Genomic DNA, 56,146 nt, shown 5'->3' with positions numbered 1-56,146 from the left:
GGCTGCGCGAGATCATCGGCGTGCTGCGCGAGGACGCTGCGCCCACCGAACCCGTGCAGGGTGACCTCGGCGAGCTCATCTCGCGCGCCCGCGCGTCCGGCCTGCTCATCGAGGCAGGAGTGGACATCGGCGCGGCCCCGCCGATGGTCGCCCTCGCGGCTTACCGCGTGGTGCAGGAAGGCCTGACCAACGTCGCGAAGCACGCGCCCGGTGCCGCCGTGACCGTGCGCGTCACCAGCACCGGCGCGCGGACCGACGTCAGCGTGGTCAACGAGCCGCCGCCCGCCGGACCCCTGCCGGGCGCCGCGTCCGGGCACCGCGGGCTGATCGGCCTGCGGGAACGCGTCCGGCTGGTCGGCGGGACGCTGCAGGCCGGGCCGCGCGAAGGCGGGTTCGCCGTCACCGCGGCCCTGCCGCACGACGCCGCGCCGGTCGAGGAGAGCGCGGAGCTGCGGGAGGCCGCCGACGACGCCGTCGGGCAGTCGACGTCGGCCCGCGCGCTGGAGCTGGCCCGGCGGGACGTCCGGCGGAGCCTGATCCTCGCAGTCGCCGTGCCGCTGGCGCTGTTCGGGCTGGTCCTCGCGATCGGCGGGATCGTGTTCCTCTACCAGTGGAACTCCTCCGAGCTGCCCGGCCCGGCCTACGACGCGATGCGGCTCGGGCAGGCGCGCGCCGACCTGGTGCCGCGGCTGCCCGAGAACCAGCGCCTCGCCCGGCCGACCCGCGGCGAGCCGGCGCTGCCGCCGGTGGCCGGGGTCGCGTGTGAGTACTACGGCGCCGGACGCACGTGGCTCAACGACGACTACGCCGCGTACCGGCTGTGCTTCGCCGACGGGAAGCTCGTGTCCAAGGACTGGTTCGCCGAGGGGGCAAAGTGATCAGGGTCGTGCTGGCCGACGACGAGGCGATGATGCGCGCGGGGGTGGCGGCGATCCTCGGCGCGGACACCGGGATCGAGGTGGTCGCCGAGGCCGCCGACGGCCGGGAGGCGGTCGAGAAGGTGCTCGGCACGCAGCCGGACGTCGTGCTGCTCGACATCCGGATGCCCGGGCTGGACGGCCTGGGCGCGGCGGCCGAGATCCGGCGGCTGCTGCCCGCGGTCGGCGTCATCATGCTGACGACGTTCGGCGAAGACGAGTACATCGAGCGGGCGCTCGGCCTCGGCGCGGGCGGGTTCCTGCTCAAGTCGGGGGACCCGCGGGAGCTGCTGGCCGGTGTCCACGCCGTCGCCGACGGCGCCGCGTTCCTGTCGCCGAAGGTGGCTCAGCGGGTGATCGCGCGGCTGTCCGGCGGACAGCTTTCGCGCGCCGCCGCGGCGCGCGAGCGGATCGCCGTGCTGACCCCGCGCGAGCGGGAAGTGCTGACGCTGCTGGGGTCCGGACTGTCCAATGCGGACATCGCGGCGAAGATCTTCGTCGTCGAGGGCACGGTGAAGGCGCACGTGAGCACGATCCTGACCCGGCTCGGGGTGAAGAACCGGGTGCAGGCGGCGATCACGGCGTACGAGGCGGGGCTGGTCGGGGGAGACGCGGAGGCCGCCAGCCGCTGATCGAGGCGCCGGAGCGGGCCACCAGCTTCGACGGGACGAGCCGCGCCAGCGTGGTCCGCAGGGCGATCGCGACGGGGTTGGTCAGCTGCGGCCCGACCTTGCCCGCGCGGACGGACGCCCGCGCGACGTGCTGGCTGCGCGGCCGCCGCTCGGCGTCGTAGCGCCGCAGGGCGGCCTCAACGGACTCCACTGTGGACACGGCGTGCGCGAGCACCACGGCGTCTTCGAGGGCCTGGCAGCCACCTTGGCCGAGGAACGGCGGCATGGCGTGCGCGGCGTCGCCGAGCAGGGCGACCCGGCCCCGGACGTACGTCTTCAGCGGCGTGCCGAGGTGGTAGAGGTCGTGGTGGAGCAGGGCTTCCGGCGGCGTGGCGCCGATCAGCTCGGGGATCGGGTCGGGCCAGTCGCCGAAATGCTCCTTCAGGTACGCCTTGAGATCGGCCGGGCGGGCGTCCGGCTCGGTGACGTACGAGACCCACCAGTAGACGTCGTCGCCGGTCAGCGGGAGCACGCCGATCTCGGTGCCGCGGTCGAAGCTGGTGCTCAGCCCGGGTTTCCGCGCCGGGCGTGCGATGCCGCGGAACGCCGTGCTGCCGCAGTGGACCGGCTCCGGGTGGTTCGGGAAGAGTGCGCGGCGGACCGGGCTGCGGATGCCGTCGGCGGCGACGACCAGGTCGGCGCGCAGCTCTCCGCCGGTGAAGCGGACCAGGCCGTCCTCGGTCACCTCGGTGACTTCGGCGCCGGTGCGGAGGCGGTCGGCGGGCAGGGCGTCGGCCAGGCCGGTGATGAGGTCGGCCCGGTGGATCCCGGTCAGCGGCCGCCCGTGGTAGCGCTCGAACGCGGCGGCGTCCCAGCGCGCGAGCCACCGGCCCCGGCGGTCGCGGAGCCCGGCCCGCGTCTGGACGGCGAGGCGGTCACCGAGGTCGACGCCGAGCTCGTCCAGGCAGCGCAGGGCGTTCGGCCAGAGGGAGATCCCGGCGCCGACGTCGCCGAACCCCGGCGCCTGCTCGAGCACGGTGACCGCCCAGCCGGCCCGGTGCAGCCCGATCGCCGCGCCCAGCCCGCCGATGCCCCCGCCGACCACGACCGCGTGCATGACCCCTCCTCTACATCTGTAGAGCACTCTACGCCTGTAGAGTGGCCGGGTGGAACGGGTGGACGTGATCGGCGACGCGGCGATCGAGGTGATCGCGGCGGCGGGCATGCGCGGGTTGACCCACCGGGCGGTCGACCGTGCGGCCGGGCTCCCGGTCGGCTCGACGTCGTACTACGCGCGCACGCGGGCGGCGCTGCTGGAGCTGACGATCACCCGGATCATCACGCTGGACCGCGTCGAAGTGGACCCGCCGCCGGGCGGGCTGGCCGAATACATCGCGCAGTACGCGTTCGAAGCGATCACTTCGGGGCGGACGCGGATGCTGGCGCGGTACGAGTTCGCCCTGGAGGCGACCCGGCGCCCGGAGCTGCGGGCGGCGTACGACGAAGGCGGGTTGCTGCTGCGCCGCCGCGCCGCCGAGGTGCTGGCGCAGTACGGCTCGACGCAGCCGGAGCGCCACGCGACGCTGGTAGTCGACTGGATGGACGGCACCATCTTCAGCGCGCTCGCCGGGGCGGGCACCGCGCCGACGCGGGAGGCGCTGGTCGAGAGCGCCCGGGAAATCCTCGCGGGCATCGGGGTCTGACGGCTACCAGGGCACCACCTCGCCGCGGCGGTCCAGGAACCGCAGGCCCGGCGTGCCGGCCTGCGCCTCGAGGACGTCGACGACGGCCGGGATGCTCTCCTCGGGCGCCAGGGGCGCGTCGGGGCCGCCGAGCGCGGTCCGGTTGTGGCCGGGGTCGACGAGCAGCTTGGTCCGGCCGTCACCGGCCTGGCGGGTGGCGTAGCTGCGCATCAGCTGGTTCAGCGCGGCCTTGCTGGCCTTGTAGAGGTCGTAGCCGGGCTCGGTGTTCCGTGTCAAGCTGCCCTGCTCCGACGACATGACCGCGACGGTCCCGCCGGGGACGACGAGGTCGTGCAGCGCCTCGACGACCCGCATCGGGCTGAGCGCGTTGGTGACCATCACCTCGGTGAAGACGTCGGTCGCCACCTCGCCGATCGGCTCGTTCCCGCGGTTGACCGCGGCGTTGACGAACAGCAGGTCGAGCCGGGTGCCGGTCAGGCGTTCGCGCAGCGCGGCGATCTCATCGGGGTTGGTCATCTCCAGGGGTTCGACCCGCTGTCCCTCCGGGACGCTTTCCGGCGGTTTGCCGTCGCGGGTCGTGACGACGATCTGCCAGCCGCGGCGGTCGAGCTCGGTGGTGAGGGCGAGACCCAGCCCTCGGGACGCTCCGACGACCAGAGCTTGCATTGGTGCTCCTCAGGGTTGTCTAGACGAGACGTTGCGTCTAGACGGTAGCATGGCTCCACGGTCTGATCACGGCCCCGGCGGCGGGTAGGGTGCCCGGCATGGTCGCCGCGAACTCCCAGCCCGCCCGCGCGCGCTCGGGGAACCGGCGCGACGAGGCCGCGCGGCTGGCCGTCCTGCACGCCGCGGACGACCTGCTCGTCGAGCACGGCTTCGGCGGGCTGACCGTCGAAGCGATCGCGCGCCGGGCCGGGGTCGCGAAACAGACGATCTACCGCTGGTGGCCGTCGAAGGTCGAGATCCTGCTCGACACGCTCATCGAGGACAGCGAGAAGCGCCTCCCCGTGCCGGTGGAAAACCCCACGGCGGACGGCATCCGCGCCTACCTGCGCGGGTTCGCGCGGTTCCTCACCCGCGACCCCGCCGGCAAGGTCCTGCTCACGCTGATCGGCCAGGCGCAGCACGATCCCGGCACCGCCGAAAGCTTCCGCACGCGCTACCTCGGCCCGCGCCGCGAGCGGGAACGGGCGATGCTCACGCGCGCGACCGAAGCCGGTGAGATTTCACCCAAGCTCGGCCCGGACGCAATCCTCGACGCCCTCGTCGGCCCGATCGTCTACGGCGCGCTGACCGGGTCGAGCGTCCCCAAGGGACTGGTCGACACGCTGGTCGAAGACCTGCTCAGGCCGGCCTGAGCAGGTCTTCGGAGTCAGGCGTCCCGACGGCGCAACACCGCGGTGCCCGCGAGGAGCGCTGCCGCCGCCCAGGCCACGCAGATCAGCAGCCCGGCCCACGGCGCGTACGGCGCCACCGCCATCGTGACCGGGTTCGGCTGCCCGGCCTCGACCATCGCGTTCACCCCGGCGATCCCCGGGAAGTACGGCACGAGGTCCGGCAACCCCAGCGACGCGACGATCAGCGGCAGCGGCACCAGCAGCACGATCACCGTCACCAGCGTGCCCGCCGCGCTGCGCAGGGCCCACGCGACACCGGTGCACAGCAGCCCCAGCAGTGCGAAGTACCCGCCCATGCCGGTCGCCGTCGTGAAGCCGCCCGCGAAGCTCGTCGGCAGGCCGTGGCCGTCCTTGACCGCGCTCGCCAATGCCATGCCCGCGCAGGAAAGCACCACGCCGTAAGCGAAGAGCACCGGCAGCAGGACCGCCGCTTTCGCGAGCACGACCCGCTCGCGGACCGGCGTCCACAGCAGGCTCGACCGGATGCCGCCGCTCGCGTACTCGCTCGTCACGAACAGCGTCGCCAGCGCGATGACCGCGAACTGCGCCAGGTAGAAGCCGCCGCCGAGAGCGATCGTGTTCGCCGCCTGCGGGTCGTCGTCGAAGCGCTGGGCGATCCCGGACAGCGTGCTGTACCCCAGCAGCAACGCCGCCCCGCCGGCCAGGCACCACCAGGTCGCCCGGACCGACCAGAACTTCGTCCACTCCGCGGCGGCCGCGCCGGACAGCCCGCCGCCGCGCACTTCCGTCGTCGTCATGCCGACACCCCGTATTCCACCGAAGAAGCGGTCAGTTCCATGTAGGCCTGCTCGAGGGACGCCGTCCGCTCGGCGAGACCGTGCACACGCACGCCCAGTTCGTGCACGAGGTCGCCGACGCGGGTGACGTCGAGACCGTCCACGAGCAGTTCGCCCGGCTCGCCGGACTGCGTCAGGCCGCCCTCGGCGCGCAGCCGCGCGTCGAGCTTCGCGCGTTCAGCCTCGGCCGGGACGCGCACCGAGACCGTTGTCCGCGAGTTGCCGGCGATGAACTCCGCGACCGGTGCGTCGGCCAGGAGCTTGCCCTTGCCGATCACCACGAGGTGGTCGGCGGTCAGCTGCATCTCGCTCATCAGGTGGCTGGAGACGAACACCGTGCGCCCCTCGGCGGCGAGCGACCGCATCAGCTGCCGCACCCAGCGGACGCCGTCCGGGTCGAGGCCGTTGACCGGCTCGTCGAACATCAGGACGCCGGGGTCGCCGAGCAGCGCGCCCGCGATGCCGAGGCGCTGTCCCATGCCGAGCGAAAACTGCCCGGCGCGCTTGCCCGCGACGTCCGAAAGCCCGACGGTCGCGAGGACCTCTTCGACGCGGCTCGTCGGGATCCCGTTGCTCTGCGCCATGGCCTTCAGGTGTTTCCCGGCGCTGCGGCCGGGGTGCAGCGCCTTGGCGTCGAGCAGCGCGCCGACCTCGCGCAGCGGGTGCCGCAGCTCGGCGTACCGCTTGCCCCCGACGAGCACCTCGCCCGCCTGCGGGTGGTCGAGCCCGACGGTCATCCGCATGGTGGTCGACTTCCCGGCGCCGTTGGGGCCGAGGAACCCGGTCACCTGGCCCGGCGCGACGTCGCAGGTCAGCGTGTCGACGACGGTCTTTTCGCCGTACCGCTTGGTCAATCCCCTGAGTGTGATCATGCGGTGGAGTCTGCGGTTTCCGGCCCTCCCGGGGCATCGGCCGACGGTCGCGGGCCGCCCCCGACTTTCGTCAGGCCCGGCGGCGGGTGTGCCGCGTCGGCGCGGCGGTGGCCGGGTCCTCCGGCCACGGGTGCTTCGGGTACCGGCCGCGCAGGTCGGCGCGCACGGCCGGGTAGCCGCTGGTCCAGAACGACTTCAAGTCGGCGGTGATCGCCGCCGGGCGGCCGGCGGGGGAGAGCAGGTGCAGCACGACGGGGACGCCGGCGAGGGTGGGCGTCTCGGTCCAGCCGAAGGTCTCCTGCAGCTTGACGGCGAGCACGGGCTGGTCGGCGCGGTAGTCGACGCGGATGTGGGAGCCGGACGGGACTTCGAGGCGGTCCGGGGCCAGCTCGTCCAGCTTGGCCGCTTCCGGCCAGGGGAGGAGCGCCTTCAACGCCGTGCCCGCGTTGATGTTCGCGAGGTCCGATTTCCGCCGGACGCCGGAGAGGTCGAGCCACCGGTCCACATCGGACAGCAGCGCGGTGTCGTCGACCGCGGGCCACGGCTCGCCGACGACGCGGTGGAGGAAGGCCATCCGCTCGCGCAGGTGGGTCGCGTCCTGCGTCCACTTCAGCAGGCCGAGGCCGCTCTCGCGGAGGCCGGTCACGAGGGCGTCGTGGACGTCGGCGTTCTGCAGCGGCTTCGACGACAGCGTGATCGCGCCGAGCTTCCGCACCCGCCGGGCGACCACGTCGCCGTCCCAGGTGACTTCGTCCACTTCGGACACTTCGCCGACGCGGGTGGCGAGCCGTTCGTCGGCGGCCGCGGCCAAGCGGATGGTGCCGTGGACGCGGCCGGGGTCGCGGGTCGCTTCGGCGATGGCCAGCCACTCGGCGTCGAGCCCGCTGCCGGGTGGGAGCTCGGCCGCGGTGCCGCCGGCCATGAGGTAGACGGGTGCGCCGCCGGGCCGTCGCCGGGCGAGCCGCTCGGGGTGCGCGAGCGCGACGACCAGCGCGGAATCGGGCTTTCCTTCGCCGGTCACGAGCTTCGAAAGGCGCTGTGCTTCACGCTTCCACCGGCGCGCGGGCTCGTCGCTCGCCGAGCGCAGCCTGCGCAGCTCCGCGTCCACGTCCGTCAGCGTCGCGCCCGCGTCCAGCAGCGCCACCACTTCGGCCGCGTTCCGGGCGCCCACCGCCTCGGTCCCATCGAGGAGCGCCCGGGCCAGCCGCGGGTGCAGCCCCAGCTCCGCCATCCGCCGCCCGCGCGCGGTGATCACGCCGTCCGACGTCGCGCCCAGGGTCGCCAGCAACGCGCGGCCCGCCGCCAGCGCACCTTCGCCCGGCGGGTCCCACCAGGCCAGCCCGCTGCCGTCGGGCGTCGACCAGCACGCCAGCTCCAGCGCGAGCCGGGCCAGCTCGGCCGTCCTGATCTCCGGCTCCGGATAGGCCGGGAGCAAAGACTGTTCGTTCTCGGCCCAGCACCGGTACGCCCGCCCGGGCCCCTCGCGACCCGCGCGCCCGGACCGCTGCGTCGCCACCGCCGCCGAGACCCGGACCGTCGCCAGGCCGGGCAGGCCTCGCCGGTGGTCGACCCGCGGCACCCGCGACAGTCCCGAGTCCACCACCGCGCGCACGCCCGGCACCGTCAAGCTCGACTCGGCCACCGCCGTCGCCAGCACCACGCGACGCCGGGTGCGCGGCCGCAGCGCGTCGTCCTGGTGGGCCGCCGAAAGCCGCCCGTGCAGCGGCAAGACGTCCACGGTGTTCGATTCGGACAACGACAACAGTCCCGAAGTCCGAGCGATCTCGCCCGCACCGGGCAGAAAAGCGAGCACGTCACCGTCCCCCGAGGACAGTGCCGTCCGCACCGCCCGCGCGACGCACGCCTCGATCCGCTCGCCTCGCGCAGGCGGGACGTAGGAAAACGAGACCGGGTATGTCGGCGCTGTCGCCGTCACCACCGGCGCGTCACCCAGGAGCGTGGCCAGCCGCCCGGCCGCGACCGTCGCCGACGTCGCCAGCAGCCGCAGGTCGTCGCGCAGCCCGGCGCGGACGTCCAGGAGCAGCGCCAGCAGCAGGTCCGCGTCCAGGTGCCGCTCGTGGCACTCGTCCAGCAGCACCGTCGACACGCCCGGCAGCTCCGGGTCGCCCTGCAGCCGCCGCACCAGCAGCCCGGACGTCACGACCTCGATCCGCGTGCGCGCCGACACCTTCCGGTCGCCGCGCACCGAATAACCCACCGTCTCACCGACGGGCTCACCGAGCAGCGCCGCCATCCGCGCCGCCGCGGCCCGCGCCGCCAATCGCCGGGGTTCGGCGACCACGACCCGGCCCTCGGCGCCCGAGGCGAGCGCAAGTGGCACCAGCGTCGTCTTCCCCGTCCCGGGCGGCGCGACGAGCACCGCGGCGCCGTGGGCGTCCAGCGCCGCGAGAACGTCCGGCAGCACGGCACGGACGGGCAGGTCGGGCAGCTTCACTTCTCGGTGACCTCGGGGGGCGCAGGGAGCTGATAACCGGACGGCCCGATGTTCTCGTTGAGCGAGCGCAGCCACTCGCCGGAGGAGATCATCTTCCGGATCGCGTCGTCGACCGCGCCCACCCCCTGCGTGTCGCCCTTGCGCAGGCCGACGCCGTAGCTCTCCTTCGAAAACGGCTTCCCGACCACCTTCAGCAGCTCCGGATCGCGCGCGACGTACCCGGCGAGGATCACCCCGTCGGTCGTCACGGCGTCGATCTGCCCGGCGAGCAGCGCGGTGACGCAGTCCGGGTAGCGCGGGTACTCGACCAGCTGCACGGCCTGCGCGAACTTGTCCTTGACCTGCTGCGCCGGCGTCGAGCCGGTGACCGAGCACAGCCGCCGCGCGTTGAGCGCCTCCGGCCCGGTGATGTCCGGGGACGTGCGCCGCACCAGCAGGTCCTGGCCGGTCGTGAAGTACGGCCCGGCGAACGCCACGACCTGCTTGCGCTTGTCCGTGATCGAGTAGGTCGCGACGACCAGGTCGACCGCGCCCGACGTGAGGTCCGTCTCGCGCGTCGCCGACGTCGTCTCGCGCCACGTGATGTCCTTCGCCGCGACACCCAGTTCCGAGGCGACGAAGGTCGCCACATCGACGTCGAACCCGACGAACCGCCCGTCGACCGTGCGCTCGGAAAGCCCCGGCGCGTCGAACCGGATGCCGATGGTCAGGTGATCCGTGGCACTGGCCCTGGTGACCAGCGAGTCGCTCGGCGAGACCTGGGCCGGACCGCACGCCGCCACCGTGACCAGCAGCAACGCCGAGCAGAGGAGCATGCGCAGCCGCATCGCACCCCTCCCTTCGCCGTCGCCGTGCCCTCACGTGGTTCTCAGGTCCTCCCGTTAGCCTAAGTGCGTGGTGCGACCGTCCCAACCCGTGCTGGACGCCGTCGGCACGCTCGCCCGGCTCGGGCTGGCAGCCGTCTGGCTCGTTTCCGGCGCGCTGAAACTGGCGGATCCGGGTCAGACGTTGATCGCCGTGAAGGCGTACGACGTGCTGCCGGACGCACTCGCCAACGTGGTGGCCATCGCGCTGCCGCTCGTCGAGCTCGTGCTCGGGCTGTTCCTGCTCGCCGGCCTGGCGACCCGCTGGGTCGCCGGCGCCGCGCTGGTGCTGCTCGTGGTGCTCATCGCCGGGATCGCCCAGTCGTGGGCGCGCGGGCTGAGCATCGACTGCGGGTGCTTCGGCGGCGGCGGCCAGGTGGCGGCGGGGCAGACCGAGTACCCGCAGGAGATCCTCCGCGACTCCGGCTTCGCGCTGCTGGCCGTGTGGCTGCTGGCGCGGCCGCGCACCTGGCTGTCGCTCGACGGCTGGCTCGCGCGAGGTCGCGGGAACTCCACCGAGCCCGGGAACGACTACTCGGGTATCGCGGAAGGGAACTGATACACAGTGGGTGGAGCTGAGCGGACCGCTCGGAAGCGTCGGCAGGCCTCGCAGGCGGGCGGAGCGAAGGCGGTGGCCCAGGCCAGAGGCAGCGCCGGTGACAAGCGGAAGTGGTTCATCGGGATCGCCGCCGTGGTCGTCGTGGCGGCGCTCGTGATCGGCGGCGTGATCTGGACGATCTCGGACCGGAACAAGACCGAGGGCCAGGTCATCAACCCCGGCGAGACCACGAGCTCGCTGGCCGGGGACGTCACGCAGAAGCGCGACGGCGTCGTCGTCACCGTCGGCAAGGCGGGCGCGAAGGCCTCGATCGACGTCTACGCCGACTTCCTCTGCCCGATCTGCGGCCAGTTCGAGAAGACCTACAAGACCCAGATCGAGCAGGCCGTCAACGACGGCAAGCTGCAGGTGCGCTACCACATGGTGCCGCTGCTCAACGACCGCTCGAACCCGGCGGGCTACTCGCTCGACTCGGCGAACGCGGCGCTCGCCGCGGCCGACGCCGGCAAGTTTCTCCAGTTCCACGACGCGCTGTTCGCGAACCAGCCCGAAGAGGGCAAGCGCGGTTACGACAAGGCGCAGCTGGTCAAGCTCGGCCAGGACGTCGGCATCACCGACCCGAAGTTCGCCCAAACCGTCAACGCGGGCACCTACGACCAGCAGCTGAACGACGCCTTCCAGCAGATCGGGAACGACCCGAAGCTGGCGCAGGACTTCGGCAACGGGCAAAGCGGTTTCGGCACGCCGACCGTCACTTCGAACGGCTCGATCGTGTCGTGGCAGGACCCCGGTTGGCTCCAGAAGGTCACCGGCTGAGTCCGGGCAATTCGCCCACCCGGGCACGGACCGTGGTCTAGGCTGAATTCCGCAGCAGGGGAACCGGGGGTGGCGAGCGCACGTCGCACCCTCGGTGACAGGGAGGGCCAGTGGACGGTTCGCATCAGGGGTTTCACGTCGACGACGGCGCGTACTCGCGGTACGCGCGTGAGGTCGACCCGCTCGGTGAAGACGTCAAAGGTGCGGCCGACAAGCACGTCGGCCCGCACGTGACGCTCGGCGGCCACGGCTTCTCGGAGATGGGCGGCGAGTCCGGCTTCTCCGGCGCCTACAGCGGCCGGATGCGCGGGCTGCAGGAGAAGATGCACCGCGTCGGCGGCGGCTGGCGGCAGGTCGGCGAAGCCGCCCGGCAGACCGACCGCAACTACTTGGCCGTCGAGGCCGAGCACGGCGACGTCGTCCGGCGGCTCGGCGGGGATCTCGGGGATCTCGCGTGACCGAGCACGCCGACCAGCTCGTCCGGCACGGCCTGGACGTGCCGAACCAGTTCGCGCAGAAGCTGCGCCACGACCCGGCCGCGATCGGCGGCGCGCGGGACGCGCACGTCGCGCTGCAGACGTCGGTGGGCAAGACCCGCGACGTCGCCTCCGAACAGCGTGTCAACCTCGCTTCGGCGACTTCGGGCTCGACGACCGACCGCGCGACCGCGACGTCGAAGAGCCTGGAGCAGGAGGTCCAGGACCTGCTCGACGAGAGCGCCGAGATCGAGAAGGCGGTCGCCGAGGCCGCCGAGACGCTGAACCTGGGCGAGATCAAGAACGACCAGGTCCGTGACCAGATCATCAAGGAGATCTCGGCGTCGATGAAGGCGCTGGCGGCGGTGAAGTCGATCCAGCCGCCGGAGAGCCGCGCCGCCGCGTCGCGCGACATCCTGATGAAGCTGCAGACGAAGATCAGCCAGCTCACCGGCCAGGCCGCGACCTTCAGCGAGCAGACGATCAACCAGCTCACCGACATCGGCACCCGGCTGGGCGGCGGCGAGCAGACGACGTCCTCGAGCAGCGCGGCGCCGACGAAGGTGGCGTCCTCGTTCAACTCCAACAGCGGCTACTCCGGCGGTGGGGACTCCGGCGGCGGCGGTGGTGGGGGAGGCGGCGGCGGAGGCGGTGGCTCCGTCTCGAAGCCGCGGCTGCCGGTCGCGATCCCGCCGCAGCCCGGCACGGGGGTGGGCATCAACCTGCCCGGCGGCAAGCAGGTCATGGCGCCGAACGAGACCGCGGCCAAGGCCGTGCGCGCGGCGCTTTCGCAGCTCGGCGTGCCGTACGTGTGGGGTGGCACCGCGCGGGGCCAGGGTCTCGACTGCAGCGGGCTGACCATGACGTCGTACCAGGACGCCGGCCTGCAGCTGCCGCGCACGGCGAAGCAGCAGACCGTGGGCGCCGAGGTGCCGTCGATCGACCAGCTGCTGCCCGGCGACCTCGTGGTGTGGTCCGGCCACGTGGCGATGGTGATCGGCGACGGCCAGATGGTCGAAGCCGGCGACCCGGTGCAGATCAGCAAGATCCGCACCACGAACGCGGGACAGCAGTTCATCGGCTTCTACCGGCCGACGGGGTAGCTTCACACCGTGGCTGAATTCGACGTGGATCTGGCGGTCGCCCGGGTCGCCGAGCAGGCGGAACGGGCCGGTTCGGATGCCGAAGCGCGCTTCGCTCGTTCGGGCCCGGTGGTGGGCAAGGCGTCGACGGACGCCATCGAGGTCCAGGTGGCGCCGGGCGGGCTGCTGACCGGGCTGACGATCCACCGGTCCGCGCTGCGGAACACCTCGGCGGTGCTCGCCGACCAGATCTTCGAGCTGGCCCAGCGTGCGACGCGCCGCGCGGGCGACAAGATGTACCACGCGCTGGCCCCGGTCGTGGACGCGTCGCAGCTGGAAGTCCTGGGCTACGAACCGATCCCGGACGACGACCCGGACGCCGACACCTACTCGTACGGAAGGTGACCGCGGTGATCACGACCCGCCAGCTGATCGCCGAAGCCCGCGCCCGCGAAGAGGCGATGTCCCGCGTGGAGGAGCTGCTCGCCTCGGCCTCGGGCACGGCCCACGACCTCGACGGCCAGGTGGAGGTGACGGTCGACGCCCGCGGCAAGCTCCTTCGGCTGTGGCTCGCGCCGTCGGCGGTGAACCTCGGCGAGCAGCTCGGCCCGCTGGTGGTGGAGATCGCCCAGGCGGCCATGCGCGAGGCGACCCAGGACGGGTACAACAAGGTCGCCCTGCTGCTGGGCGAGGACATGACGTTCATGATCGAGCAGATGACGGGCATGCCGGCCCCGGCCCGGGCGGAGGACGACGACCCGGGCATGACGGTCGAGGAGTTCCAGCGGCAGCGGGAAGAACGGCTGGGCGCTGCTGGGGAAACGCCTGCTGCCTCGGCGTCGGCTTCGAGTGTTGAAGATGAAGACGCGTATTGGGACTCCTTCGACCCGGCGTCGTTGCGCTCGGACCGCTGACTGTCACGTGGTATCGTTGACCGACTCGGACAGGGCGGCGGTCTGCGTGAAGGACCGTGACGGTATTGGCGGAAACGGCTCCGGCGCCGGACCGCAGACAATGCCGAGGGTGTGGTGCACCCGCTTCACGCTAATCTGATGCTGTCCATGTTCATCGTGACCATTCGCGGGCCGGAACGCAGGGAATGGATCACGTGTGCCTGCTTCAAGTCGCCGTTCGCTTCGCGATATCCGCCGCGCCTACACGGGTGAAGACAAGACGGCTGCCGGAGCCGGAGTCGGTCGTGGCGATCTCGGCGTGACTCACTGTTCTCCTCGACAACGGCGGTTTCGTGCGATGCTGGCCGTGCATCTCTTCAACGAGAACAACGGCAGAAGCCCGTTCTCGGAAGCTGATTTGCACAGTGCTCGTGCCTTCCTTTCGTACACAATGACTGTTTCGCCGAGGTATGACGAGCTCGTTTGCATCGTTGCTCACGCACTTGAAAATGCTCTCGGTCGGTTGCTCTCCAGCTCTCCCGATCCCAGCCACTTCATACCGGGATTGCGGGTGTCTGCAAGCGCGGACTACCAGGTCTACCACCTTGTGGACCTTGTCACGGGTGGACGGCTGACTCTTGCCAGGCAATCGGCGTACCCATCCATTGCGGCCGTCCAGGCCGGCAAGTCAGGTCGGCCCTCATCCTGGATTCGCCGATTTCCCGCTGCCGACATTGCGATCTCTTCCGCCGAACGTGCCGCGCGAGCTCGAATTCCGCCGATGACGGTGGAGATCGAGTCTCTCCTCAGTGCGCTCGTCGGCTGCCTGGACGTTCGCGACCCGGCAGGCAGCTGGGCGCTCGGCCTTTGGTGGACGGATCCGTTGAGGCGGCCGTATCCGATCGACCACGGCGGCCGGATATCGCTCTGGGGCTCAGGCAGGCAATGGGAGTTGTGCTGGGCTGAGCACCCCTATCCGGACGACATCGTCGGCTGTTTGACTGATCCGAACATCGGTGTCCGCGGTGCGTCCGCCACCAGGCTCTCCGACTATGACCACGAAATCCGCCTCGGATCTTCTGTGTTGAGCCTGCGCTACGGGGTTTCTCGCGATGTCCGTGGTTGAAGTAGCCCTGCTGGTCATCGGCCTCCCCGTCGCCGCCTACCTCGGAATGGCGGTGTCGGTCGCGCTGTTTCACCCGCACGAGCGCCGTCGAGCAGATGCACTCGCTGTTCTCCGGTGCTTGATCTCCCTTCTGCGCAGGCCAAAGGCTCCGAAGTAGTCAGGCGCTCAGCTGGGCGGTGGAGTTCGCCCCGTCCAGCGACTCCCGGATGATGTCCGCATGACCGGCGTGCTGCGCCGTCTCGTGGATCAGGTGCAAGACGATCCGGCGGGCCGACCAGAACTGGGGCTCCGGCGGGGACCACGGTGTCGTCGGCAGCTGGACCGAAACGTCCAGCGAAGGCAGCGACCGCACGTACTCGTCCGTCGAGGCGGCCGCGGCCGAGTACTCCGAAAGCCAGTGCGACAGCGTCTCGCTCATCGAGTACTGCGCCGTGTCCAGCATGCCGTCCGGGAGGGAACCGTCGGCGGACTTCAAGACCTGTAGCCACATGCGCTCGCCCGTGGCCAAGTGGCGGATCAAGCCACCCAGCGTCAGCTCGCTCGCCGTCGTCCGGCGGGACGCGTCGGCGTCCGAAATGTCCCGGGCCGGGATCAGCAGGCGCTTCCGGACTTCGGTCAGCATGTCCAGCAGGTCTTCGTGTTCGCGGGTCATGGGGCGACCGTAGAGCCGAATCAGGTCAGATACTGACCGCAGCCGCCAATCCCGCTGAGCGGAAACCGAGTTCGGTCAGAGGTCTGGACCAACGCCGAAAGCCTGTGTCTTAATTCAAGGCGTGAATTTCGGTCTCTCGACGAGGAGGACCCGGATGGGTCTCGGACGCAGACTGGGCATCGGCGCACTGGCACTGGGGTTGCTGGTGGCGTCGGAGACCCCCGCCCTCGCCGGGAACGGCCCGGCCTACAAGGATTCCTGGCGTCCGGTGAAGGTGCGGGTCGCCGACCTGATGTCCCGGATGTCCCTGGACGACAAGCTCGGCCAGATGATGCAGGCCGAACGCCTCGGGGTCGCGAGCCCGGAGGACGTCACCACGGGACGGCTCGGCTCGCTGCTCTCCGGCGGCAGCTCGCAGCCGACGCCGAACACGCCCGTCACCTGGGCCGACATGTACGACGGCTTCCAGAAGGCCGCGCTCGCCACCCCGCTGGGCATCCCGCTCATCTACGGTGTCGACGCCGTTCACGGCCACAACGGCCTCTACGGCGCCACCGTCTTCCCGCACAACGTCGGCCTCGGCGCGACGCGGGATCCGAACCTCGTGCAACGCATCGGCCGCGCCACCGCGGAAGAGGTCTCCGGCACCGGCATCGACTGGGACTTCGCGCCCTGCCTGTGCGTCGCCCGCAACGACCGCTGGGGCCGAACCTACGAGTCCTTCGGCGAGGTCCCGCAGCTGGCCACCGAGATGACGTCGATCATCACCGGCCTGCAGGGCCGGAGTCTCGACCAGCCCGGCTCGGTCCTGGCCACCGCCAAGCACTACGTCGGCGACGGCGGCACCACCGGCGGGGTCAACGAAGGCAACACCGAGATCAGCGAGCAGGAGCTGCGCCAGATCCACCTGCCGCCGTTCAAGGCCGCCGTCCAGCGCGGGGTCGGCTCGGTGATGATCTCCTACAGCAGCTGGAACAGCGTCAAGATGCACGCCGGCTCGTACCTGATCAACGACGTCCTCAAGAAGGAGCTGGGCTTCAAGGGCATCGTCGTCTCGGACTACAACGGCGTCGACAAGATCGACGGCAAGACCGGCTTCACCCCGGAAGAGGTCGAGGCCGCCATCAACGCCGGCATCGACATGGTGATGGTGCCCTTCGAGTGGCAGAAGTTCATCACCACGCTGCGCACGCTGGTGCAAGAAGGCCGCGTGCCGATGTCGCGGATCGACGACGCCAACAAGCGCATCCTCACGAAAAAGTTCGAGCTCGGCCTCTTCGAGCACCCGCTGACCGACCGGCGGTTCCTGAGCACCATCGGCAGCAAGCAGCACCGCGACCTGGCGCGCCAGGCCGTCCGCGAGTCCCAGGTGCTGCTGAAGAACGAGCACAACGTGCTGCCGCTTTCGAAGCGGGACAAGATCTTCGTGGCCGGCAAGAGCGCGGACGACATCGGCAACCAGTCCGGTGGCTGGACCGTCGGCTGGCAGGGCACCAGCGGCCCGGTCATCCCGGGGACCACGATCCTGCAGGGCATCAAGAGCAGCTCGTCGAAGGTGACCTACGCCAAGGACGGCGAAGGGATCGACAAGAGCTACGACGTCGCCGTCGCGGTCGTGGGGGAGACGCCGTACGCCGAAGGCAAGGGCGACCGTCCACAAGGGATGGGACTCGACGCGACCGACCTCGCGACGCTGCAGAAGCTGAAGGACTCCGGGGTGCCGACGGTCGTCGTCCTGGTGTCCGGGCGGCCGCTCGACATCTCGGCGCAGCTGCCGGACTGGGCCGGGCTGGTCGAGTCGTGGCTGCCGGGCAGTGAAGGCCAGGGTGTCGCCGACGTCCTCTTCGGCGCCTACAACCCGTCCGGCAAGCTGCCGGTGACCTGGATGCGCAGCGCCGACCAGCAGCCGATCAACGTCGGCGACGGCAAGCCCGCGCTGTTCCCCTTCGGCTACGGCCTGCACTACTCGCGCCACTGGTGACCCTTTCCCCGCCCCCACCGGAAGGAACACGCATGCCGTCCAGAACCCGCCGCCCGTTGGTCCGGATATTGGCCTTCTTCGCCGCGTTGCTGGGGCTCAGCCTCGGCAGCCCGGCGGCCCCGGTCGCGCAGGCCGCGACGCCGTTCAAGGTCCTCGCCTTCTACAGCGGCACCTACGACGCCGCGCACATCAGCTTCGAAAAGGAGGCCAACGTCTGGTTCCCGCAGCAGGCGGCGGCCAACGGCTTCACCTACACCGCGACGAACAACTGGAACCAGCTCACCAGCATCACCCCGAGCCAGTACCAGGTCGTCATGTTCCTCGACGACCAGCCGCAGTCGCAGGCGCAGTTCCAGGGCTTCCAGCGGTACATGCAGGCCGGCGGCGCGTTCTACGGCTTCCACGTCACGGCCTACAACGACAGCTCGACGCCGTCGTACGCGAACTGGTTCCACAACGACTTCCTCGGCACCGGGCGCTTCACGTCGAACACGTGGGGCCCGACGCCGGAGACGTTGAAGATCGAGAACCGGACCCACCCGTCGACGGTGAACCTGCCGGCGACGATCAAGTCCTCGACGTCCGAGTGGTACGCCTGGCAGAACGACCTGCGCCAGAACAGCAACATCACCATCCTGGCGGCGATGGACCAGTCCACCTTCCCGATCGGCACCGACCCGAACCAGACCTGGTACAGCGGGTACTACCCGATCTCGTGGACGAACAAGAACTACAAGATGATCTACTCGAACTTCGGTCACAACGCGATGAACTACGACACGAACACCGCGCTGTCCTCGACGTTCGAGAGCGCCGACCAGAACCGGTTCCTGCTCGACGGCCTCAAGTGGCTGGGTGGCGGCGGCACGACCACCCCGCCGCCGGACGGCACGATCGACCCGAGCGCCTGGTACGCCGTCACGAACAAGGCGTCCGGCAAGTGCATCGACGCGAAGGCCGCGGCCAGCGCCAACGGCACCGTGATCCAGCAGTACACCTGCAACGGCACCACGGCGCAGCAGTACCAGTTCGCCCCGACCAGCGGCGGGTACGACCGGATCAACAACCGGACCAACCCCGCCCAGGTCATCGACGTCGCGAACGTGGCGACGACCGACAACGCCGGTCTGCAGCTGTGGGCCTACGGCGGCGGGAACAACCAGCAGTGGCAGCCGGTGTCGGAAGGCAGTGGCTACTACCACTTCGCCGTGCGCCACACCGGCAAGTGCCTGACCGTGCCGGGATCGTCCACTGCGGACAGTGTTCAGCTGGTCCAGTCGGCCTGCAACGGCAGCGCCGCTCAGTCGTTCAAGGTCGGCTAGCGCGCCGTCGTCCTGATCCGCACGACCAGGACGGCGAGCGTCAGGAGCAGCAGGGCGAACAGGGCGCCCGCGGAACGGGTGTTTTCGCGGGCGCCCCACGCCGTCCCGGCCGGCAGCACGACCAGCGACGTCGCCAGGTACGCCAGGTGCGTTCCGGGTTCCGCCGGGTGGTCGCCGATCGCGCTCGAGATCGCCTGCGCCAGCAGCGCGAGTTCGATCAGGACAGCGAGCGGGCGCCAGTTCGGCCAGCGGTAACGCCCGGCCGCCGTCACGACGAGGGCGGTGAGGCCGGACAGCAGGCAGACGACCGTCGTCGCGAAGGCCAGAGGCTCGATCACGCCCGGCGCGCTTTGCGGCGACGGCGTTTGGTGCCCATGCGGTAGAGCCACGTCGAGATACCGGTGAGCATCAGCGCCAGCGGCGCCAGGCCGAGGACGACCCAGACGAGCCGCCACCAGCCATCGACCAGCCAGCCGAAGTGCGCGGCCTCGAAGACCTTGCTGTAGAAGCGGTTCGCCGTCGGCTCGGCTTTGGCATCCACAGAGGACACGTGAGACGCGTCGTGGCTGTCGACGTACACCGTGCGGTCGCCGCCGAAGAACGCGCGGGCGCCGTAAGGCTGGTAGCCGTCGTCCGCGATCGACACCGAGTAGTAGTCCGTGCCTTCGGCCGGCGGGACGAGGTAGCGGATCGTGCCGGGAGACGCCGCCAGTGCGGCCGACGACGCCTGGTCGATGCTGATCACGGGTGTGCCGGGCGCGGCCGGGTTCGCCGTGAAGCTGTACTTCGCTTCGTCCGGGGTCGAGCCGCCGGTGATCGCGAGCCACGCGTTCTCCACCGGGGGCAGGTAGAACGCGGCGCCGGTGACACCCCACATCAGCACGAACGGGACCGACACGAGCCCGATCACGTTGTGCAGGTCGTAGTCGCGGGCGAAGCGGCCCTTGCCGAGCCGGACGCGGAAGCCGTGCGAGAACTTCTTGAAGCCCGGCCACCAGACCACGATCCCGGTGATCGCCAGCAGGACCATCAGCAGCCCGAGCACCACGAGGACCAGCTCACCCCAGTTCGTCTCCGGGATCGGCGTCGGCGCGGCCAGCCACGAGACGTATCCCGGGTCGTCCTGGCAGGTGAACGCGCAGTCGTGGAGGTTGGTCAGCCAGCCCATGACGCCGTCGGTGAGCTTCTGCGGCCCGGTGATCCGCCCGCTGCCGGGGTCGACCGCGTACGCCGCGGTGTAGGTCGTGTCGCCGACCGCGATGATTCCGCCGTCGTTGCTGACCCAGGCCGCGGAGAACTCCGGATGGGCCTGTTTCACGAGGTTCCGCGCCTGCTGCAGGCCGATCGGGTGGGCGCTCTCGGTGTGGGCGTAGAAGTCCGCGTGCGTCGCGCGGAAGTACTCGGCGCGGTACAGCAGGATCACGCCGGCCGTGGTCTCGAGGACGAGCAGCAGCCCGAGCACGAGCGACGTCCACCGGTGCGTGACGACCAGCGCGCGGCGCACGGGCTTGCGCCGGTACCAGCGCCGGACGGCGCGTTTCGGTGGAACGGCCCTGGTCAGGGTAGGTGCTTCGGCGGTCATGACGTCCCCCAGCTTCGTGAAGATCGAAGTGAGGTTAGCCTTGCTTTAGTGGCTCTGTCTTCCGTCCTTCGGTGGATGTGCGGCGAGTCACCGCGCCTTTAACATGAAGCACTTTCACAAATGGAGGGTGCGATGCGGCGCGGCGTGGTCTTCGTGGTCCTGACGTTGCTCGCGGGTCTCGTCGCGGGCGTGTCCCCGGCGGTGGCCGTCACCCAGCCGTTCTTCTGGGGTGTCGCGACGTCGGGTTACCAAGCCGAGGGCTCGGCGCCCGACAGCAACTGGCGCCGCTACGAGCAGGCGAAGACGTCGTCGATCAAGGAGCCCTACCGCGAGTCCGTCGACTTCCGGCACAACTACGTCGCCGACATCGACCGCGCGAAGCAGCTCGGGGTGAACGTCTTCCGCTTCAGCGTCGAGTGGGCTCGCATCGAGCCGCGTCCTGGCCAGGTGGACCAGGCCGAGCTGGCGTACTACGACGACGTCGTCCGGCACGTCGTCGACGCCGGCATGCGCCCGATGATCACCCTCGACCACTGGGTCTACCCGGGCTGGGTCGCCGACCAGGGCGGCTGGGACAGCGACCGCACGGTCGACGCGTGGCTCGTCAACGCCCGCCGCGTCGTCGAGCGCTATCGCGGTCTGGGCGCGCTGTGGATCACGATCAACGAACCGACCGTCTACCTGCAGAACGAGACGGCCAACGGCGGGCTCGCCGGGTGGAAGCTGCCGTGGGCGCAGGCTCGGCTGGTGAAGGTGCACCGCGCCGCGTACGACCTGATCCACCAGCTGGACCCGGGCGCGCTCGTGTCCAGCAACACCGCGTACGTCCCGGCGGTGCAGGGCGTGCTCGACGCGTCGTTCCTCGACCAGGTGCGCAACAAGCTCGACTTCGCCGGGCTGGACTATTACTACGGCGCTAGCCTCGACAACCTCAGCGCGATCCACGCGGCGAGCGGCGAGTTCTGGAAGGTGACGCCGCAGCCGGACGGGATCTACTACGCCCTGCGGTACTACGCGCGGAAGTTCCCTGGGCTGCCGCTGTACGTCGTCGAGAACGGCATGCCGACCGACAACGGCAACGCGCGTCCGGACGGCTACACGCGCTCGGACCACCTGCGTGACCACGTCTACTGGGTGCAGCGGGCGAAGGCCGACGGCATGAACGTGATCGGCTACAACTACTGGAGCCTCACGGACAACTACGAGTGGGGCAGCTACCAGCCCCGCTTCGGGCTATACACAGTGGACGCCGCCACGGATCCGTCACTGACCCGGCGGCCGACCGACGCCGTCGCGGCGTACCGGCAGCTGATCGCGGGTCACGGCGTCCCGGCCGGGTACACCCCGGTGCGGCCGCCGGGCTTCTGCTCGGTCGTCGACGGCCTCGGCAGCTGCCTCGAACCGGCCCGCTACCCAGGCCCGCTGGTCCCACTGGGCTGACCCCACCTGTCACTTCAGCCCCAAAAACCGGAGCTTTCGCTAGGAAGATGCGTCTTCCGGGGTTGATAAATACATGCCGGTCTGTATGTTTGTTGCATGGCGAACAAGGTGTACGTCGTCGGCGTCGGGATGACGAAGTTCGAGAAGCCCGGGCGGCGCGAGAACTGGGACTACCCGCAGATGGCCCGGGAGTCCGGGACCAAGGCGCTCGAGGACGCCGGGCTGGGGTACGACGCCGTCCAGCAGGCGTACGTCGGGTATGTCTACGGCGAGTCGACGTCCGGGCAGCGTGCCGTCTACGAGCTCGGGATGACCGGGATCCCGGTGGTGAACGTCAACAACAACTGCTCCACGGGCTCGACGGCGCTGTACCTGGCCGCGGAGGCGATCCGCGGCGGGCGTGCGGACTGCGTGCTGGCGCTGGGCTTCGAGAAGATGAAGCCCGGTTCGCTCGGCTCGACGTTCGACGACCGTGAGCAGCCGATGGGCAACCACATGCAGGCGCTCGCCGAGATCTCGGAGGTGCTGTTCCCGCCCGCGCCGTGGATGTTCGGCGCCGCCGGCCGCGAGCACATGAAGCAGTACGGCACGACCGCCGAGCACTTCGCGAAGATCGGCGAGAAGAACCACCGGCACTCGGTGAACAACCCGTACGCGCAGTTCCAGGACGTCTACTCGCTCGACGACATCCTGGCGTCGCGGATGATCTACGACCCGCTGACCAAGCTGCAGTGCTCACCGACCTCGGACGGCTCCGGCGCGGCCATTTTGGCCAGTGAGTCCTTTGTGGACGTCAACGGCCTGGCCGAACGGGCCGTCGAGATCGTCGGGCAGGCGATGACCACGGACTTCCGCAGCACCTTCGACGGCAGCGCGAAGAACATCGTCGGGTACGACATGACGCGGCAGGCCGCCACTCAGGTCTACGAGCAGGCCGGACTCGGCCCGTCCGACTTCCAGGTCGTCGAGCTGCACGACTGCTTCTCCGCCAACGAGCTCCTGACGTACGAGGCGCTCGGCCTCTGTCGCGAAGGCGAAGGCGGGTCGCTCGTCGACGCCGGAGACACGACCTACGGCGGCCGGTGGGTCGTGAACCCGTCCGGCGGGCTCATTTCCAAGGGCCACCCGCTCGGCGCGACCGGGCTCGCCCAGTGCGCCGAACTGACCTGGCAGCTGCGCGGCGACGCGGACGCGCGGCAGGTCCCGGGAGTTCAAGCCGCGTTGCAGCACAACATCGGACTCGGTGGCGCCGCCGTCGTCACCGCCTACCAGCGAGCTTAGGAGACAACGTGGGTCAGATCAGCGCGTCCGTCGAGCTGCCCGCCGCGCCGGACAAGGTGTGGGCGGAGTTCTCCAACCCCAACAACTTCGAGAAGTGGCTGACCATCCACACCAAGTGGAAGGGTGACGTCCCGGCGGAGTTCTCGCAGGGTTCGCAGGTGTCCGAGGTCGTCACGATGCTCGGGATGGCGAACACGATCACGTGGACCGTCGACACTTATGACGCGCCTTCGCAGCTGGTCATTTCGGGCACCGGGATGGCCGGGGTGAAGATCAGCTTCTCGCTGTCGGTCGCGGCGGCCGGTGCGGGCTCGACGGCTTCGATCGACGCCGAGTTCACCGGCCAGATGATCGTCGGGGCGCTCGGCAAGGCCGTCGAGAAGGACGGGAAGAAGAACCTCGACGAGTCCCTCGAGAAGTTCAAGGCCCTGGTCGCATGAAGTTCGACCCCGCCGGCCTGGACAGGTGGACGTCGCCGGTCTCGTTCGACGTCACCCGCTCAGCACTGGCCGAGTACGCGGCGGCGACCAACGACCCGATCCCGGCGCACCGCGCGGGGGACGTCGCGAGCCCGGTTTTCGCGATCGTGCCGGTGTTCCAGTCGCTGCTCGAACCGGCACTGGAAGTCGTGCCGACGTCGTTGTTCGGGCGGGTGCTGCACGGCGAGCAGGACTTCCGGTTCCACCGCCCGATCCGGCCCGGGGATTCGCTGGTGTCGCGGGCCAAGATGACGGGCTTCGAGGGACTGCCGAAGGGCACGCGGGCGACGGTCTACCTGGAATGCCGTGCTGCTTCGGGCGAGTTGGTCAACGAGCAGTACGTGACGTTCTTCGTGCGCGGCTTCGACACCGGCTCGAAGGAGGGCTCGCTGGGGCCTTCGCACCGGTTCGACGAGGCTCTGCGGTCGTCGGCGCCGGTGGCGAAGGTCAGCCAGCACGTCGACGACGACCAGACGTTCCGCTACGGCCCGGCCGCCGGCGACCCGATGCCGATCCACCTCGACGACGAGGTCGCGCGCGCCGCGGGACTGCCGGGGATCATCGCGCACGGGCTGTGCACGATGGCGTTCACGTCGTGGGCGGTGCTGACGGAGGTCGCCGGGTCCGATGTGGACAGACTGCGGCGGCTGGCCGTGCGGTTCGCGTCGCCGGTGCTGCCGGGTCAGAACCTCTCGACGTCGATCTGGGCGGCCGGAGCGGGGCGCTACGCCTTCGAAACCACGGTAGGAGACACACTCGTGATCAAAGACGGACTTGCGGAGCTGTGATGGGTGCACTCGACGGGCGCGTCGCGCTGATCACCGGCGCGGGCCGGGGGATCGGCCGCGAGCACGCGCTGCTGTTCGCGCGGGAGGGCGCTTCGGTGGTCGTCAACGACATCGAGCCGGACCCCGAGGTGGTCTCGGAGATCCGCTCGTCCGGCGGTTCGGCCGTGGCGAACACGTCGGACGTGGCGTCGTGGGCGGGCGCGGCGGAGCTGGTCGACCAGGCGGTGTCCGAGTTCGGCCGGCTGGACGTGGTGGTGAACAACGCGGGCATCCTGCGGGACAGCTTCGTCGCGGGCCTCACCGAACAGCAGTGGGACGAGGTGATCGCGGTCCACCTCAAGGGCCACGCGGCGGTCCTGCACCACGCGGCGGCGTACTGGAAGTCGGTTTCGAAGGCGGGCACGCCGGTCGCGGCGTCGGTGATCAACACGGCATCGGCGTCGGGGACGACGGTGCCGAACCCGGGCCAGCTCAACTACGGCGCGGCGAAGGCGGGCATCGCGGCGATGACCCTGGTGGCGGCGGCCGAGCTGGAGCGGTACGGGGTGCGGGTGAACGCGATCGCCCCGATCGCCCGGACCCGGCTGACGCTGGCGACCCCGGGGATGGGAGCGATCTTCGCGGCGCCGGTCGAGCCGGGCGAGTTCGACGCGTTCTCGCCGGCGAACATCTCGCCGTTGGTGGCTTATCTGGCTTCGTCGAAGTGTTCCCTGACGGGCAAGGTGTTCGCGGTCCAGGGCGGAGCGATCTCGGAGCTCGGCGGCTGGCACGACGTGAAGGTGATCGAGACCGAGGGTCCGTGGGAGATCGACGACATCGCGGCGAGGCTGCCGTGATCGAGTGGTCCGAGACGGACCTGCTGGTCCGCGACTCGATCCGGCAGTTCATCGACAAGGAGATCCGTCCTCGTCTGGACGCTTTGGAGAGCGGCGAGCTGCCGCCGTACGACATCATCCGCAAGCTGTACGCGGCTTTCGGGCTTGACGCGCTGGCTCGGGAGTCCGTTGCGAAGCTGCTTTCCGGTTCCTCCGGTTCTTCCACGCCGAAGACGAGTGGCCAGGAAACCCTCGCGTTGATCGCGATCAGCGAGCTGGCCGGGGTGAGCTTGGGCATCGTCGCGTCCCTCGGCGTCTCCCTGGGCCTGACGGCGGCGACGATCCTCTCGAAGGGCTCACAGGAGCAGAAGGAACGGTGGCTGCCGGAGCTGGCGACGTTCGAGAAGATCGGCGCGTGGGCGATCACCGAGCCGGACTCGGGCTCAGACGCGTTCGGCGGCATGCAGACGACCGTCCGTCGCTCTGGTGACGAATACGTGCTGAACGGGCGGAAGACGTTCATCACGAACGGCCCATTCGCGGACGTCGTGGTGGTTTACGCGAAGCTGGACGACGGGTCGCCGGTGCGGGAGCGCCCGGTGCTCGCCTTCGTGCTGGATCGCGGGATGCCGGGGTTCGTGCAGGGCAAGGCGTTCAAGAAGATGGGGATGATGTCCTCCCCGACGGGCGAACTGTTCTTCGACGACGTCCGGCTGGGTGCGGATCGGCTGCTGTCGTCGTCGGATGGCCGTTCGAGCGCGCGGGAGAGCTTCGCGGCGGAGCGCGTCGGGGTGGCGGCGTTGTCGCTGGGGATCATCAACGAATGCCAGCGGCTGTGCATCGAGTACGCGAAGTCGCGGAAACTGTGGGGCCAGGAGATCGGCCGCTTCCAGCTGGTCCAGCTCAAGCTCGCGAAGATGGAGGTGGCGCGGCTCAACGTCCAGAACATGGTGTTCCAGACGGTGGCCAAGCTGCGGGCGGGGAAGCGTCCCTCGCTGGCCGAGGCCTCGGCGATGAAGCTGTATTCGTCCGAAGCTGCGACAGAGGTGGCGATGGAGGCGGTGCAGTTGTTCGGGGGGGAACGGGTACATGGCCGAGTACCGGGTGGAGCAACTGGCGCGGGACGCGAAGTCGCTGATGATCTACGCGGGGAGCAACGAGATCCAGGTGACCCACATCGCGAAGGCCTTGCTGGCTTGACCGCTTGACCGGGCACCGGCCAGGGCCCGCCCTATCCCGGGGGTCGGCCCCCTGGCCAGTCTATCGGCGGCGGGCGACAAACCCGGATTTCCGGGGGTGCCGCGGCGGAGTTGTCCACATCAGCTCGAGGCTGGGGACAACTCCGCCGACAACTGTCAGTCTCGCTCGATGAGGTGGCCCACCACGTCCGGCCCCGGGTGGGCGTGACCCGACCCGTCCCGGCGGACGTCGATCTCCGGGAGCTCCACCGGATCCCCGTTACGCGCCGCGCCCGCCGGACGCGGGCCGATCCATGCCACCCGCAACGCCGTCTCGCCCTTGAGGAACCGCTGCGCACGGACACCGCCCGTGGCCCGGCCCTTCGCCGGGTACTCGCTGAACGGCGTCACCTTCACACTCGCGCCCGTCGAGGTGATCACCAACGGCTCTCCGTGCTCGTCGTCGTCCGTGCGGATTGCGCCGAAGAAGACCGCTGAACCCGCTCCTACGTTGATGCCCGCCATGCCGCCGCCCTTCAAGCCCTGGGGGCGGACCAGCGATGCCGCGTACTTCAGCAGCGACGCTTCCGACGTCACGAAAGCCAGCGTTTCCGAGCCGTCGCGAAGCCATGTGGCACCGACGACTTCGTCGCCGTCCTTCAGGGAGATCACTTCGAACTCGTCCGAGCGGACCGGCCACTCCGGGGAGCACACCTTGACCACGCCGGCGCGGGTTCCCAAGGCCAGGCCCGGGGAGCCCGCCGCCTGGTCGCCCAGGGGCGCGATGCCGATGACCGTCTCGCCCTTCTCCAGCGGCACCAGCTCGCGAGCCGCCATGCCGCCGCGCAACGAGACCGTGCCTGCCTGCTCCGGGAGCACTGGCAACGGCAGGACGTCCGTCTTGAACGCCCGGCCTCGGCTCGTCACCAGCAGGATCTGGCCACGCGCCGTCGTGTGGACCACCGCCGCCACCGCGTCGTGTTTCACGCGGCCGTTGCGCCGGCGCGTCTCCGTCGACTCCTCCGACTCCGCCGCCGTGCGCGCGACCAGGCCGGTCGCCGACAGGATCACCTGGCACGGGTCGTCCGTGACCTCCAGCGGGCCCGAAGGCTTCGACGCGGCCAGGACCTCCTTCAGGTCGCCGTCGATCAGGGCCGTGCGGCGCTCGGTCGGGAAGTCCTTCGCGATCTTCGCCAGCTCCGACGAAACCAGCTTCTTCAGCACCGACTCGTCGTCGAGGATCTTCGACAGCTCCGCGATCTCCTCGCGCAGCCGGTCCTGCTCCGACTCCAGCTCCAGGCGGTCGTACTTGGTCAGCCGGCGCAGCGGGGTGTCGAGGATGTACGTCGCCTGGATCTCCGACAGCTTGAAGCGCGTCATCAAGCCGTCCTTGGCGGCGGCCGCGTTTTCGCTTTCGCGGATGAGCTTGATGACCTTGTCGATGTTCAGCAGCGCGATCAGCAGGCCGTCGACGAGGTGCAGCCGCTCTTCGCGCTTGCGGCGCCGGTACTTCGTGCGCCGCGTGACGACCTCGTAGCGGTGCCGGAGGAAGACCTCCAGCAGCTCCTTCAGGCCCAGGGTCTGCGGCTGGCCGTCGACGAGCACCAGGTTGTTGATGCCGAACGACTGCTCCAGCGGCGTGAGCCGGTAGAGGTCCGCCAGCAGCGCCTGCGGGTTGACGCCGACCTTGCACTCGATGACCAGCCGCGTGCCGTTCTCGCGGTCGGTGAGGTCCTTGACGTCGGCGATGCCGGTGAGCCGCTTGGACTTGTTGACCTCGTCGGTGATCTTCTCGATCACCTTCTCGGGGCCGACGCCGTAGGGCAGTTCGGTGACGGTGATCGCCTGCCGCCCGCGGCTGCCTTCGAGGGGCCCGGTCTCGCAGTTCGCGCGCATCCGGACCACGCCGCGGCCGGTCTCGTACGCGCGGCGCACCTCGTCGAGGCCGAGCAGGCTGCCGCCGGTCGGGAGGTCGGGGCCGGGCACGAACTCCATCAGCTTGTCGAGCGTCGCGGTGGGGTGCGTGATCAGCCACCGCGCCGCCGCGACGACCTCGCCGAGGTTGTGCGGGATCATGTTGGTCGCCATCCCGACCGCGATCCCGGACGTGCCGTTGACCAGCAGGTTCGGGAACGCCGCGGGCAGCACGGACGGCTCCTCGAGCGAACCGTCGTAGTTCGGGCGGAAGTCGACGGTGTCCTCGCCGAGCTCACCGACGAGCTGCATGGCTTCGGGGGACATGCGGGCTTCGGTATAACGCGAAGCAGCCGGTCCATCGTCTGGGCTACCAAAATTTCCGTGCCCGTCGATGAGAGGCGCGTTCAGCGAGAAGTCCTGCGCGAGGCGGACCATCGCGTCGTAGATCGCGGTGTCACCGTGCGGGTGGTACTTGCCCATGCAGTTGTGGACGGCAAAACCCTCGGCCGTGAACTCGTGATCGTCGCTACCGACCTGGATGTCGTAGGTGACGTCCGGCTCGACCGGCTCGACCGAGACGACTTCGAGGAACGAGAACCCCTTCAGTGCGTCGAGGTTGTCGGCGAGCGGCGAGCCGATCCGGCGCAGCTTGTCGATCCAGCCGTCTTGGCAGGCCCGGGAGAGCGGGAACGAACGGTCGGCAAGTGCGGTTCCGTGCCTGTCCTTGCCGTAGCGGACCTTGGCCCCGCTGACCGCCGAAAGCGATGCCCGGAAAGCGGTCCCGGTCGTGTCGCGGAACCATCCGCCGCCGGTGTGGGCGGCCGAGAACTCGGCCATGACAGCTTTGGCGGGCAGCCGGTCGTTGCCCTGTTTGCCGCCGTACCCGTAGGCGATTTCCGTGAGGCTTTCCAGCGCGCTCTTCTTGTAGCCGATCTTGGTCCAGGGCAGCAGAACCTGAGCCAGAGCCGCGGCGTCCGCACCGCTGATGGACAGACCCAGCAAGGTCTTGTGGCCGTTGGGCTTCGGGTTGGTCCAGTGGTGACCGTGGATGCCCAGATCCGCGAGTATCGCGTAGACCTGCCGGATGAGCGTTTCGCTCGTGCTGACGTAGACGATCTCGCGGTGGTTCTTCCGGATGTAGCCGTCACCGTCGAAGATGCCCGCGAGGAAGGGCGCCCAGGCAGAGCGATCCGCGAGAACGTCCGCCGGAACGGTCTTCTCGTCGCTGCGAGGGCTTCCGGCAGCGAGCAGACCGTCGTGGCGGGAGAAGGTGAGGATGTGCTGGTCGCGCCAGCCCGGCTTCGCCGCGACGCGGGTTCCGCGGGACACACCGACTCCGTTGGCCGTCGCCCACTCGTGCACCGCGTCGAGCGGTTCGACGTCGCACATGTGGATCCGGACCCGGCCGTCCGCCTTGCGGTTCCGGTCGACCGCGAAGCCCTCGGCGGTGATCAAGCCGAGGAGATAGGCGTAGCGATCGCCGCCGGCCGGGAGGCTTTCCCGGCGGGCGTTGCCGTACGCGACGGTCAGCCGTCCGGTGAGGTCGCGCGCGTCCGTCCAGGTCAGCGTCGAGTCTTCGGCCACGGTCCGGAACCGCTGGCCCGGCGTCACGAGCATCGTGTGCCCGTTCGACCAGGTGACTCGCACGAGTTCGGACGCCGGGTTCTCGTAGACCTCGGTGACGGGGACCGCTCGGCCCCGGCTGTCGAGGACATGCTCGCCGATTTCGATCTCTTCGATCGGCCGGAGTCCGTCGGGGGTCGACACGAGCGCGCCGCGGACGAAGCAGTCACCGACGACCCGGGACGACTTCACATACGCGTGCGTGGGCCGGTATCCCTGCTCGTGCATGGAAAACAGGATCCGGCGGTGCACCGGCTTCAACCCGTCCCGCGCGTCCGGGAGGGCGCGCGAGTGGATGACCGAATACGCGTACTCCAGGTACGAGTCCTCGATCTCGGTCTTCAGCGAGTTGTCGAAGACGTTCGCACCGGCGGAGTCGAACGCGCTGGGATCGACCTTGGTGGTGGTGCCCTTGCGGCGTGCCACGGCAGAACTCCTTGGTAGCTACGAAAATTAAGCGTCGATGGCGTCGCGGTCGATGCGGTCCGAGGAGGCGACCAGCCAGTTCCGCCGGGGCTCGACCTTCTCGCCCATCAGCAGCTCCAGCGCGCCCTCGGCGGCCTCGGCGTCGTCCATGGTGATCCGGCGGACCGAGCGGCTGGCGGGGTTCATCGTGGTGTCCCACAGCTCGTCGGCGTCCATCTCGCCGAGGCCCTTGAACCGCGGGACCGGCGTGACGATGCTCTTGCCCGCCCGCTCCAGCTCCGCGTACTTGGTTTCCATCTCCTGCTGCGTGTACGTGAAGTGCGTTTCCGGGTTGCGGCCCTTGGTGACGAGCTTGTGCAGCGGCGGCATCGCCGCGTACAGCCGGCCGTCTTCGATCACCGGGCGCATGTACTTCGCGAACAGCGTGATCAGCAGGGTCCGGATGTGCGAGCCGTCGACGTCCGCGTCCGCCATCAGGATGACGCGGCCGTAGCGCATCGTCGTCAGGTCGAACGTGCGGCCGGTGCCCGCGCCCAGGACCTGCACGATCGACGCGATCTCGGCGTTCTTCAGCGTGTCGCCGAGTGACGCCTTCTGGACGTTCAGGATCTTGCCCCGCAGCGGCAGCAGCGCCTGGTACTCCGACACGCGCGCCATGCGGGCCGACCCCAGCGCGCTGTCACCCTCGACCAGGAACAGCTCGCTGCGGGAGACACCGGTGGTGCGGCAGTCGACCAGCTTCGGCGGCATCGCCGCGCCCTCGAGCGCGGTCTTGCGCCGGGCCGCGTCCTTCTGCTGCTTCTGGGTGAGCCGGACGCGGGAGGCGTCGACCACCTTCTGCAGCACGACCTTGGCCTCGGACTTCGTCTTGCGGTCCTCGGTCCAGGCCTTCACGTGCTTGTCGACGATGCCCTGGATGACGCGGGTGATGCCGGCGGTGGACAGCTCGTCCTTGGTCTGCGACGTGAACTGCGGCTCCGGCAGCCGGACGTGCACCACGGCCGTCATGCCCTCGAGGACGTCCTCGATCGTCGGCATGTCCTCCTTGGGCTTGAGCAGCCCGCGGGTCTTGGAGATCGCGTCCTGCAACGCCTTCGCCATCGCGCGGTCGAAGCCGCGGCGGTGCGTGCCGCCGTGGACGTTGCGGATCGTGTTGGTGAAGCACTCGACCGTGCGCTCGTAACCGGTGCCCCAGCGCAGCGCCACCTCGATTTCGGCGTGACGCTCCACATTGGACTGCATGACGCCGGCCGCGTCCGCCGCGTTCTCCTTGTACGTGCCTTCGCCGGTGATCAGCAGCGTGCCGCAGACCGGCTTTTCGCCCGACGGCGTCAGGAAGTCGACCATGTCGACCAGGCCGTGCGGGAAGTGGAAGGTCTCTTCGTTGATGGTGTCTTCGATGGCCGTGCGCAGCACGTACGTGACACCCGGGACGAGGAACGCCGTGTTGCGCAGCTTCGCCCGCACGCCTTCGACGTCGAGCGCCGCGCCGGACTCGAAGTACCGCGAGTCGTACCAGTAGCGGATCGACGTGCCGCTGCGCTCGCCGCGCTTCATCTTGCCGACGAGGTTCAGCCCGGAGTGGCGGGTGAACTTCGCCTTCGGGCCCGGTGCGTCGAAGTTCCCGGGGATGCCGTGCTTGAACGACATCTGGTGGACTTTGCCGTCCTGCTTCACCGTGACGTCGAAGCGGTGCGACAGCGCGTTGACCGCCGAAGCGCCGACGCCGTGCAGGCCGCCGGAGGTCTTGTAGCCGGAGCCGCCGAACTTGCCGCCGGCGTGCAGCCGGGTCAGCACCAGCTCGACGCCGGACAAACCGGACTTCGCGTGGGTGCCGGTCGGGATGCCGCGGCCGTCGTCGTCGACCTGGACGCTGCCGTCGGCGTGCAGGGTGACGACGATCTTCGTGGCGTGACCGGCGACACCCTCGTCGGTCGAGTTGTCGACCACCTCGGAGAAGAGGTGGTTGATGCCCCGGCTGTCGGTGGAGCCGATGTACATCCCGGGGCGTTTGCGGACGGCTTCGAGACCCTCGAGGTGGGTGAGGTCGTCGGCCCCGTACAAGGTCTCGGCAGTCACAGGGTCGTTCTCCCGGATCGTGGCTCGCGAAAGGTGTGCTGAGGTGCGGACTCGGCCTGCACCGTACTGCAGGATATCCGCCCACCCCGACAACTTCCGCGCGTCCGTCCCCCGGTGTGGCGTGGAGCGCTCCCTAGCGGGGGTCGAAACCGAGGTCGGGCCACAGGCCCAGCAGGGCTTCGATCTTCCGCGGGACCTGGAAGCTGTTCCGGAAGTTCGGCTTCTCCCCGATCGTGGCGAGGCCCTTGCGGAGCTCGCCGAACGCCGGCTTCGCGGCCGTCTCCCGGGTCAGGAGGTAGCAGTACGTGCGACGCGGGTAGGCGAACTCGTCGACGTACGCCTGCAGCACGAGACCCGGCGGCTCGGTCCGCGACCCGACCAGGGCGCGGCCCTGTTTCTGGCTGTACACACGGATCACGTGCACACCCGGGCGGAGCGTGCGCGGCGGGTCCTGGCCCTGGCCGTCGTCGGCCCAGAACAGCTCGACCCGGAACGGTGACTCGCCGTTCTCGCCCGGGTGGGTGTATTCGCGGGTCAGCTCTTCGAGCCGGTACTCGGCCTCGGCCGACGGCTCGCCGCCCTCGACGAGGCTGACGAGGTACAGCTCGGCCGGGCGCGGCCAGTTCGGCCGGGGGACGTCGGTGGCTTCGGCCGCTTCGGTTTCGGCCGGTGCCGCAACCGGTTCCGCGGCGGCGGGCGCCGGGACTTCTTCGGCCGGGCCGGGCGTGTCGGCGGCCGCGGCCGGCGCGGAGACGGGCGTCTCGGGTTCGGCCGGCTCCGGCTCGGCCGGGCGGACCGGCGACGCGGCCGGGGGAGCGGGCCGGACCGGCGACGGCGCGGGGGCGGCCGGGCGGACCGGGGACGGCGGCGGGGCGGGCGCGGCCGCGGGCCGGACCGGGGGCGCCGGGCGGCTCGTGACGACCGGCCGCGCGGGCGGGGCGGACCGGGTGGCCGCCGGGCGCGGCGCGGTGACCGGCTTGCCGGCGCCGTACTGCTCCAGGAGCGGCTCCAGGTCACCCGCGGTCAGCGCGGGCCCGGCGAGGTCGCACCATTCGAGCCAGGCTTCCTGGGCTTCTTCGACCGTGTGCTTCTCGTGCGAGACGGTGACCGCCTCGAACAGCTGACGCGGGCCCGCCGCGGTGACGTCGGCCGAGCCGACCACGACGAACGCCGGGTCGTCCTCGGCGATCACCAGCTTCGCGTTCAGCCCGCGCAGCGAGTGCACGAGCACGCCCGCCTTCACCCAGTGCAACAAGGCGTGCGGGCTCGTCGCGCCGGACAGCACCGTGTCCAGGCTCGCGTCCGTGATCACCGTGTCGCCGGGCTGCAACGGCAACAGCGCGGCCGCGCCGGGACCGACGTGACCGAAGGCGGCCACCAGGTTCCGGCGAGGCGCGAGCAGTGGGGTGATCGAGCCCCAGATGTCGCGGCCCGTGAGAAGTCGTACCGAACGTTCTGCCAGACCCAGCCGACCGAGCTCCGCGTCCATGCCCCTGACCTTACTGGGTGCCCCCTACGGCATTGACGGCCGGAATATCTCTTGCTTGGAAGTAGTTGAACGCGCATGTAAGATGGCGGTGCGAAGGGAGCAGGTCATGCAGTTCGGAATCTTCACGGTGGGCGACGTCACGACCGATCCCACGAACGGCACCACGCCGACGGAACACGAGCGGATCAAGGCGATGGTCCGCATCGCGCTCAAGGCCGAAGAGGTCGGTCTCGACGTCTTCGCGACCGGTGAGCACCACAACCCGCCGTTCGTGCCGTCGTCCCCGACGACGATGCTCGGCCACATCGCCGCGCGGACGTCCAAGCTCATCCTCTCGACGTCGACGACGCTGATCACCACGAACGACCCGGTGAAGATCGCCGAGGACTTCGCGATGCTGCAGCACCTCGCCGACGGCCGCGTCGACCTCATGATGGGCCGCGGCAACACCGGCCCGGTCTACCCGTGGTTCGGCGAGGACATCCGGCAGGGCATCCCGCTGGCCATCGAAAAGTACGCGCTGCTGCGCCGGCTCTGGCGCGAGGACGTCGTCGACTGGCAGGGCAAGTTCCGCACGCCGCTGCAGGGCTTCACGTCCACGCCGCGGCCGCTGGACGACGTCCCGCCGTTCGTCTGGCACGGGTCGATCCGCAGCCCGGAGATCGCCGAGCAGGCCGCGTTCTACGGCGACGGCTTCTTCGCCAACCACATCTTCTGGCCGAAGGAGCACTTCCAGCAGCTGATCGCCTTCTACCGCGAGCGCTTCGAGCACTACGGGCACGGCCAGGCCGACCAAGCCATCGTCGGCCTCGGTGGGCAGGCCTTCATCCGGCCGAAGTCGCAGGACGCGTGGACCGAGTTCCGGCCGTACTTCGACAACGCGCCGGTCTACGGGCACGGCCCGACGCTGGAGGAGTTCACCGACCAGACGCCGCTGACCGTCGGCAGCCCGCAGGAGGTCATCGACAAGACGCTGACCTTCCGCGAGCACTTCGGCGACTACCAGCGCCAGCTGTTCCTGATGGACCACGCCGGCCTGCCGCTGAAGACCGTGCTGGAGCAGCTCGACCTGCTCGGCGAAGAGGTCGTCCCGGTGCTGCGCAAGGAGCTCGACGCGCTGCGCCCGGCGCACGTGCCGGACGCGCCGACGCACGAATCCCTGAAGGCCGCGACGCTCGTCGGGAGTGAGGCATGAAGCTCGCGGTGGTGACGGCCGGGCTGTCCGTGCCGTCCTCGACCCGGCTGCTGGCCGACCGGCTGGCCGCGGCGACCACCAGCCACGTCGCGGCGGCCGGGGCGCCGGTCTCCGTCGACGTCGTGGAGCTGCGGGACATCGCGCTCGACGTCACGAAGAACCTGCTGACCGGCTTCCCGAGCCCGGAGCTGCGGGCCGCCATCGAGACGGTGACCGGCGCGGACGCGCTGATCGTCGTGACGCCGGTGTTCACCGCCGGGTACAGCGGCCTGTTCAAGTCCTTCTTCGACGTGCTCGACGCGGACTCGCTGGCCGGCAAGCCGGTCCTGCTCGGCGCGACCGGCGGCACCGAACGCCACTCGCTGGTGCTCGACTACCAGCTGCGGCCGCTGTTCGGGTACCTGAAGGCGGACCCGGTCGCGACAGGTGTGTACGCGGCTTCGTCGGACTGGGGCAGCGGAGAAGGCGCGTTGCAGCGGCGGATCGAGAAGGCCGGCGCCGAGCTGGCTTCACTCGCCGCCGGACGGCCGGCCCTGCCCGCCGAGCCGGACTTCGTGCCCTTCGACCAGCTCCTGGCGGAAGTGTCCACTCAGGACCGGTAGCGCACCCGGTAGCTCAGGTGCGTGACGCCGTCACCGGCGACGACCTCGACCCGCTCCAGCCCGGCGCGGCCGGGGTCGACGTCTTCGAAGTAGCGGACGCCCTCACGCAGGAACACCGGCACGAGGTCGATCTTCAGCTCGTCGAGCAGGCCGAGCTCGAGGCACTGCCGGGCGATCGACGGGCCGGAGACGCCGACGTTGCCGTCCCCGGCCGCCTTCGCCTGCTCGATCGCGCTGCGGACGTCCGAGACGAACGTGAAGGGCGCCAGGTTCGCCTCCGGCCAGTCGCTCGGCGGTGGGCGATGGGTGACCACGAACGCCCGGCCGCCGCCGGGCGGGTTGCCGCCCCAGCCGTGGGTGTGGTCGAACACCGTGCGGCCGCAGACGAACGTGCTGTGCGCGGCTTGGTCCAGGTGCCGCTTCAGGTAGTCCGCGCTGGCGGGGGCGACGTGGAAGGTGATCGGGTAGCCGACCATCGGCACCTCGACGTCGCCGGCTTCGTACCAGTCGAACAGCGGCCCGACGCTGTTGTCGGGTCGCGCGACGAACCCGTCCAGGGACATGCAGAAACTGGCGACGACAGTCATGCCAGCACCGCGTCGAGGCGCTCGTAGGACTCCGTGATGCCCTTGCTCATACCGCTTTCGACGGCCGCGTCGCGGGCCTCGACGGACGGGAAGACCGAGCGGCCCTCGATCCGCGTGCGGCCACCGAGGTCGACCAGGGTCATCGACTCGAGCGTGACCTCGCCGGGCGCGCCCTCGAACTCGAAGGTCTGGATGATCCGGTCCGCGCTCACCGTGTGGAAGACGCCGCGGAAGCGGTACTCGCCGCGGTCGTCCCGGTGGACGTAGTGGTAGCCGCCGCCCGAGCGGGCGTCGAACTCCAGGATCTCCATCTCCATGCCGTGCGGGCCCAGCCAGCGGACGACCAGCTCCGGGTCGGTGTGGGCGCGGAACACGGCGGCCGGCGACGCGGCGAACTCGCGCGTCACCTCGATGAACGGGGTGCCGGGACGGGCGGTGATCGTGGTGCTCATTCGGTTTCCTCCAGGGCTTCCAGGACGGCGTCGAGCCGCCGGTAGCTGCGTTCGGTGGCCAGCCGGTAGGTGTCGATCCAGCCGGTGAGGGCTTCCAGCGCGGCCGGCACGAGGTGGCACGGCCGGCGCTGGCCGTCGCGGCTGCGCGTGATCAGCCCGGCCTGCTCCAGGACCTGGATGTGCCGGGAGATCGCCTGCTTGGTGATGGCGAAGGGCTCGGCCAGCTCGTTGACCGTCGCTTCCCCGCGGGACAGCCGCGCGACGATCGCCCGGCGGACCGGGTCGCCGAGCGCGGTGAACGCCCGGTCCAGTGCCGCCTCGTCAACCGTCATCTTTATCAACCAATCTCTTTATCAACTGAGGTGTTGACTATCGCACGGGGGCCCGCCGCCGTCAACAACCTGCCGAAAGTAGGGGGTGCCCGACGTCGTCCGGCAGCGGTGGGCGCCCCCCGGAGATCCTTACTTTTACCCGCATGACCAGGCTCTTCCTTGTGCTCGCGGCCCTGCTGCTGGGCACCGCGACCCCCGCCGCCGCGGCCCCGGCACCCGACGTCGACGGATACGTCCGCGCCTACCTCGACCACACCGGCCTGCCCGGTGCCGCTGTCGCGATCACCCACGGCGCCGACGTCGTCCGCGTCGCGGGATACGGCGCGGTCGGCGCGTCGACACCGCTGCCGATCGCGTCGCTGAGCAAGTCCATGACGGCGTTCGCGGTGCTCCAGCTCGTCGAGGCCGGCCGGGTCGGGCTGGACGAGCCGGTGACGCGTTACCTGCCGGAGTTCCGGCTCGCCGATCCGCGCGCCGCCCGGATCACCGTCCGGATGCTCCTCGACCAGACGTCCGGGATGGCCGACTCGGCGTTCCCCGACCTCCGGCTCGCCCAGCCGCACACCCTCGCGGAAGCGGTCGAGCGCCTGCGTGACGCGCCGCTGGCGAGCGAGCCCGGCGCTGAGTTCCACTATCACAACCCGAACTACGAGGTCGCCGCCCGGATCGTCGAGGTCGTCGCCGGGCAGCCGTTCGCCGGCTACCTGAGGACCCGGCTGTTCGCGCCGCTCGGGATGACGTCGAGCACCACCGTGGACACCCCGCCCGCCGGGACCGCCGGGTACGTCCGGGCGTTCGGGTTCGAGGTCCCGGTGTCCGAACCGGACTGGTTCACCGGCGGCAGCCACGGCGTCCTGAGCACCGCCGGCGACCTGGCCCGGTGGCTGCTCGCACAGCGTGACGGCGGCGGTGTGCTGTCCCCGGCGTCGGTCCGGGCGGCGCACACCCCGGCGCCCGGGCGCGACTACGCGCTGGGCTGGAGCGTCCGCGACGGCCGCGCGTCGCACACGGGCGAGTGGTTCAGCCACACCGCCGCGCAGATCCTGCTCCCGGACGGGTACGGCATCGCGGTGACGACGACCATGGGGATGGCGCTCGACAACGAGGCCGAGGTGCTGGCCCGGGGCCTCGCCGACCTGGTCGAGGGCGGTGCGCCGGAGCCCGCGCTGCCCGCCGGGGTGATCGCGGACCGGGTGCTCGCGGGCTTGGTGTTGCTCGCGGTGGGACTCGCCGTCCTCGGCGTCCGGCGGGCCGGCCGCAAGCCACGCTGGTGGCGGGTCGTGCCGCCGGTGCTGCCGCTCGTCCCGCTCGTGTTCCTGCCGCAGCTGCTCGGGGTGGTGTTCGCCGGCCGGCGGGGTACCTACAGCCAGGTGCTCTACGTCTGGCCGGGGCTCGTGGCCGCGCTCGGCGTGGTCGCGCTGGCGGGCCTGACCGTGACGGCGGCGCGGGTCCGGGTGCTCGCGAGTGGCACGCGGCGCCGTAACCAGGAAGAATCGTGCGAAACGAGGGGAGACGCCCAGTGGGCATCGGCAAACAGGCGAAGCGGATCCTGATCACCGTGGCGGGCGCGGTCCTGCTGCTGGTCGGGGTGGCGCTGCTCGTGCTGCCCGGCCCCGGGCTGCTGCTGGTGCTCGCCGGGCTGCTGCTGCTCGCCTCGGAGTTCCCGGCGCTCGAGAAGTACGTCGACCCGGTGCGCGACCGGGCGATGAAGGCGGCCGAGGACAGCGTCTCGTCCCCGCTGCGGATCGCGGGCTCGGTGCTGGCCGGGCTGGCGCTGCTGGCCGCGGGGATCGTCTGGGGCACGGTGAAGTCCCTGCCGTTCGCGGGCTGGAGCACCGGGTCGAGCCTGATCCTGTCGTCGGTGATCCTCTTCGCGCTGCTGATCTGGAGCTATCGCCGGGTCAAGTCGCGCCGGGCGGAGCCCGCGGCCCCCAAGAACTGACGGGTAACTGTGCCGGTCTTTACCAATCCGACCACAGTCACGGCCGAATGGCCCTCGTGGCAACGGTTGCCTGCCGCTCGAGGGGCGGCCTGCTTTTGGCCGGATTGGTAATCTCGGCGCCATGAGCGCCGGATTCCAGCGCGCCCGCCGTCCCGAGCAGGTCGAGGCGCGGCGCACCGCGATCCTCGCCGCCGCGCGGGAGCTGCTCGCGGAGCGGCCGGTCGCCGAGATCAGCCTGCGTGAGCTGGCGTGCCACGTCGGGCTCGCGAAGTCCAACGTGCTCCGCTACTTCGACAGCCGCGAGGCGGTCTTCCTCGAGGTCCTCGACGGCGAGTGGACGGACTGGCTCGACCACCTCGACGGCGCTTTCGGCGAGCCGGTGGACCACGAGCGGGTCGCGGCCGCCATCGCCGGGACACTCGCCGGGCGAAGGCTGCTGTGCGAACTGGTCAGCTCGATGGCCCCGGTGCTGGAGCGCAACATCTCGCTGGAGTTCGCCCGCGACTTCAAGCGCCGGGCGGCGGCGAACACCGGGCGGCTCGCCACGCTGGTCCGCAAGCAGGTGCCGGAGCTGTCGGACGACGCCGCCGCGCACTTCGCGCTCGCGGTCGTGGTGCTGGTGTCCGGGGCCTGGCCGCTGGCCAACCCCACCGACGTGGTGGCGGCGGCCGCCGCCGAGCTGGGCGGCGTGCCGTCGTTCGCGGACGGGCTGACCGAAGGGCTCACGAACCTGCTGGCCGGGCTCGTCGCGCGGCGGCGGTGACGATGTCGGTGTTCTCGAGAACGGCCTTCTCGTAGCCGTTCTCGGCGACCTCCAGCATCGCCAGGCCGATCTCCTGGTTGGTCGTGACGAAGCCGGGGAACAGCCGCCGCAGCACCGGGTACAGCGGCATCGCCACGCGGTAGAGCGTGCGGTACAGCGTGGTCTTCGACGTGATCCCGTGCATCGGCTGGATGTAGCCGGGCCGGAAGGCGAACGCCTTGAGCGGCAGCTTCGCCAGCGCGTTCTCCGTGGCGCCCTTGACCCGCGCCCAGCGGACGCGGCCGCGTTCGCTGCTGTCGGCGCCCTGGCCCGAGACGTACCCGAACGTGGTGTCCGCCGGCAGCTTTCCGGCCACCGAAAGGGTGAGCTGGTAGGTGATCCGCTCGTACTCCTCCGGTTTCATGCCCACCGAAGACACCCCGAGGCAGAAGAAGCACACGTCGTACCCGGTGATCGGCTCGAGCGCGAAGAGGTCCTTCTCGACGACCTCGGTGAGCTTCGGGTCGGTGACCCCGAGCGGCGTCCGGCCGACCGCGAGCACCGCTTCGACCCGCTCGTCGAGCAGGCATTCCCGGAGCACGCCTTGCCCGACCATGCCGGTCGCGCCGAAGAGAACGACTCTCATGCGCCGGTCATCGGCAGCAGGCCGCGGTCGCTGAAGACCTTCTTGGCCACGGCGGTCGCGTTCAGCGCCCGCGGGAACCCGCAGTAGGCCGCCGACTGCAGCAGCGCCTCCACGATCTCCGCCGGGGTCAGCCCCGCGTTCAGCGACGCGTTGACGTGCACCTCCAGCTGCGGCTCGCACCCGCCGAGGGCGGTCAGCATGCCGAGCGTGACGAGCTGCCGGTCCCGCGGCACCAGCTGCGGCCGCGTGTAGATCTCGCCGAAGCCCCACGAGACGAGGCTGTCTGCCAGCTTCGGCGAAATGTCTTCGAGGCTGTCGAGCACCCGCTGCGCGACCTCCTCGCCGTTGAGGTCCACCAGGGCTTCGCGGCCGCGTGCGAAACGATCATCGGTCATGGCTTCGACGGTAGCCCCTGGAGCACGCTCCAGGTCAAAAACAGGGCCGCACCGGGAGGCTCCCGGTGCGGCCCCGGCCGAACGGATGTCAGATCGCCAGCGTGGTGCCCCGGGCCGACAAGCCGGTGTTCACGTAGACGGAGAAGCTGGTTCCGGTCTCCTCCGTGCGGGTGCCCGCCGTGTTCGTGCTCCAGAACCGCAGCTGCACGTACGACCCGTTCGGCTGGTCGGCCGGCACGTCGAAGCCGACCGTCGCCGAACCGTCGGGCCCGGGCGCCACCGTCGTCTCCGGGCCGGAGCCCAGGGCGTACCCATAGGAGGCGAGGTTCGCCTGCACCGGCGTCAGGGTGCACTGGATGTGCTGCCCGGGCGACACGGACCAGCCGGGTACGTCACACGAGAACCGCGGCGCCGAGTAGTTGACGTAGAACGTGTAGCCACCCTGCTCGGACACCGAGCCGTTGGCGAACTTCGTGGTCACCCGGACGCCGTTGATGTAGGGCACCGTCGGCGCGAAGACGACGCTCGCGGTGCCGTCCGGCCCCGCGGCCACCGTCCCCGAGGGACCGTTGTCGAAGGCGTAGGTGTAGCTGACCGCGCCCGGCACGGGCGAGGAGAACACGAACGTGCCCGGGCTGCCGACCGCGCCGGTCATGTCGCCGCCCTCCGGGTACTCCGCGCTCGTCACCTTCGGCTTGTTCGAAGCGACCGAGACGTTCACGCCACCCCAGCCGGAGTTCTGGCCCGAAGCGGTGGTGGTGTAGCCGTAGAGCGAGCCCGAGAACGACGTCGCCGGCGTGACCGTGACGGTCGCGGTGCCGTCCGCGTCGAGCGGCACGGTGACCCACTCGCCGTCGTTCCAGTGGTAGGTGAACGAAACGGACCCGGGCAGCACGGCGTGCGCCCGGAACTGCGCGGGCAGGCCCTGGGTCGGGTTCGCGGTCAGCGACTCGACCTCCGGCTCGCCCGGCTCGACGAAGAACGCTTCGGTGCTCTCCGACGTCAGGTAGCCGGTGGCGAGCTTGGCCTGCACGGACAACTGGACGTAGGTGAGCTGCGGATCGGTCGGGGTGACCGGCACGGTCGCCGTCCCGTCGGGGCCGGCGGCCACCTCGTCCTCCGCCTGGTCGCCCACGTGGTAGACGTACGCCGTGACCGGGGTGCCGCCGACGGGCGTGAACGTGCACGTCCGCGTCACGCCGACGAAGTCGTCGAACGGCGCGCAGGTGACCCCGGGCTCGTTGGAAGCCACCCAGAACCGGTAGCCGGCCGAAGGCGACTGGTTGCCCGCCGCGTCGACCGACACCGCGCCGATGCCCACCGGCCCGCTGCTGCGGGGCGCGTACCGGACGGTCGCCTTGCCGCCCTTGCGGTCGGCGGCGACGTACCCGCCGTCCCACTGGAAGCCGACGACGTCCTTGTCCCCCTTGGCGTCGAACACGAACGTGCCCGGCACGCCGGTGCCGCCGGTGCCCGGGTACTCGTAGACGTAGTCGGGCGAGGTGATCACCGGGGCCGCCGCGGGCGGGGTGAAGTCCGTGGTGAACTTGCAGGTGCCGCTCCACGGTCCCCAGACGCCCTGGTAGTCCTTGCCCCGCGCCTGCCAGACGTAGGTGACGCCTTCGGTGAGGAACGAGTCCGCGTCGGTCCAGATCTCGCCGTTGAAGCCGGCGCCCATGGTGCCGACCGTCTTGCGCTGGTCCGGCGCGTCGGCGGGCCAGAACGCGAACTCCCCGTCGGTGATCGAGTCGTCCCCGTCGGGCACGGTGGCGCTCAGGTGCGCCTGGCGCGAGACCACGAGGGGCTTCGCCGTGCACGCCTGGTAGTTGACGGTGAGCCCGGACGGCTTGCCCGGCACCTTGTCGAAGGTGAGCCCGAGCACCGCCTTCGGGTCGTACTCCCGGCCGAGCGCCAGGTCGTTCTGCTGGTTGTCGGGCAGCCGCAGGACGAACGTCGCCGTGGTGCGGCCGGCGTCGAGCGCGGCCTGGATCGCCGCGGTGACCGTCCACGTCACCTTCGGCGACGGGCACGAGGAGTCGATGTACGGGCCGGTGGCCTTGACGAGCTCCGCCGGCTGGGTGTTCCAGGTCGGCTTCTTCGCCGGGTCGGTCAGCCAGACCTCGGTCGACCGCGGGTGGGAGCAGTCGGTGACGGCGGTTTCGCCGATGCTCACGTACGCGCGCTCGAGCGGGTTGCCCTTCAGCGCGGAGATGTCGAAGGTGAAGTAGGACTTGGACACGTGGTTGGTGCCGCCGGCGTAGACGTGCGCGCCGACCGGCGCGTTCCCGCGCGGGTTGACGAAACTCGCCTTCGGCGCCGCCGAGTCGACGTAGGCCCACGACGAGGCCGCGGTCTCGGTGACCGTCTGCGCCGAGGCCGGGCTCGCGGTGAGCACCGCGGCGCCGGCCGCGACCAGCGCCGTGACGAGTGTGAGGACGCCCGCTCTGGCGGGCAGGAACGATCTTCGAGAGCCCAAAAGGCTCACCCCCTGTGCGTGTGCACCCGGTGGCCGCGGACTACGGCCATACCGCTATCGCACACGCACAGGGGGTGTTACCGGTTGCCTTTACTTCCCGCTGGAGTACAACGCGCTGACGTCCGCATCGGACAGCGCCCGGTCGTAGACGTGGACCTGGTCGACCGCGCCGTTGAGGTAGTCGACCGGGTTGCCGCCGTACTTGCCGCGCCCGATCACGGTGTGGCCGGTGGACGGGTCACCGAGGCAGACGCTCTTCGTGGCGGCGAGCTGACCGTCCACATAGAGCTTGAGCGTGCCCGCGGCCGCGTCGCGGACGCCGACCACGTGGTACCAGCGGTTCGGTTCCGGAGCCGTGGGCGCCAGCGCCCGCGTGCCCACGAAGCTCATCGCGAGCCGGTGGTCCGCGCCCGAGTACTGCAGGAAGAAGGCGCTGGTGCTGTCGCCGTCCTGGCTGACGATCGTCTGGAAGCCGTCGCCCACGGCGGTGAACTTGACCCACGCCGCCGCGCTGTAGCTGCCTTCGGTGTTCACCAGGGTCGCGTTCGTGTCGGCGAACTGGCCGGAACCGTTGACCGCCAAGGCCGAACCGCTCTTGCCCTCGGTCCAGGACGCGCCGCCGACGAGCGTGGCGTCGTGGTCGCCGACCGAGTCCGCGGCCGTCGTGCCGGTGTTCTCGTCGAACCCGTACGCCGCGATGCCGTCGATCCCCGGCGTTCCCGCGGGCACCGAAGGCCCGGCCACCGGCTTGCCCGTGGCGCCCTTGATGACCGCCTCGTTGGCCGCGCGGACCGCCGCGAAGTCCATCTTCTTCACCTGCCGGTCGTAGGTGAAGAAGCCGTTGACCTCCTTCTCGACGTCGGTGGTCTGCGTGTAGACACCCGCCGAGACACCACACCGCTGGGCGACCAGCAGCAGGCGCTGCTGGAGCTCGCCGTAGCGCCGGGTCAGTGTCGCGCTGTCGGGCTCCATCTCGTAGGCGAAGCTGCCCGCCGGGTCGAACTCGTGCCCGGCGACCTTCAGGCCGAGGCCGCCGTACTCGCCGTCGACGGCCGCGCGGGTTCCGGTTTGCACCGGCGTTCCGGGCCCGGTGTAGGTGTGGTCGTCGTAGATGTCACCTTTGCCGCTGTCCGGTTCGGACCGGCAGCAGTTGACGCCGGACTCGGCGTTCACCAGCCGTGACGGGTCCCACGACTTGACCTCGTCGGCGATCCGGCCGACCTCGTAGTCGCCCCAGCCTTCGTTGAACGGCACCCACGTGACGATCGACGGGAAGCTGCGGTGCTGGTCGATCATCCGGTGCATCTCGGACTCGTAGTTGACGCGCGAGGCCGCGGACGGCTCGATGTCGTCCTTCATCGCCGGCATGTCCTGCCAGACCATCAGGCCCAGCTTGTCGGCGTAGTAGTACCAGCGGTCCGGCTCGACCTTGATGTGCTTGCGCACCATGTTGAAGCCGAGCGCCTTCTCCTGCTGCAGGTCGAACTTCAGCGCCGCGTCGGTCGGCGCGGTGTAGATGCCGTCCGGCCAGAAACCCTGGTCGAGCGGGCCGACCTGCATGACGAACTTGCCGTTGAGCAGCATCCGCTGCTTGCCGTCGGCGGTCTTGCCGACGCTGATCGACCGGAGGCCGAAGTACGAGCCGACTTCGTCCCCTGTGGACAGACGCACGCGCAGGTCGTAGAGGAACGGGTCGTCCGGCGACCACAGGTGCGGCCGGTCCACCTTGAGCTTCAACGGCTTGTTCGCGTCGCCGGACACGCGCCCGACCGGGCGGCCGTGGTCGTAGGCGACGGCCTCGACGCGCTGCTTGACCGGCCCGCCGACCACGGCGTTCACCGTGACCGAGCCGCTCGCGACGTCCGGCGTCACGTCGAGGCGGTCGATGTGCGCGGACGCCACCGGCTCCATCCAGACGGTCTGCCAGATGCCGGAGGACGGCGTGTAGAAGATGCCGTCACCGGGCTGGCGCTGCTTGCCGATCGGCTGCCCGCCCTGGTCGTTCGGGTCGGCGACGCCGACGACGATCTCCTGCGTCTTCTTGGTGGTCAGCGCGTCGGTGACGTCGACGGACCACGCGTCGTACCCGCCGGTGTGGCGGCCGACGGTCTTGCCGTTGACGATCACCGTGGCGTCGTAGTCGACGGCCTGGAAGTGCAGCTGCAGCCGCTGTCCCTTGCCGATCTGCCAGTTCTTCGGCACCTCGAACGTGCGGCGGTACCACATGTTCGTCTCGTGCCGCATGATCCCGGACAGCGCGGACTCGACCGGGTACGGCACGAGGATCCGCTCGCCGAGCGTCTTCCCGACCGGCGCGGCCTCACCCGGGGTCGCCTTGGCGAACTCCCAGACGCCGTTGAGGTTCTGCCAGTTGTCGCGGGTCAGCTGCGGCCGCGGGTAGTCGGGGAGGGCGTTGGACGGCGAGACGTCCTTCGTCCACGGTGTCGACAGCGGCGGGGTCAGCCGCTGCCATTGCGGTGACGACGCGGCGTGTGCCGCTGGGACCGTGAGTCCCGTGACGGCGAGTGCCAGGGCGACAGCCCAGCGGGCAGGGCGGAACATCGTTGAACCTCCTGGTAGGGGACAGGGTTCAGCGGGTTCGGGAGCGCGCCAAGAGGCGCTGGATCACCACGACGACGAGCAGGAAGGCCCCGCTCACCACCGTCTGGTAGTTGGAGTCGAGGGTGCCGATCTGGTTGATGACGTTCTGGATGAGCGTGCGCAGCAGCACGCCGACGAGCGTGCCGATGATCGTGCCGGCGCCGCCGGTGAGCAGCGTGCCGCCGATGACGACGACCGAGATCGCGTCCAGCTCGGTGCCGACGCCGATCACGGTGACGCCGGACTGCAGGTACGCGGCGGTGAGGACGCCGGCGAACCCGGCGAGCGCGCCGCTGAGGGTGTAGAGGCTGATCTTGGTGCGGGCCACCGGAAGGCCCATCAGCATCGCGGAGTTCTCGGCGCCGCCGATGGCGAACACGGACTGCCCGAACTGCGTGCGGCGCAGCAGCAGCCCGCCGAGCGCGAACAGCACGAGCGTGATGTACACCGGCACGCCGATGCCGAAGATCGTGCCCTGGCCGAGCCAGAGGAACGCCGAGCCGGGCTCGACCTTGTACGTCGTCGAGCCTTCGGACGTCAGGGCGAGCAACAGTCCCCGGGCGAACAGCAGCGTCGCCAGCGTGACGATGAACGGCGCCATCCCGGTGCGGGCGATGAGCAGGCCGTTGATCAGCCCGATCAACGAACACACCACCAGTGGCAGCAGGATCGCGACGACGAAGCCGTACTGCGCGCCGTACGCGGCGAGGACCCCGCCGAGCGCGTAGTTCGAGCCGACTGAGAGGTCGATGCCGCCGGAGATGATCACGAACGTCATGCCGAGCGCGATCACCGCGAGGAACGAGCCCTGCAGCACCAGGTTGCGGAGGTTGTCCGGGGAACCGAAGTGCGGGAACGCGAACCACGAAGCGAAGATGCCGAGCACGAGGACGACGGCCGCGCCCTGGCGCTGCAGAACCCCGGCGAAGGCCGCGTTGCGGGCCTGGGTCTGGGTCGCTGTCATCTGTTGCTCCGCTCGCGTGCGACGTAGACCGCGACGACGATGATGGCCGCCTGGACCATCTGCGCGGTGGAGTCCGGCAGGTTGTGCTTGATCAGGGTGGCTTGGACGAGCTGCATGAGCAGCGCGCCGAACACGGTGCCGAGCACGCGGACCCGGCCGCCGGTCAGCGGGGTGCCGCCGACGACGACCGCGGTGATCGCGGACAGCTCCATGAGCAGGCCGGCGTCGCTCGGGTCGCTGGCGGCCAGCCGCGACGTCGCCAGCACGCCGGCCACCGCGGCCAGCGCCCCGGAGATGACGTAGACGCTGATGAGCACCCGCTTCACCGGCAGGCCGGCCAGGCTGCTGGCGGCGCGGTTGCCGCCGACCGCGACCAGGTGCCTGCCGAACGTCGTGCGCTGCACGACCAGCCCGGCCAGCACCGCGAGCACCCCCGCGACGATGACCATGATCGGCACGCCGAGGAAGTCCCCGGTGCCCAGCTCCAGGAAGTCCTGGTTGTGCAGCTGGACGAGCTGGCCGTGGGCGATCACGAGCGCGAGCCCACGGCCGCCGACGAGCAACGCCAGTGTCGCGATGATCGGCTGGATCCCCAGGTACGCCACCAGGTAGCCGCTGAACAGGCCGGACACGATCCCGGCGATGGTCGCGACGACGACCGCCATCAGCGGCCCGGCGCCGAGGTAGAGCGGGATGAGCGCGGCGGCGATCGCCATCACCGAACCGACCGACAGGTCGATGCCCTCGGTGCCGATCACCAGCGCCATGCCGAGCGCGACGATGCAGACCGGCGCCGCCTGCACCAGCTGGGTGCGGAAGTTGGCCGCGGACAGGAAGTTCTCGGTGAACAGGACGTTGAACAGCAGCAGCACGACAACGGCCAGGTAGACGCCGTAGTTCTGCAGCCACGCGGTGACTTTCGCGCGGTCGGGGGATCGGGTCAGGGTGGCGCTAGACATCGTTGTCACCCTCGGTGGTCTCAGCGGCTATCGCGGTCAGGACGTTCTCCTCGGTGATGCCCTCGCCGGTCAGCTCCCCGACGACCGAGCCGTCGCGCAGCACGACCACGCGGTCGGAGCCGTCGATCAGCTCTTCCAGCTCGGACGAGATGAGCAGCACGCCGAGGCCTTCCTGCGCGAGCTCGTCGATCAGTGCCTGCACTTCGGCCTTCGCGCCGACGTCGATGCCGCGCGTGGGCTCGTCGAGCAGCAGGATCTTCGGGCCGGTGGCGAGCCAGCGGGCGAGCAGCACCTTCTGCTGGTTGCCACCGGACAGCTCGGACACCTTCTGCTCCGGGCTCGACGCCTTGATCCGCAGGCGGTCCATGAAGATCTTCACGACCTTGTCCTGCTTGGCCTTGCTGACCAGGCCGAACGGCGAGAGCGTCGGCAGCGCGGCGAGCACGATGTTCTCGCGGACCGACAGGTTCGGGATGATCCCGTCGGTCTTGCGGTCCTCGGCCAGCAGCGCGATCCCGGCCCGCATGGCGGCCTTGATCTTGCCCTTCTTGAGCGGTTTCCCGGCCAGCAGCACGGATCCGCCGTCGAGCGGGAACGCGCCGACGATGGCCCGCGCCGTCTCGCTGCGGCCGGAGCCGAGCAGGCCGGCGAGGCCGACGACCTCGCCGGGCCGGATGCTCACCGACACATCGTGCAGCCGCCGCATGCCGCTCAGGTTCTCGGCCTTGAGCAGCGGCTCGCGTTCGACGTCGTGTTCCTCGCCGAACGCCGTGACACCTTCCTCGCGGATCTGCTTGATCTCCCGGCCGAGCATCTTGGACACGAGCTCGATGCGCGGCAGGTCCTTCAACGGTCCACTGTGGACGACCCGGCCGTCGCGCAGCACGGTGACGCTCTGGCAGACCCGGTACAGCTCGTCCATGCGGTGGCTGACGTAGATGATCGCGATGCCCTCGCCGTGCAGGCGGTTCAGCACTTCGAACAGCGTCTCGACCTCGCGCGGCTCGAGCGACGACGTCGGTTCGTCCATGATGACGACCTTGGCGTCGGTCGAGACCGCCCGGGCGAGCGCGACCATCTGCTGCGCGCCCACCGCCAGCGTGTGCAGCGGGCGCTTGACGTCGTCGTGGATGCCGTAGCCCTTGAGCAGCTCGCGGGCGTCGGCGTGCATCTTGGACCAGTCGACGAGCCCCGCCCTGGTCCGCGGCTCGCGGCCGAGGAAGACGTTGCCGGCGATGCTCATCAGCGGGACGAGGTTGACCTCCTGGTAGATCGTGGAGATCCCGGCCCGCTGCGCGTCGATCGGCTGCCTGAACGTGACGGGCGCGCCGAGGTGGCGCACCTCGCCCTCGTCCGGCTGGTAGACGCCGGTGAGCACCTTGATCAGGGTGGACTTCCCGGCGCCGTTCTCACCGACGAGCGCGTGGACTTCACCGGGTCGCAGCGCGAAGCTGACGTCGTCGAGCGCGAGGGTGCCGGGGAACCGCTTGGTCACCCCGGTCACCTCGAGCACCGGTGCGGTCGTCATGGCGACGTCCTCTTCGGTGGCTGCCGTCATCAGTACGCGTTCCCGACCTTCTGCGCCGCGTTGGTTTCGTCGTACTGGTCGTCGGTGATCACGATGCTCGCCGGGATGGCCTCGCCGCTCTCGAACTTCTGCAGCGTCTGGAAGGCCAGCGGGCCGAAGCGCGGGTTGGACTCGATCACGGCGTTGTAGCTGCCGTCGGCGATGAGCTGCACGGCGTTGCGGGTGCCGTCGACCGAGACGATCTTGACGTCCTTGCCCGGCGCCTTTCCGGCGGTCTTGAGCGCGTTGACCGCGCCGACGCCCATTTCGTCGTTCTCGGCGTAGACGGCGGTGATGTCCGGGTGGCTCTGGATGAGCTGCTCCATCACGGACTGGCCCTTGGAGCGGTCGAACTCACCGGTCTGCTCGACGACCACGGACAGGCCGGGTGTCTTCGCGAGCTCGTCCTTGAAGCCCTGGGTGCGGTCGGTGGTCACGTTGTTGCCCGAGGAGCCGAGCAGGATGGCGACCTTGCCGTTGCCGCCCGTGGCCTTCGCCATGGCCTGCGCGGCGCGCTTGCCCTGCTCGACGAAGTTCGAGCCGATGAAGGTCAGGTAGTCGGTGCAGGCCTGCGACGTCACCTTGCGGTCGATGGTGACGACCGGGACCTTCTTGGCCTTCGCCGCGTCGAGCGCGGGCTGGAGGCCGTCGGAGTTCAGCGGCGCGACGACGAGCAGCTGGGCGCCGCGGTCGAGCATCGACTTGATGTCGCTGATCTGCTTGTTCAGGTCGCTCTGGGCGTTGGTGACGAGCAGCTTGTCACTCGCGATGCCGAGCTTGGCGGCTTCGTCCTTGATGGACTGCGTCTCGGCGATCCGGAAGGGGTTGGCTTCCTTTTCGGACTGGGAGAAACCGACCACCGCGGTCTTGAGGTCGACCTTGGGGTAACCGGTCTTGTCGATGGTGCAGCCGTCGGCGCTGGGGGCGACGGACTGCGCGGACGCGGCCGGCCCGCTCCCGTTCGAGGGGGCGGCGGGCGTCTCCTCGCGGGAGGTGCAGGAGGTGAGGGTGAGCGCGGCGGCGGCCGCGGTGACCAGGACCAGGCGGGGACGGGTGGACAGCGGCACGGTGACTCCTCGGGCAGCGACGGTGGGGCCCGCTCACCGGGGTGATCGGAGTCACCGCGGGAGCCTTGAGGTACTTTTTACATCGTTGGAACAACGTTGTAAACCGGCAAAATGTCGCTATGCTTCGGCTCACCATCTGAGAAGGAGCCGCCCGTGACCGTGACGCTCAAAGACGTCGCCACGCTCGCCGGAGTGTCGGTGAAGACGGTGTCGAACGTGGTCAACGGCTATGCCTTCGTGAAGCCGGAAAACCGGCGGCGCGTCGAGGAAGCCCTGGCGGCGACCGGGTACCGGCCCAACGTCGGCGCGCGCAACCTGCGCCGCGGCCGCACGGGGTTCCTGGCGCTGATGGTGCCGGAGCTGTCGATCCCGTACTTCGGCGAGCTGGCGGGGCTGGTCATCACGGCGGCGCAGCAGCGCGGCTGGAGCGTCCTGATCGAACAGACGCAGGGTACGCGCCAGCGCGAGCGGGCGACGCTGTCGTCACTCGGCCCGCACCTGGTCGACGGGGCATTGGTGCACCCGGAAGCCCTGGAGGCGGCGGACTTCCCGTCCCCGGGCGAGATCCCGCTGGTGATGCTGGGCGAGCACGCGGTCGACGTCCCGATCGACCACGTGGCGATCGACAACGTCCTGGCGGCGCACACGGCGGTGTCCCATCTGACGTCGCTGGGCTGCCGCCGGATCGCGGCGATCGGCCGCAACCCGGCCCGCGGGACGTCTTCCCAGCGTCTGGCGGGGTACCGGTCGGCGTTGTCCGAGGCTGGACTGTCCTATTCGGACGAGCTGGTGGCGCCGGCGGAGAAGTGGCACCGCTCGGTGGGCGCGGCGGCGATGCGGTCGCTGCTGGCGTTGGACTCGCCACCGGACGCGGTGTTCTGCTTCAACGACCTCCTGGCGATCGGCGCGCTGCGAGCGGTGGCGGAGCTGGGCCTGCGGGTCCCGGAGGACGTGGCGATCGTGGGCTTCGACAACAACGAAGAGAGCGCGTTCTCCCTCCCGGCGCTGACCACGATCGCCCCGGACAAGACGGCATTGGCGGAGGCGGCGATCGACCTGGTGCACCGGCGGATCACGGGGGACAAGACCCTGCCGGCGCAGGACATCCAGACTCCGTTCGCCTTGGAGATCCGGGAGAGCACCAAGGGCCGCTGAGCGTCAGCAGCCGTACCCAGCCAGACGACACGCGTACCTGCGCGGACGACACGGCGGAGGACCGCAGCCGGATCGAGTCGTCCGTCCAGGTACGCGTGTCGTCCACTGGGGTACGCGTGTCGTCCGGCTGGGCACGCGTCAGCGGGAGGGCCAATGCCAGGAAGGGCGGTCCAGCCGTCCCTGGCCGACCAGCTTCGTCTCCCCGGCCTCCTTCTCCAGCTCCAGCTCCCCGACCTCCGCGACTTCCGACAGAGCCCGCGTCAGCAGGGAAGCGTGGGAAACCACGACCACCTGGGTCTCCTTCGCCGCGGTAGCGATCAAAACCGCCAACGCCGGCAGCAGGTCCGGGTGCAGCGACGTCTCCGGCTCGTTCAGCACCAGCAGCTCCGGCGGCCGCGGAGTCAGCAAAGCCGCCACCCACAGCAGGAACCGCAACGTCCCATCCGACAGCTCCGCCGCGGAAAGCGGACGCAGCAACCCGTGCTGGTGAAAACGGAGCGACAACAGACCGTCCGAAGAGACGACCTCCACCCGTGACCCCGGGAAAGCCGCATCCACCAGTGAAGCCAGGTCGGAAGCGCGGCCGATCTCCATGATCGTCTGCAACGCTGCCGCCAGGTCGGCGCCGTCCTGGGACAGGACGACCGTGCGGGTTCCCACCACCGACCGGCGGGCCGGGGCCGGCGCATCCGTGCGGAAGTGGTCGTAGAAGCGCCACGACCGGATCCGCTCCCGCAGCACCAGCAGCTCCGGGCACGCCCGCGGGTCCGAAAACTCACTCAGCATGCTGTCCGTCAGCCGGATCGGGTACGTCTCGGCGCCCCAGCCGCCTGACGCCACGCGCGTGCGGACCGAAGGGCCTGCCCGGTCCGCCAACAGCGAAGCCGGCCGGAGGACCGGGCCCGCCCATACCGCCTCGCGCTTGAACTCCGGGTCGAGGTTGAACATCGTGTCGCCCGGCACCGGGAGCCCCAGGTCGAGGGCGTAGCCGAACTCGTCACCCGCGAAGCCGAGCCGGAGGCCGACCGCCTTCGTGCGCACCGTGCCCTGGACCCGCGTGCCTGGGCGGGCGCCGTTCTCCGGGCCCGCCCACAGCGTTGACGGCAGGCCGCCTTCGCGCGCCAGGGCCGCCACCGCGCCGTTGCGGGACGCGTCCGCCAGCAGCCGCAGCGCCCGGTACAGGCTCGACTTGCCGCTGCCGTTCGGCCCGGTGACGACGGTCAGCGCGGACAGCGGCAGCACCAGGTCGCGCAGTGAGCGGTAGTTCCCGACGGCCAGCGTGGTCAGCATGCCCCGAACGTAGCCGCCGCGGATTCGTCCGATCTTTGTCCGGGTGAGGCGTTGACACGAGCCGAGCGCGTGGTCAGAATTCCGTGTCATCGATCCTATAGGATCTATGGTTCGCCGACCTCGAAGGAGTGGTCATGGCAGTACGCGGCAGACGGGCCTTGGGGGCCCTCGCCGGCCTGATGGTGGTCGGAGGCCTGTTCACGGCCCCCGCGGCCGAAGCCCAGCCGGAGGCCCCGGAACCGGTGGCCCAGAAACCGGTCGCCCAGAAGCCCTACCTGGGCTGGAGCAGCTGGAGCCTCGAGTCGACGAACTACCCCGGCGTCAACCCGACCGGCCCGGCCAGCTGGCTCACCGAAAAGCACGTGCTCCAGCAGGCCGACGTCCTCGCCGCGAAGTTCAAGCAGCACGGCTACACCTACGTCAACATCGACGCGGGCTGGTCGAACGGCTACGACCAGAACGCCCGCCCGGTGGTCAACCCGACGACCTTCCCGGACGGCATGAAGTACGTCGCCGACTACGTCCACAAGAAGGGCCTGAAGCTCGGCTCCTACCTGGCCGTCGGCCTCGACCTCAACGCCTACAACGGCGGCAGCTCGCCGATCGCGGGCACCACGAACTGCCACACGCGCGACCTCGTCTACCCCGACCTGCGCAAGACCAACGGCTGGGACTCCGCCTACAAGATCGACTTCACGAACCCGTGCGCCCAGTCCTACGTGGACTCGGTGGCGCAGCTGCTGGCCGCCTGGGGTGTCGACTTCCTCAAGCTCGACGGCGTCGGCCCCGGCTCCTTCAAGGGCGGCGAGAACTACACCAACACCACCGACGTCGAGGCCTGGCACAAGGCGATCGCCAAGACCGGCCGCCCGATGGAGTTCGTCGTCTCGTGGGCGCTCAGCCACCGCCAGGCCGACGTCTGGAAGGCGAACACCAACGGCTGGCGCGTCGACACCGACGTCGAGTGTTACTGCGACACGCTCGTGACCTGGAACAACTCGGTCAAGCAGCGCTGGAACGACGTGGTGCAGTGGATCCCGGACGCCGGTCCCGGTCACTGGAACAACCTCGACTCCCTCGACGTCGGCAGCGGCAAGATGGACGGCATCACCCAGGCCGAGCGCCAGAGCTACATGACGCTCTGGGCGATCGAAGCCGCGCCGCTCTACATCGGTGACGACCTCACGCAGCTCGACGACTACGGCGTCAAGCTCCTCACCAACGACGAGGTCATCGCGGTCAACCAGGCCGGGATCCCGGCCAAGCCGGTGAGCCAGACGACCGACCAGCAGGTCTGGTACAACCGCAACGCCGACGGCAGCTACACGGTCGCGCTGTTCAACCTCGCCGCGACGCCCGCCCGCGTCACCGCGGACCTCGCGCAGCTCGGCATCACCGGGCCCGTCGAGGTCCGCGACCTCTGGGCGCACAAGGAGGTCGGCACCACCTCCGCCGACCTGCCGGTGCACGGCTCCCGCCTGTTCAAGGTCACCCCGCGTGACCGCGACGCCCTCGCGGCCCCGGCGGTCGTGCACGGCACCGCGGCCACCGGCACCAGCGTTTCGCTCGCCTGGGACGCCTCTAAGGGCGCGCAGAGCTACGACGTCTTCGCCGGCAACAAGAAGGTCGCCACGACCACCGGCACCACCGCCACGGTCGCCGGCCTCAAGCCGTCGACGAACAACGAGTTCACGGTCGTCGCGAACCAGCGTTACGGCAGGCCGTCCGCGCCCAGCAAGAAGATCGGCGTGACGACCACCGCGGCCGACGGCCCGAAGGCGTACGAAGCGGAGAACGGCACCCCGCAGGGCGGCGCCACCGTCTACGACTGTGCCTGCAGCAATGGCAAGAAGGTCGGCTACCTCGGCGGCAGCGGGTACGTCGTGCTGCCGACGGTCACCGTCCCGAAGGCGGGCACCTACCTGCTGCAGCTGTCCTATGTGGACGGCGACTCCAGCCGCACCGGCATCGTCACGGTCAACGGGACGTCGTTCCCGCTGCCGGTCGCCGGGAGCAACGACGACGACTGGAACACCCCGCAGGCGACCACCGTCCCGGTGTACCTGCAGGCCGGGGCCAACACGGTCCAGATCGGCAACCAGGCCGGCTACGTCTACGACGTCGACAAGATCACCGTCTGAGAAGGAGGCTGCCGTGGTGGTGACCACGCAACGACCGACCCTGCGGGCCGCCACCACGGCGCCGCCGCCGAAGAACCGCCGCTCCGCCGCCCACCGGAACGACGCGCCCATCGCGTGGCTGCTCATCGCGCCCGCGCTCGCCGGGTTCGCGGTGTTCTTCGCCTACCCGACCCTGCGCGGGCTCTACCTCAGCTTCACCGAGTTCCACGTCCTCACCGCGCCGCGCTGGATCGGCCTGGGCAACTTCCAGGAGCTCGTCGGCGACGCCGAGTTCTGGCACTCGCTGCTCGTCACGATCTACTTCGTCGTGCTCTCGGTGCTCCTGGGCGTGCTGGTCTCCCTGGTGACGGCGGTGATCCTGCACCGGCTCGCGGTGTCGGCCACCGTCCGCGGGCTGATGATCCTGCCGTTCCTCATCTCCGGCGTGGTCACCGCGCTGGTCTGGTCGTGGATGCTCGACCCGCAGCTCGGCATCGTCAACGTCCTGATCACGAAGCTCGGCGGTGACCCGGTGCTGTTCTTCGGCTCGCAGGGCTGGGCGGTGCCGACGCTGGCCGGGCTCAACGTCTGGAAGTCCATGGGCTACAACGCGGTGCTGATCTTCGCCGGGCTGCAGACCATTCCGTCCACTGTGTACGAAGCGGGCCGGATCGACGGCGCGAGCGAGCTGCAGATGTTCCGCCGGCTCACCGTGCCGCTGCTGCGGCCGATCCTGGTGATGGTCGTGGTGCTGACCGTGATCAGCTCGTTCCAGATCTTCGACATCGTGCAGGTGACCACCAAGGGCGGGCCGGCGAACGCGTCGAAGGTGCTGCAGATGTACATCTACGACAAGGCGTTCGGCCAGTTCGACTTCGGGTACGCCGCCACCATGTCGCTGGTGTTGTTCGTGTTGCTCGCGGCTGTCACCTTCGCCCAGCTCCGGATGGCTCGCGCCGGCGAGTCCGACACCGACTAGGAGGGATCGTGCGCACGCGTTTCTCCCCGGGCCGGGTGATCGCCTGGGCGTACCTGGTGCTCGTCCTGGTCGTCACGATCTTCCCGTTCTACTGGATCGTGCGGACCGCGCTGTCGAACAACTACGCGATGGCCACCGACCCGTCTTCGCTGGTGCCGGTGGACCTCACGATCGGCGCGTTCAAACGCGCGCTCGGCCTGGCGACTCCGGCGGAAGCCGCGGCGCAGGGCGGCTCAGGCGCTTCGCTCGACCTGCTACTGGCCCTGCGGAACTCGGTGGTCTACGCGGCGCTGCTGACCGTCTGCACGGTGTTCTTCTCCGCGCTGGCCGCGTTCGCCTTCGCGCGGCTGCGGTGGGCGGGCCGCAACGCCGTGTTCGCGGTGCTGCTGACCGCGCTGATGGTGCCGCAGGTGCTGACGCTGCTGCCGAACTTCGTGCTGGTCAAGGACCTCGGGC

The 56,146-nt window shown here is 70.0% G+C and carries 52 protein-coding genes (2 of these 52 only partly in view); 28 read left to right on the top strand and 24 right to left on the bottom strand.

Going from position 1 to position 56,146, the window contains the following annotated elements:
• Both ACZ61C_RS32630 and ACZ61C_RS32625 read left to right on the top strand, forming a co-directional pair.
• On the top strand, window positions 1-878 hold the 3' portion of the coding sequence (locus ACZ61C_RS32630) for a sensor histidine kinase (protein WP_465311701.1). The gene continues 703 nt to the left of window position 1, outside the view; 878 of the gene's 1,581 nt are visible here — the last part of the coding sequence; the start codon falls outside the window, past its left edge; the stop codon is at window positions 876-878.
• Window positions 875-1,549 (top strand): response regulator transcription factor, encoded by a 675-nt coding sequence (locus tag ACZ61C_RS32625; protein WP_465311700.1) that lies wholly within the window; start codon window positions 875-877, stop codon window positions 1,547-1,549. The genes ACZ61C_RS32630 and ACZ61C_RS32625 overlap by 4 nt, the downstream gene beginning before the upstream one ends.
• Here ACZ61C_RS32625 and ACZ61C_RS32620 read toward each other — a convergent pair.
• Entirely contained in the window at window positions 1,494-2,645 is a 1,152-nt protein-coding gene (locus ACZ61C_RS32620; protein ID WP_465311699.1) for an FAD-dependent monooxygenase, read from the bottom strand. The genes ACZ61C_RS32625 and ACZ61C_RS32620 overlap by 56 nt on opposite strands.
• A gap of 106 nt (window positions 2,646-2,751) precedes the next feature.
• Between ACZ61C_RS32620 and ACZ61C_RS32615 the strand changes: the two genes are divergently transcribed.
• A complete protein-coding gene (locus ACZ61C_RS32615; protein WP_465311761.1) occupies window positions 2,752-3,231 on the top strand; it encodes a TetR/AcrR family transcriptional regulator in 480 nt (159 codons plus the stop codon).
• A 3-nt stretch (window positions 3,232-3,234) separates the two neighbouring features.
• Here ACZ61C_RS32615 and ACZ61C_RS32610 read toward each other — a convergent pair whose 3' ends face one another.
• Window positions 3,235-3,897 (bottom strand): SDR family NAD(P)-dependent oxidoreductase, encoded by a 663-nt coding sequence (locus ACZ61C_RS32610; protein ID WP_465311698.1) that lies wholly within the window; start codon window positions 3,895-3,897, stop codon window positions 3,235-3,237.
• Window positions 3,898-3,995: 98 nt separating this feature from the next.
• Between ACZ61C_RS32610 and ACZ61C_RS32605 the strand changes: the two genes are divergently transcribed.
• Window positions 3,996-4,589, top strand: a complete 594-nt coding sequence (locus tag ACZ61C_RS32605) for a TetR/AcrR family transcriptional regulator (protein ID WP_465311697.1) — start codon at window positions 3,996-3,998, stop codon at window positions 4,587-4,589.
• A gap of 14 nt (window positions 4,590-4,603) precedes the next feature.
• On the opposite strand, the gene ACZ61C_RS32600 is transcribed toward ACZ61C_RS32605, so the two are convergent.
• From ACZ61C_RS32600 to ACZ61C_RS32585, 4 genes are all read right to left on the bottom strand, one after another.
• Window positions 4,604-5,386: an ABC transporter permease gene (locus ACZ61C_RS32600; RefSeq protein ID WP_465311696.1), complete on the bottom strand. Its 783-nt coding sequence runs from the start codon at window positions 5,384-5,386 to the stop codon at window positions 4,604-4,606.
• Window positions 5,383-6,297: an ATP-binding cassette domain-containing protein gene (locus ACZ61C_RS32595; protein ID WP_465311695.1), complete on the bottom strand. Its 915-nt coding sequence runs from the start codon at window positions 6,295-6,297 to the stop codon at window positions 5,383-5,385. Before ACZ61C_RS32595 ends, ACZ61C_RS32600 begins: the two co-directional genes overlap by 4 nt.
• A gap of 70 nt (window positions 6,298-6,367) precedes the next feature.
• Entirely contained in the window at window positions 6,368-8,752 is a 2,385-nt protein-coding gene (gene hrpB, locus ACZ61C_RS32590) for an ATP-dependent helicase HrpB (RefSeq protein ID WP_465311694.1), read from the bottom strand.
• Window positions 8,749-9,579 (bottom strand): glutamate ABC transporter substrate-binding protein, encoded by an 831-nt coding sequence (locus ACZ61C_RS32585; protein ID WP_465311693.1) that lies wholly within the window; start codon window positions 9,577-9,579, stop codon window positions 8,749-8,751. Before ACZ61C_RS32585 ends, hrpB begins: the two co-directional genes overlap by 4 nt.
• An 88-nt stretch (window positions 9,580-9,667) precedes the next feature.
• Between ACZ61C_RS32585 and ACZ61C_RS32580 the strand changes: the two genes are divergently transcribed.
• From ACZ61C_RS32580 to ACZ61C_RS32550, 7 genes are all read left to right on the top strand, one after another.
• The gene (locus ACZ61C_RS32580; RefSeq protein WP_465311760.1) at window positions 9,668-10,174 is read left to right on the top strand and encodes a MauE/DoxX family redox-associated membrane protein; all 507 of its coding nucleotides are present in this window, start codon (window positions 9,668-9,670) and stop codon (window positions 10,172-10,174) included.
• A 72-nt stretch (window positions 10,175-10,246) separates the two neighbouring features.
• The gene (locus ACZ61C_RS32575) at window positions 10,247-10,990 is read left to right on the top strand and encodes a DsbA family protein (RefSeq protein ID WP_465311692.1); all 744 of its coding nucleotides are present in this window, start codon (window positions 10,247-10,249) and stop codon (window positions 10,988-10,990) included.
• Between the two features lie 110 nt (window positions 10,991-11,100).
• Window positions 11,101-11,448 carry a hypothetical protein gene (locus tag ACZ61C_RS32570; RefSeq protein WP_465311691.1) on the top strand — a complete coding sequence of 116 codons (348 nt, stop codon included), beginning with the start codon at window positions 11,101-11,103 and terminating at the stop codon, window positions 11,446-11,448.
• Entirely contained in the window at window positions 11,445-12,569 is a 1,125-nt protein-coding gene (locus ACZ61C_RS32565; protein WP_465311690.1) for a C40 family peptidase, read from the top strand. Before ACZ61C_RS32570 ends, ACZ61C_RS32565 begins: the two co-directional genes overlap by 4 nt.
• 9 nt (window positions 12,570-12,578) lie before the next feature.
• Entirely contained in the window at window positions 12,579-12,953 is a 375-nt protein-coding gene (locus tag ACZ61C_RS32560) for a YbaB/EbfC family DNA-binding protein (protein WP_465311689.1), read from the top strand.
• Between the two features lie 5 nt (window positions 12,954-12,958).
• On the top strand, window positions 12,959-13,462 hold the full coding sequence (locus tag ACZ61C_RS32555) for a YbaB/EbfC family nucleoid-associated protein (protein ID WP_465311688.1): 504 nt from the start codon (window positions 12,959-12,961) through the stop codon (window positions 13,460-13,462).
• Window positions 13,463-13,658: 196 nt separating this feature from the next.
• Window positions 13,659-14,567, top strand: a complete 909-nt coding sequence (locus ACZ61C_RS32550; RefSeq protein WP_465311687.1) for a hypothetical protein — start codon at window positions 13,659-13,661, stop codon at window positions 14,565-14,567.
• 157 nt (window positions 14,568-14,724) lie between these two features.
• On the opposite strand, the gene ACZ61C_RS32545 is transcribed toward ACZ61C_RS32550, so the two are convergent.
• On the bottom strand, window positions 14,725-15,219 hold the full coding sequence (locus tag ACZ61C_RS32545; protein ID WP_465311686.1) for a DinB family protein: 495 nt from the start codon (window positions 15,217-15,219) through the stop codon (window positions 14,725-14,727).
• Window positions 15,220-15,373: 154 nt separating this feature from the next.
• On the opposite strand from ACZ61C_RS32545, the gene ACZ61C_RS32540 reads away from it, so the two are divergent.
• Both ACZ61C_RS32540 and ACZ61C_RS32535 read left to right on the top strand, forming a co-directional pair.
• Window positions 15,374-17,200, top strand: coding sequence for a glycoside hydrolase family 3 protein (locus ACZ61C_RS32540; RefSeq protein ID WP_465311685.1), 1,827 nt, complete (start codon window positions 15,374-15,376; stop codon window positions 17,198-17,200).
• Window positions 17,201-17,232: 32 nt separating this feature from the next.
• Window positions 17,233-18,522: a ThuA domain-containing protein gene (locus tag ACZ61C_RS32535; RefSeq protein ID WP_465311684.1), complete on the top strand. Its 1,290-nt coding sequence runs from the start codon at window positions 17,233-17,235 to the stop codon at window positions 18,520-18,522.
• Here the strand turns inward: ACZ61C_RS32535 and ACZ61C_RS32530 are convergent.
• Both ACZ61C_RS32530 and ACZ61C_RS32525 read right to left on the bottom strand, forming a co-directional pair.
• Window positions 18,519-18,860: a hypothetical protein gene (locus tag ACZ61C_RS32530; protein ID WP_465311683.1), complete on the bottom strand. Its 342-nt coding sequence runs from the start codon at window positions 18,858-18,860 to the stop codon at window positions 18,519-18,521. The genes ACZ61C_RS32535 and ACZ61C_RS32530 overlap by 4 nt on opposite strands.
• A complete protein-coding gene (locus ACZ61C_RS32525; protein WP_465311682.1) occupies window positions 18,857-20,104 on the bottom strand; it encodes a PepSY-associated TM helix domain-containing protein in 1,248 nt (415 codons plus the stop codon). The genes ACZ61C_RS32530 and ACZ61C_RS32525 overlap by 4 nt, the downstream gene beginning before the upstream one ends.
• Before the next feature lie 132 nt (window positions 20,105-20,236).
• Between ACZ61C_RS32525 and ACZ61C_RS32520 the strand changes: the two genes are divergently transcribed.
• The 6 genes from ACZ61C_RS32520 (at window position 20,237) to ACZ61C_RS32495 (ending at window position 26,115) form a co-directional block, all read left to right on the top strand.
• Window positions 20,237-21,544, top strand: a complete 1,308-nt coding sequence (locus ACZ61C_RS32520) for a family 1 glycosylhydrolase (protein ID WP_465311681.1) — start codon at window positions 20,237-20,239, stop codon at window positions 21,542-21,544.
• A gap of 96 nt (window positions 21,545-21,640) precedes the next feature.
• Complete coding sequence (locus ACZ61C_RS32515) at window positions 21,641-22,825, top strand: lipid-transfer protein (RefSeq protein WP_465311680.1); 1,185 nt, start codon at window positions 21,641-21,643, stop codon at window positions 22,823-22,825.
• An 8-nt stretch (window positions 22,826-22,833) separates the two neighbouring features.
• Window positions 22,834-23,265 (top strand): type II toxin-antitoxin system Rv0910 family toxin, encoded by a 432-nt coding sequence (locus ACZ61C_RS32510; RefSeq protein ID WP_465311679.1) that lies wholly within the window; start codon window positions 22,834-22,836, stop codon window positions 23,263-23,265.
• Entirely contained in the window at window positions 23,262-24,092 is an 831-nt protein-coding gene (locus ACZ61C_RS32505; RefSeq protein WP_465311678.1) for a MaoC/PaaZ C-terminal domain-containing protein, read from the top strand. The genes ACZ61C_RS32510 and ACZ61C_RS32505 overlap by 4 nt, the downstream gene beginning before the upstream one ends.
• Window positions 24,092-24,928: an SDR family oxidoreductase gene (locus tag ACZ61C_RS32500; RefSeq protein ID WP_465311677.1), complete on the top strand. Its 837-nt coding sequence runs from the start codon at window positions 24,092-24,094 to the stop codon at window positions 24,926-24,928. Before ACZ61C_RS32505 ends, ACZ61C_RS32500 begins: the two co-directional genes overlap by 1 nt.
• Window positions 24,892-26,115, top strand: a complete 1,224-nt coding sequence (locus ACZ61C_RS32495) for an acyl-CoA dehydrogenase family protein (protein WP_465311676.1) — start codon at window positions 24,892-24,894, stop codon at window positions 26,113-26,115. Before ACZ61C_RS32500 ends, ACZ61C_RS32495 begins: the two co-directional genes overlap by 37 nt.
• Window positions 26,116-26,262: 147 nt before the next feature.
• Here ACZ61C_RS32495 and ACZ61C_RS32490 read toward each other — a convergent pair whose 3' ends face one another.
• From ACZ61C_RS32490 to ACZ61C_RS32480, 3 genes are all read right to left on the bottom strand, one after another.
• On the bottom strand, window positions 26,263-30,051 hold the full coding sequence (locus ACZ61C_RS32490) for a DNA topoisomerase (ATP-hydrolyzing) (RefSeq protein WP_465311675.1): 3,789 nt from the start codon (window positions 30,049-30,051) through the stop codon (window positions 26,263-26,265).
• A 27-nt stretch (window positions 30,052-30,078) separates the two neighbouring features.
• Window positions 30,079-32,130: a DNA gyrase/topoisomerase IV subunit B gene (locus ACZ61C_RS32485; protein ID WP_465311674.1), complete on the bottom strand. Its 2,052-nt coding sequence runs from the start codon at window positions 32,128-32,130 to the stop codon at window positions 30,079-30,081.
• A 133-nt stretch (window positions 32,131-32,263) separates the two neighbouring features.
• Window positions 32,264-33,619 (bottom strand): phospholipase D-like domain-containing protein, encoded by a 1,356-nt coding sequence (locus ACZ61C_RS32480; RefSeq protein ID WP_465311673.1) that lies wholly within the window; start codon window positions 33,617-33,619, stop codon window positions 32,264-32,266.
• Window positions 33,620-33,725: 106 nt separating this feature from the next.
• Here ACZ61C_RS32480 and ACZ61C_RS32475 point away from each other — a divergent pair, with 106 nt between their 5' ends.
• Window positions 33,726-34,814 carry an LLM class flavin-dependent oxidoreductase gene (locus ACZ61C_RS32475; protein WP_465311672.1) on the top strand — a complete coding sequence of 363 codons (1,089 nt, stop codon included), beginning with the start codon at window positions 33,726-33,728 and terminating at the stop codon, window positions 34,812-34,814.
• Window positions 34,811-35,416: an FMN reductase gene (locus tag ACZ61C_RS32470; protein ID WP_465311671.1), complete on the top strand. Its 606-nt coding sequence runs from the start codon at window positions 34,811-34,813 to the stop codon at window positions 35,414-35,416. The genes ACZ61C_RS32475 and ACZ61C_RS32470 overlap by 4 nt, the downstream gene beginning before the upstream one ends.
• Here the strand turns inward: ACZ61C_RS32470 and ACZ61C_RS32465 are convergent.
• Genes ACZ61C_RS32465 through ACZ61C_RS32455 form a run of 3 tightly spaced genes read right to left on the bottom strand, consistent with a single transcriptional unit; the run spans window position 35,404 to window position 36,787 of the window.
• Window positions 35,404-36,003, bottom strand: coding sequence for a dihydrofolate reductase family protein (locus ACZ61C_RS32465; RefSeq protein ID WP_465311670.1), 600 nt, complete (start codon window positions 36,001-36,003; stop codon window positions 35,404-35,406). The two genes, ACZ61C_RS32470 and ACZ61C_RS32465, sit on opposite strands and share 13 nt — an antisense overlap.
• Window positions 36,000-36,455: an SRPBCC family protein gene (locus ACZ61C_RS32460; RefSeq protein ID WP_465311669.1), complete on the bottom strand. Its 456-nt coding sequence runs from the start codon at window positions 36,453-36,455 to the stop codon at window positions 36,000-36,002. The genes ACZ61C_RS32465 and ACZ61C_RS32460 overlap by 4 nt, the downstream gene beginning before the upstream one ends.
• The gene (locus tag ACZ61C_RS32455) at window positions 36,452-36,787 is read right to left on the bottom strand and encodes an ArsR/SmtB family transcription factor (RefSeq protein WP_465311668.1); all 336 of its coding nucleotides are present in this window, start codon (window positions 36,785-36,787) and stop codon (window positions 36,452-36,454) included. Before ACZ61C_RS32455 ends, ACZ61C_RS32460 begins: the two co-directional genes overlap by 4 nt.
• Window positions 36,788-36,930: 143 nt before the next feature.
• Between ACZ61C_RS32455 and ACZ61C_RS32450 the strand changes: the two genes are divergently transcribed.
• From ACZ61C_RS32450 to ACZ61C_RS32440, 3 genes are all read left to right on the top strand, one after another.
• The gene (locus ACZ61C_RS32450; protein WP_465311667.1) at window positions 36,931-38,340 is read left to right on the top strand and encodes a serine hydrolase domain-containing protein; all 1,410 of its coding nucleotides are present in this window, start codon (window positions 36,931-36,933) and stop codon (window positions 38,338-38,340) included.
• Window positions 38,307-38,729 (top strand): PGPGW domain-containing protein, encoded by a 423-nt coding sequence (locus tag ACZ61C_RS32445; RefSeq protein WP_465311666.1) that lies wholly within the window; start codon window positions 38,307-38,309, stop codon window positions 38,727-38,729. Before ACZ61C_RS32450 ends, ACZ61C_RS32445 begins: the two co-directional genes overlap by 34 nt.
• 121 nt (window positions 38,730-38,850) lie before the next feature.
• The gene (locus ACZ61C_RS32440) at window positions 38,851-39,492 is read left to right on the top strand and encodes a TetR/AcrR family transcriptional regulator (protein WP_465311665.1); all 642 of its coding nucleotides are present in this window, start codon (window positions 38,851-38,853) and stop codon (window positions 39,490-39,492) included.
• On the opposite strand, the gene ACZ61C_RS32435 is transcribed toward ACZ61C_RS32440, so the two are convergent.
• The 8 genes from ACZ61C_RS32435 to ACZ61C_RS32400 form a co-directional block, all read right to left on the bottom strand.
• Window positions 39,452-40,117, bottom strand: coding sequence for a Rossmann-fold NAD(P)-binding domain-containing protein (locus ACZ61C_RS32435; protein WP_465311664.1), 666 nt, complete (start codon window positions 40,115-40,117; stop codon window positions 39,452-39,454). The two genes, ACZ61C_RS32440 and ACZ61C_RS32435, sit on opposite strands and share 41 nt — an antisense overlap.
• Window positions 40,114-40,512, bottom strand: a complete 399-nt coding sequence (locus tag ACZ61C_RS32430; RefSeq protein WP_465311663.1) for a carboxymuconolactone decarboxylase family protein — start codon at window positions 40,510-40,512, stop codon at window positions 40,114-40,116. The genes ACZ61C_RS32435 and ACZ61C_RS32430 overlap by 4 nt, the downstream gene beginning before the upstream one ends.
• 88 nt (window positions 40,513-40,600) lie before the next feature.
• Window positions 40,601-42,997, bottom strand: coding sequence for a DNRLRE domain-containing protein (locus tag ACZ61C_RS32425; RefSeq protein ID WP_465311662.1), 2,397 nt, complete (start codon window positions 42,995-42,997; stop codon window positions 40,601-40,603).
• A gap of 81 nt (window positions 42,998-43,078) precedes the next feature.
• Window positions 43,079-45,550 carry a LamG-like jellyroll fold domain-containing protein gene (locus ACZ61C_RS32420; RefSeq protein WP_465311661.1) on the bottom strand — a complete coding sequence of 824 codons (2,472 nt, stop codon included), beginning with the start codon at window positions 45,548-45,550 and terminating at the stop codon, window positions 43,079-43,081.
• 28 nt (window positions 45,551-45,578) lie between these two features.
• Window positions 45,579-46,553 carry an ABC transporter permease gene (locus ACZ61C_RS32415; protein ID WP_465311660.1) on the bottom strand — a complete coding sequence of 325 codons (975 nt, stop codon included), beginning with the start codon at window positions 46,551-46,553 and terminating at the stop codon, window positions 45,579-45,581.
• On the bottom strand, window positions 46,550-47,512 hold the full coding sequence (locus tag ACZ61C_RS32410; RefSeq protein WP_465311659.1) for an ABC transporter permease: 963 nt from the start codon (window positions 47,510-47,512) through the stop codon (window positions 46,550-46,552). The genes ACZ61C_RS32415 and ACZ61C_RS32410 overlap by 4 nt, the downstream gene beginning before the upstream one ends.
• On the bottom strand, window positions 47,505-49,070 hold the full coding sequence (locus ACZ61C_RS32405; protein ID WP_465311658.1) for a sugar ABC transporter ATP-binding protein: 1,566 nt from the start codon (window positions 49,068-49,070) through the stop codon (window positions 47,505-47,507). The genes ACZ61C_RS32410 and ACZ61C_RS32405 overlap by 8 nt, the downstream gene beginning before the upstream one ends.
• Complete coding sequence (locus ACZ61C_RS32400; protein WP_465311657.1) at window positions 49,070-50,146, bottom strand: ABC transporter substrate-binding protein; 1,077 nt, start codon at window positions 50,144-50,146, stop codon at window positions 49,070-49,072. The genes ACZ61C_RS32405 and ACZ61C_RS32400 overlap by 1 nt, the downstream gene beginning before the upstream one ends.
• A gap of 153 nt (window positions 50,147-50,299) precedes the next feature.
• Between ACZ61C_RS32400 and ACZ61C_RS32395 the strand changes: the two genes are divergently transcribed.
• Complete coding sequence (locus ACZ61C_RS32395) at window positions 50,300-51,301, top strand: LacI family DNA-binding transcriptional regulator (protein ID WP_465311656.1); 1,002 nt, start codon at window positions 50,300-50,302, stop codon at window positions 51,299-51,301.
• A gap of 138 nt (window positions 51,302-51,439) precedes the next feature.
• On the opposite strand, the gene ACZ61C_RS32390 is transcribed toward ACZ61C_RS32395, so the two are convergent.
• Entirely contained in the window at window positions 51,440-52,591 is a 1,152-nt protein-coding gene (locus ACZ61C_RS32390; RefSeq protein ID WP_465311655.1) for an AAA family ATPase, read from the bottom strand.
• A 134-nt stretch (window positions 52,592-52,725) separates the two neighbouring features.
• Here ACZ61C_RS32390 and ACZ61C_RS32385 point away from each other — a divergent pair, with 134 nt between their 5' ends.
• The 3 genes in view from ACZ61C_RS32385 to ACZ61C_RS32375 are tightly spaced (at most 13 nt apart) and all read left to right on the top strand, a layout consistent with a single transcriptional unit that may run on beyond the window.
• Window positions 52,726-54,732: an alpha-galactosidase D gene (locus ACZ61C_RS32385; protein WP_465311654.1), complete on the top strand. Its 2,007-nt coding sequence runs from the start codon at window positions 52,726-52,728 to the stop codon at window positions 54,730-54,732.
• Window positions 54,733-54,745: 13 nt separating this feature from the next.
• A complete protein-coding gene (locus ACZ61C_RS32380; protein ID WP_465311653.1) occupies window positions 54,746-55,690 on the top strand; it encodes a carbohydrate ABC transporter permease in 945 nt (314 codons plus the stop codon).
• Window positions 55,691-55,698: 8 nt separating this feature from the next.
• A protein-coding gene (locus ACZ61C_RS32375; RefSeq protein WP_465311652.1) for a carbohydrate ABC transporter permease crosses the window boundary here: on the top strand, window positions 55,699-56,146 show its 5' portion. It continues 434 nt past the right edge of the window; the window shows 448 of its 882 coding nt (coding positions 1-448); the start codon lies at window positions 55,699-55,701; the stop codon falls past the right edge of the window.

It is taken from the genome of Amycolatopsis sp. NPDC104587, from assembly GCF_055583645.1.
Note: the sequence above shows the minus strand (reverse complement) of the source record. Positions and strands in the feature narration are given on the sequence as shown.

Excerpts from the sequence above, each read along its gene's own strand:
- ACZ61C_RS32595 (WP_465311695.1), bottom strand. The coding sequence starts at position 6,297 with ATGATCACACTCAGGGGATTGACCAAGCGGTACGGCGAAAAGACCGTC.
- ACZ61C_RS32475 (WP_465311672.1), top strand. The coding sequence starts at position 33,726 with ATGCAGTTCGGAATCTTCACGGTGGGCGACGTCACGACCGATCCCACG.
- ACZ61C_RS32545 (WP_465311686.1), bottom strand. The coding sequence starts at position 15,219 with ATGACCCGCGAACACGAAGACCTGCTGGACATGCTGACCGAAGTCCGG.
- ACZ61C_RS32450 (WP_465311667.1), top strand. The coding sequence starts at position 36,931 with ATGACCAGGCTCTTCCTTGTGCTCGCGGCCCTGCTGCTGGGCACCGCG.
- ACZ61C_RS32415 (WP_465311660.1), bottom strand. The coding sequence starts at position 46,553 with ATGACAGCGACCCAGACCCAGGCCCGCAACGCGGCCTTCGCCGGGGTT.
- ACZ61C_RS32405 (WP_465311658.1), bottom strand. The coding sequence starts at position 49,070 with ATGACGGCAGCCACCGAAGAGGACGTCGCCATGACGACCGCACCGGTG.
- ACZ61C_RS32600 (WP_465311696.1), bottom strand. The coding sequence starts at position 5,386 with ATGACGACGACGGAAGTGCGCGGCGGCGGGCTGTCCGGCGCGGCCGCC.
- ACZ61C_RS32540 (WP_465311685.1), top strand. The coding sequence starts at position 15,374 with ATGGGTCTCGGACGCAGACTGGGCATCGGCGCACTGGCACTGGGGTTG.
- ACZ61C_RS32470 (WP_465311671.1), top strand. The coding sequence starts at position 34,811 with ATGAAGCTCGCGGTGGTGACGGCCGGGCTGTCCGTGCCGTCCTCGACC.
- ACZ61C_RS32615 (WP_465311761.1), top strand. The coding sequence starts at position 2,752 with ATGCGCGGGTTGACCCACCGGGCGGTCGACCGTGCGGCCGGGCTCCCG.
- ACZ61C_RS32435 (WP_465311664.1), bottom strand. The coding sequence starts at position 40,117 with ATGAGAGTCGTTCTCTTCGGCGCGACCGGCATGGTCGGGCAAGGCGTG.
- ACZ61C_RS32460 (WP_465311669.1), bottom strand. The coding sequence starts at position 36,455 with ATGAGCACCACGATCACCGCCCGTCCCGGCACCCCGTTCATCGAGGTG.
- ACZ61C_RS32500 (WP_465311677.1), top strand. The coding sequence starts at position 24,092 with ATGGGTGCACTCGACGGGCGCGTCGCGCTGATCACCGGCGCGGGCCGG.
- ACZ61C_RS32515 (WP_465311680.1), top strand. The coding sequence starts at position 21,641 with ATGGCGAACAAGGTGTACGTCGTCGGCGTCGGGATGACGAAGTTCGAG.
- ACZ61C_RS32440 (WP_465311665.1), top strand. The coding sequence starts at position 38,851 with ATGAGCGCCGGATTCCAGCGCGCCCGCCGTCCCGAGCAGGTCGAGGCG.
- ACZ61C_RS32455 (WP_465311668.1), bottom strand. The coding sequence starts at position 36,787 with ATGACGGTTGACGAGGCGGCACTGGACCGGGCGTTCACCGCGCTCGGC.
- ACZ61C_RS32420 (WP_465311661.1), bottom strand. The coding sequence starts at position 45,550 with ATGTTCCGCCCTGCCCGCTGGGCTGTCGCCCTGGCACTCGCCGTCACG.
- ACZ61C_RS32620 (WP_465311699.1), bottom strand. The coding sequence starts at position 2,645 with ATGCACGCGGTCGTGGTCGGCGGGGGCATCGGCGGGCTGGGCGCGGCG.
- ACZ61C_RS32410 (WP_465311659.1), bottom strand. The coding sequence starts at position 47,512 with ATGTCTAGCGCCACCCTGACCCGATCCCCCGACCGCGCGAAAGTCACC.
- ACZ61C_RS32605 (WP_465311697.1), top strand. The coding sequence starts at position 3,996 with ATGGTCGCCGCGAACTCCCAGCCCGCCCGCGCGCGCTCGGGGAACCGG.
- ACZ61C_RS32465 (WP_465311670.1), bottom strand. The coding sequence starts at position 36,003 with ATGACTGTCGTCGCCAGTTTCTGCATGTCCCTGGACGGGTTCGTCGCG.
- ACZ61C_RS32385 (WP_465311654.1), top strand. The coding sequence starts at position 52,726 with ATGGCAGTACGCGGCAGACGGGCCTTGGGGGCCCTCGCCGGCCTGATG.
- ACZ61C_RS32535 (WP_465311684.1), top strand. The coding sequence starts at position 17,233 with ATGCCGTCCAGAACCCGCCGCCCGTTGGTCCGGATATTGGCCTTCTTC.
- ACZ61C_RS32480 (WP_465311673.1), bottom strand. The coding sequence starts at position 33,619 with ATGGACGCGGAGCTCGGTCGGCTGGGTCTGGCAGAACGTTCGGTACGA.
- ACZ61C_RS32430 (WP_465311663.1), bottom strand. The coding sequence starts at position 40,512 with ATGACCGATGATCGTTTCGCACGCGGCCGCGAAGCCCTGGTGGACCTC.
- ACZ61C_RS32525 (WP_465311682.1), bottom strand. The coding sequence starts at position 20,104 with ATGACCGCCGAAGCACCTACCCTGACCAGGGCCGTTCCACCGAAACGC.
- ACZ61C_RS32610 (WP_465311698.1), bottom strand. The coding sequence starts at position 3,897 with ATGCAAGCTCTGGTCGTCGGAGCGTCCCGAGGGCTGGGTCTCGCCCTC.
- ACZ61C_RS32585 (WP_465311693.1), bottom strand. The coding sequence starts at position 9,579 with ATGCGGCTGCGCATGCTCCTCTGCTCGGCGTTGCTGCTGGTCACGGTG.
- ACZ61C_RS32390 (WP_465311655.1), bottom strand. The coding sequence starts at position 52,591 with ATGCTGACCACGCTGGCCGTCGGGAACTACCGCTCACTGCGCGACCTG.
- ACZ61C_RS32505 (WP_465311678.1), top strand. The coding sequence starts at position 23,262 with ATGAAGTTCGACCCCGCCGGCCTGGACAGGTGGACGTCGCCGGTCTCG.
- ACZ61C_RS32520 (WP_465311681.1), top strand. The coding sequence starts at position 20,237 with ATGCGGCGCGGCGTGGTCTTCGTGGTCCTGACGTTGCTCGCGGGTCTC.